The sequence below is a fragment of the Streptomyces sp. NPDC007971 genome, from assembly GCF_042958635.1.
GTDB lineage: Bacteria > Actinomycetota > Actinomycetes > Streptomycetales > Streptomycetaceae > Streptomyces.
Map to the genome: position 1 here is coordinate 54145 of NZ_JBIBJK010000002.1, position 55522 is coordinate 109666.

Sequence of the window (55522 nt, forward strand, 5' to 3'; positions counted from 1 at the left end):
CGCTCGGGCAGGGCTTCGCCGGCCCGGAGACCGTGGCGTCGGTCGTCGCGATGCTGGCCTCGCAGGACGGCAGGTTCATCACGGGCACGGAGGTCCGCATCGACGGCGGCACCCACTTCTGAGGCACGTCCTGGGCCGGTCAGTAGACGAGGGCCTGCGTCTCGTCCCCCAGCGCCTCCTGCACGAAGACCTGTGCACCCGCGATCCGTACGCCCTCGATGACGTCCTTCTCGGTGATCTCCCGCCGGGCGGCGCACTGCGTGCACAGCGTGACGCGGCCGGCCGCGAGGACCGAGTCGATCAGGTCCGGCAGCGGCGCCGCATGCGGCAGCTCGAACTCGGCGGCCCGCCCCGGCAGCGCGAACCAGGACGACTCCCCGGTCAGCCACAGGGAGACGTCGACCCCACTGGCCACGGCCACCGCGGCCACCGTGAACGCCTGCGAGCAGCGCTCGGGGGCGTCCGCCCCGGCCGTCACCTTGATCACAAGCTTCTTCTGCATGACCGAATCGTAATCAACACCTTTACAACTCCCTTCGCGGGCCGCGGGTCTCCTGTGCGCGCGCATAGATCATGTGCGCTACACGTTCTGTGGGGGGACGTCTTGGAAGTGCCAGAAAGACCGGAAGCTCCGGTACACCGGCGTGGCCGCACCGCCGCGCTGATCGCCTCGGCCGCCGCCCTCGGCGTCGTCGCGGGCGTGTGCACCGGCTATCTCGTGCAGGCGGACCGCCCGCCCACGAAGCTGCCGTCCCTCTCCCAGCCCGCCGTCCGGCAGGCCCATGGAGACGTGGCGGTGCTGACCGCCGCGCAGGACCGCCGGGTGAAGACGGACGGCGACCTGCGCAAGCTGCTGCTGCAGCGGCCGCGGGCAGCACGGGCGACGGCCTTCACGGACTCCGACGGCTGGATGGACCTGGCCGACTACGCGGGCGCCTTCGACAACCCCGCCCAGGCCTTCGGCCGTCAGCTCGGAGACGACTTCCGCCGAGCCGCCGTCACCAGCTGGCACATCGGCACGTACTCCGTCGAGATCCGGCTCGTGCAGTACCGCGAGGAGGTCAAGCTGGCCGCCTCGCAGCATGTGGAGGACCAGCAGTACTGGTCCGAGCGCAGGCCCGACACCGACAGCCGGGCCGTGCCCGGCACCGGCGACGGCATGGTGTGGGTGCACCACCGGCCCGACACCGAGCCGGGCTATCTGCCGATGTACCAGGCCGAGGCGCTGGCCTCGCGCGGCGACCTCGTCATGGAGATCTGGGTCACCGACACCAGGCCGGTCCCCGAGAAGAAGATCATGGACCTGGCGAAGCGGCAGGTGTCCCGTCTGTGAGCGAGCTCAACACCGATTCCCCCACCGGGCAGCCTGAGCAGCCTCCGGCCGGGCAGGCCGTGCAGTCCCCGGCCGTGCAGCCGCTCGCCGAGGACCCCGCCGAGCATCCGGCCGAGCGCTCCACCGGGTTTCCTGCCGCGTCCCCCGGTCAACTCCCCCCGAAAGGCACCCTCCGCCGCCGCCGTACCGCCGGCGTGCTCGGGGCCGCCCTGCTCGCCCTCACCGTCGTCGCCGGGGTCGGATTCACCGCCGTGACCGTCTCGGGCGCCGACCGTGATCCCGGCAAGCCGGTCTGGACGTTCCCTGGGGCGCAGGCGAAGAGCAAGGGGAACCAGCAGGCCCCGGGGCTGCGCGGAATGCTGCTGCCGTTCGACCGGAGCGCCACCGGATATACCCGGGGGCCGGACATCGGCGGCTTCGGCTCGGACGCCGAGCTGGACGGGGCCGAGGCCACCGCCCTGCGCAAGCAGTCGATCCGCGGTCTGCCGCCGCAGACCCGGCGGAAGCTGGAGGAGATGATCGACAAGCAGCACATCGTGGGCATGGCGATGCGCAGCTACCAGCGCGCGGACACCTGGTCGGTCTCCCAGAAGCACGCCTTCACCATCAGCTTCCAGCTGCTGCAGATGGAGAACCGCACCTCGGTGCGCGACCTCGCGGCCGGCCAGCGGGAGACGTTCACCGCCCTCCAGGTGTTCCGCAAGGGCCCGGCGATCCCGGGTCACAAGAACGCGGCCTGCTTCCTCACGCCGAAGGGCGACGGTGAGAAGCTCGCGCGCATGTTCTGCTCGGCCTACGCGGGCAACGTGCTGGTCGGCGTCAACGTCTCGGGAAACCGTTCGCTCGACACCAACGCCCTCGCCCTCTTCGTCGCCCGACAGCTCGACCGCATCAAGGACCCCGGGGAGTCCGTATGACCCAGCACCAGCGGACCACACCTGCACCCGGGACACCGGAGCCCCGAGCGACGGAGCCCCGCCCCCTGGAGTCCCAGGCGCCGGAGGCCCGAGCGCCGGAGGCCGGCCCGGCCGTGGTGGAGCCGGAGCAGGACCCGGTCACCGTGGTGCCGGATCCGACCCCGGTCACCGTGGAGCCGGAGCCCGCCCCGATCACCGGTGAGCCGGAGCCCACCCCTTTCCCCCTGGAGTCCGCCGCCGGTCGCAAGGACCGCCGCCGGCTCCGGTCCGTCCTGCGGTGGGCCGCTGCCGTCGTCGTCTTCGCGGTGGCCGGCGGCGCCACGGCGTACGGCGTCACGCAGATGAAGCGGGACGACCTTCCCGGACTGGCCACCCGGTCGGACGGCCGCTGGGACTACCCGCAGATCGTCCACCCGCCGCTGCCCGCCGGCAGCCCGGCTCCCTTCGCCGACACCAACAGGGCCACCGCCCACTACGCCGACCTGCGACGACTGGTCCTGCCGGCGCCCCGGGGCGGCACGGCGGACAAGGCGCTCGCCGGCGACCACGGGTGGGTCGAGCCGAAGGTCTTCCTCGCCGAGTACGCCTCCAAGGAGGACCGGGACACCCTGGCCGGCGAGTTCACCGACCGCGGCCTCAGGCACATCGCCGCCCGCGGCTGGACCATGCCGGACGGCACCCGCACCCGTATCTACCTGCTCCAGTTCGACACGGGTCTGGTCGCCGGAACGGTTCAGCAGGACCACTTCTCCGGCTACGACCAGCCCGCCCACGCCCTGCGCGGGGCACCCCGCTCGACGATGGACGAGCAGTTCCCGGAGCGCGCCCAGGTCCCCAACGTGCTGCACTACGCGTACGACGAGTCCCGGCCGTACGGCGCCGAACAGGTCCGGCAGGCCTACGTCCTCTCGGGCGACGTCCTCGGACTCGTCGTGCAGTCCCGCAAGGGCGGCGCGAAGGCGGTGCCCTTCCAGCAGACGGTCGTGCTGCAGGAGCAGCTGCTCGGCTGAGGCCCACCTCGGAAGGAGCGCGGTGCCCCGGCCGCGTAAGCTGGGGCCCGGCTCTGTCGTACGCCCACCCTCGCTCAAGGAGCATCCGTGGAGATCTTCTTCGAAACCCTGCTGGTCCTGGTCTGCGTCGGCGTTCTCGCGTTCGCCGGACTGACCGTGAAGAAGCTGTACCAGGGCCAGCGCTGACCCCCACCTAGGAACTGCCGCTCATGATCGAGATTCCGTCCGACCTGCACAAGGACCTCGTCCCGCTCGCCTTCCTGCTCGGCACCTGGGCCGGCGCGGGCGTGCACGACTTCCCGGGCTCCGAGAAGTGCAACTTCGGTCAGGAAGTCACCTTCAGCCACGACGGCCGGGACTTCCTGGAGTACCACTCGCACACCTGGGTGCTGGACAACGACGGCAACAAGGTCCGCCCGCTGGAGTCGGAGTCCGGCTTCTGGCGCATCGACGCCGACCGCAAGGTCGAGGTCACCACGACCCGCGACGACGGTGTCGTCGAGATCTGGTACGGCGAGCTGGCCCATCAGAAGCCGCAGATCGACCTGGCCACGGACACCATGGCGCGCACGGCCGCATCCGCCCCCTACTCCGGCGGCAAGCGGCTGTACGGCTACGTCAAGAGCGACCTGATGTGGGTCGGCGAGAAGCAGACCCCCGAGGTCGAGCTGCGCCCCTACATGTCGGCGCACCTGAAGAAGGTCGTCACCCCGGAGGAGGTCGAGCGCTGGGCCAAGGCCCTTCCGGACGACCTTCCGGACGACGGCATCGCTTTCTTCAAGTAGTCCTAGACTCTGTGGTGTGGTGAGCACCGACTGGAAGAGCGACCTCAGGCAGCGCGGCTACCGGCTGACGCCGCAGCGGCAACTCGTGCTCGAAGCCGTGGACACCCTGGAGCATGCGACCCCTGACGACATCCTCGGCGAAGTGAGGAAGACGGCGTCGGGGGTCAACATTTCCACCGTCTACCGCACGCTGGAGCTGCTGGAGGAACTGGGCCTGGTCAGCCACGCCCACCTCGGCCACGGAGCACCCACCTACCACCTCGCCGACCGCCATCACCATCTGCACCTGGTGTGCCGCGACTGCGAGAACGTCATCGAGGCGGACGTCGAGGTGGCCGCGGACTTCACGGCCAAGCTGCGCGAGCAGTTCGGCTTCGACACCGACATGAAGCACTTCGCGATCTTCGGCCGCTGTCAGGCCTGTTCGCTCAAGGGGTCAAGTACCAGGTCGTAGGCTTACCCATATGAAGAGCCCCCTGCTGTCCCTGCCCGGCGCCGTCCCCGCCGAGGGAGTGGACGAAGGCGTCGCCGCCCACTACGGCGACCTGTTCCGCGAACAGCGAGCCCTTGCCGACGGCACCGGTTTCGTCGACCTCTCCCACCGCGGGGTGGTGACCGTCACCGGTGAGGACCGCCTGAGCTGGCTGCATCTGCTGCTCACCCAGCACGTCAGCGACCTGCCCGTGGGCGAGGCCACCGAGGCGCTGATCCTGTCCGCGCACGGGCACATCGAACACGCCCTGTACCTCGTGGACGACGGTGCGACGGTCTGGGCCCATGTCGAGCCGGGCACCCAGGAGGCGCTGATCGCGTACCTGGATTCGATGAAGTTCTTCTACCGGGTGGAGGTCGCCGACCGCACGGCCGACATCGCCGTGGTGCACCTGCCGGCCGGCTCGATCGCCGAGGTGCCCGAGGGTGTCGTCGTACGCGAGACGGCGCACGGCCGTGATCTCTTCCTGCCGCGGGCCGGTCTGGAGGACTTCGCGGCGAAGGCGGGTCCCGCCGCCGGTCTGCTCGCCTACGAGGCGCTGCGCGTCGAGCACCATCGCCCCCGCCTCGGCTTCGAGACCGACCACCGCACCATCCCGCACGAGCTGGGCTGGATCGGCACCGCGGTCCACCTCCAGAAGGGCTGCTACCGGGGCCAGGAGACGGTGGCCCGGGTGCAGAACCTGGGGAAGCCGCCCCGCCGGCTGGTCTTCCTGCACCTGGACGGCAGCGAGGTCCATCTGCCCGCGCCGGGCACGGAGATCCGGGTCGCCGGCGAGGGCCCGGACGGACGCAAGATCGGTTTCGTGACGACCTCCGTGCGCCACTACGAGCTGGGACCGGTGGCCTTGGCGCTGGTCAAGCGCAACATCCCGGTGAACGAGCCCCTGGTGGCCGGGAACACGGCTGCCGCCCAGGAAGTCGTCGTGGAGCCCTGAGGGGCAGGGCGGGCGGGAGTACTGCCGGGACCCGTGTGAGAGGGGCCCGGCAGTTCTCGGCTCAGCGCGGCACGGCGATCCGCGCCGCCAGCGTGAAACCGGAGCCGCTGATCGTCGCCGACGTGCCCAGCGCTTCGAACGTCCCCGGCATCAGGACCAGCACCACGATGCCGGCCGTCAGGGCCGCGACGGCGATGATCACCGCCGCTATGGCGTTCGACATGGGTAACCGCGCGACCGCCCTGCGGCCGTCCTGCTCGTCCATCCTCCGCTCCCTTCCTTCGTCAGCCCAGGTGAGGGGTTGAGCACGGGACAAGCGGTAGCAGCCGCGTGTTCCGTGTCCGGAGAGATGCCCGCGGAAAACCGGAGCCAGGCATTCCAAATTGGCGGATAATCAAAATCGCACGGCTGCGGGAGGGGTGCTGCGCCGTTGGGCGTAGCAAAGGCGGGGCCCGCTGCTACAGGCCCCGTCCGTCATCCGACTCACCTGGGCTGACAGGGGGTCGAAGTGAGGGTCCGCCATCTCGTAGGAGTTGGCAACCAGCTCAGTTCCAGTTGTCCCCACTTGGTCGGCCCATAAAACAACTCTCGAACAACTCGCCCGGGTGCGGAGGAAGTTGTAGCGTTTGGCCGTGCCCCGGAGCTCGTCAGATCTCCAGGAGTACGGTGAACGGGCCGTCGTTCGTCAGGGACACCCGCATCTGTGCCCCGAACCGGCCGGTCGCCACCGTCGCGCCCAGCGCGCGCAGCCGGGCGACCACCTCTTCCACCAGCGGCTCGGCCACATCGCCGGGGGCGGCCGCGTTCCAGGTGGGGCGCCGGCCCTTGCGGGCGTCGCCGTAGAGGGTGAACTGGCTGATGACGAGCAACGGGGCATCGATGTCGCTGCACGACTTCTCGTCCTGGAGCATCCGGAGGGACCAGAGCTTGCGCGCCAGTTGGGCCGCCTTCTCCTTGGTGTCCTCGTGGGTGACCCCGACGAGGACGCACAGCCCCTCGCCCTCGATCGCGCCCACCGTCTCGCCGTCCACGACGACGCTCGCGCCGTCCACCCTCTGCACCACCGCTCGCATGCGGACCATCATGCCGGGTGCCCCGCGCACCGTCACCGGGGGCCCATTATTGATCCTTACCCCCCCATCTGGGGCCGTTCGGGGGCACTCGGTCACATAGCGGCCACTTGGGGTGGCACGATGCTTCCACACGCCGGTCGAGGGGACGGTCATACGCACCATGAGCACACCGAGCACCAGCGGGCGGCTGGAGACACACAGGCCGCCCGCACAGCGCGGCGACAGCCCGGCCGGGCCGTCGCTGCCTGCGGAGCCGCCCGAGCACGACCTCGCCCGGCTGAGCCTGCCCGAGCTGCGGGCGCTGCGCCGTGACGCCCAGCGTGACGAGGCGGACCTCAGTTATGTGCGGCGGCTGCTGCAGGGCCGGATCGACATCTCGCGCGCGGAGCTGGCCCGGCGCGGCCGGGCCGCCGTGCCGGCGCCCGCGGACGCCTCCGTGGTGGAGCGGCTCCCGGAGATCCTCACCGACGCGCCGGCCCGCCAGCGCTCCTCGGCCCGCCATGTCACGCTCGGTACTCCGCACAACGAGGAGTACCGGCGGCTGGCGGCGGAGATGCTCGCCGAGGTCGAGCTGTCGGACCTGCAGGCCCGGACCGATCTCGAACTGACCACGGCGATGGGCCGCCTGATCCGCTACGAGCAGGAGGTCTCCGGGCGCCGCCAGCGGCTGCAGAGCACTGCCGACGAGTGCAGCGGGGAGATCGCACGCCGCTACCGGGTGGGCGAGGCCCAGGTGGACGACCTGCTGACCTGACGGGTGAAGCCGACCCGGTGGACGAGGGCCCTGCCGACCGGGCGGGCCATCTCCCGCCGACCGGGCGGGTGACCACGAAGACCGGGCGGGTGACCTCCCGCCGACCGGGCGGTGACGACCTGCCGATCCGGCGGGGAGCGGCGGGCCGGCGAAATCCGCGCGACACCCCCCGGGCCGGATGCCTACGGTGGCCTCATGACCAACGACGTGCGTGCCGTCACCGAGGCCGAGTTCGAGGACTGGCAGCGTGCCCTGAGCACCGGATTCCTGCGGAAGCCGGTGAGGGAGCCCGAGCATCTGGAAGCGCGCCGCCGCCACGTCGAGGGCCGTCTGCTCGGCGCCTTCGACGGGAGCCGGTGCGTGGCGACCTACCGCTCCTTCGCCCAGGAACTGACCGCGGTGGGCGGCACGCCCGTCCCCGCGAACGCCGTCTCCAACGTCACGGTCACCCCCACCCACCGCCGCCGCGGCCTGCTGACCCGCATGATGGACCGGGACCTGGCTCAGGCGAAGGAGCGCGGTGACGTCGTCGCCACCCTGATCGCCGCCGAGTACCCGATCTACGGCCGGTACGGCTTCGGTCCGGCGACCTGGACGACCCAGTGGACCGTCGAGGTCCCCCGCGCGGGCCTTGACCCGCGCTGGTCCGGCCCCCGGGACGGCGGCCGGATCGACCTCGTGGACGGCGAGGACGTGCGCAAGCTCGGCCCCGAGCTGCACGAGCGGGTGCGGCGCGCGCAGCCGGGCGCGGTCAGCCGGAGCGAGCTGTGGTGGCAACTGAGCACCGGGGCCGTCCGCTTCGGCCCCAACTGGACCGAGCCGTTCTACGCCGTCCACCGCTCGGCCTCCGGCGAGGTCGAGGGCCTGGTGGCGTACAAGGCCGACGACAACTGGCGCCACAAGCAGCCGCACAACACCGCCGACGTCGACTGGCTGATCGCCGCGACCCCGGCGGCCGAGCGCGCCCTGTGGCACTACCTGTGCTCGATCGACTGGATCACCCAGGTCAAGAGCGGCTGGCGCGGCCCGGACGACCTGCTGCCCCTCCTGCTGCCCGACCCGCGCGCGGCCCGCGTCACCGACCAGGCGGACTGGCTGTGGGTGCGGATCCTGGACGTCGTACGGGCCCTGGAGGCGCGCACGTACGCGACGACGGGCTCGCTGGTGCTGGAGGTCGTGGACGGCGCCGGACTCGCCCAGGGCCGGTATCTGCTGGACGCGTCCCCCGACGGTGCGTCCTGCACCGTGACCGGCCGCAGCCCCGACCTCGTCCTCGACGCGGCCGAGCTGGCGACGCTGTGGCTGGGCGACGAGTCCGCCTCGCGGCTGGCCGCGCTCGGCCGGGTGCACCAGGAGCGGGAGGGTGCGCTGCGCACGGCCGACGCGCTGCTGCGCGGGTCGAAGCGCCCCTGGTGCCCGGACATCTTCTGACCTCCGCCAACTTTCTCCGCTCCGAGCCAAGTTGTTCGAGTTGGTCACCATCTGCCGAACAACTCCCCTGAGTTGGCGCGAAGTTGTACCGTTCCCGTGTGGAGCCGGAAGGTGTCGCCCGCAACGGGTGGCAGAGTCTGCGTCCGTCGTACAGGGAGATGGCGGACGAGCTGCGCGCCCGGATCAGGTCCGGCGTGCTCAGGCCGGGACAGCGCATGCCGACCCAGGCGGAGCTGGCCGAGGAGTTCGGTGTGGAGCGCGGTACCGTGCGCCAGGCCCTCAGGGTGCTGGCGGGCGACGGTCTGCTCAGCAACATCACCAAGGGCAGTCCGCCGCGCATCGCCGAGCCGGCCCCCGTCCACGCCGGACCCCGGCCGACGAGCGAGGGCCTGCCCTCCCGGCTGACCGAGGCGTTCTCGGCCCCCGCGGTCCGTGTCGACGCGGTCTGCCTGACCGCCGAGTCCCTGATGCTGGCGCTGAGCGAGCCGATCCGTCTCGTCCACGAGGGTCGCGTGCGTCCGGAGTCGGTGGACGTCCGCATCCTGCTGCCGTCCAGGGACATCTACCTCGCCTTCCCGGTCGCGGTGGACGGCGAGGACGAGGACGGTGCGGTCCACGGGCGCTGGCTGGCCCAGCGCAACGCCCAGGGGCTGGTCCTGCGGCACAACCTCCTGGCCCTGCGCTCCACCCACGGGATCGACGTGCGCGTCACCTTCCGGGCCCTGCCGTTCACCCCGCCGGTGAAGGTGTACCTGCTCAACGGCGAGGAGGCGCTGCTGGCCTACTACATGGTCACGCGCCGCGCGGAGGCGGGGGACGGCGGACCGCTGGACATGTACGACGTGCTGGGCGCGCAGTCCCTCCTGTTCTCCTTCGACCGGCGGACAGGGCACCGGGACGCCGCGTTCGTGGACCAGTCGCAGATGTGGTTCGACGCCCTCTGGGAAACCATCACCACGGACCTGACACTCTCCTGGTGACCCCTGAGCTGACCGAACTGATCGCACGGGCCCGTGTCGTCGTATGGGACTTCGACGGGCCCATCTGCCGCCTGTTCGCCGGGCGCACCGCGCGACGGGTGGCCGCCGAGCTGACGGCAGTGCTGGAGCGAGCGGGCCTGTCCGGCCTGCCGGCCGACGCCGGAGCGGAGACGGACGGCCCCCTGGCGGTGCTGCGTGCCGCGCACCGCCGGAACCCGGACGCCGAGCTGCTCGCCGAGCTGGAGGAGCTGCTGGCCCAGGAGGAGCTGCGGGCCGTGTCCAAGGCGCTGCCGACCGCCTACGCCGATCCGCTGATCCGCACCTGGACGGCCGTCGGCGCCCGGATGGCCGTCGCCACCGACCACTCGCCACGAGCGGCCGGCGCCTATCTGGCCGGCCGGGGCCTCGCGGAGTGCTTCGCCCGGCGGGTGTACGGCCGTGACCGGCTCCCGCACGGCCTCAAGCCGGACCCGTACAACCTGAACCGCGTCCTCGACGGCACGGGAGCCGCACCGGACGCCGCCCTGGTCCTCGGCGACTCCCCCCTCGGCCTCGCCGCGGCGCGGGCGGCCGGTGTGCCGTTCCTGGGCTGTGCGCGGGGCGAGGACGAGGAGCGGCGGCTGCGGGCGGCGGGCGCCCCCGTGGTCGTGGGGTCGCTGGAATCCGTCCTTGCGGCGCTCAGAGCGCCGGCCAGTCCCAACTAGGCTGTCCGGCAAGGCGGTTGGTACGACCGCACGGGCGGATCGCGCTCACCCGTACGTCTGGACGGGCGTGTCGGGCCTTGCCCGCGGCCCGGCGGCCGCCCAGGCTGGGCGGGGTACCCGCGGCCGGGCCCCTTCGGTGGCCGGGGCGTACGGAGTGCGGGGCGAGCTGAGGAGTGGACAAAACGGCATGGGCGGTGAGCACCAAGATGTAGAGGACGCCTGGGAGCGGCTGACGGACGCGGGCTGCGTCCTGTTCGACTTCGACGGCCCCATCTGCCGGCTCTACCCGCGCGGCGCGTCCGTGGAGTGGACCGACAAGGATCCCTACCTGGTGCTGCGGGAGGTCCGCCGTGCCCGCGCGGAGAGGGACCTCGGCGATCTCGTCGAGGACATGGACGCGAAGCTGACCGGGTTCGAGCTGGCCGCCGTACCGTCCGCGCTGCCCACCCCCGGCGCGGGCCAGCTGATCACGTGGCTGCACGGGCGTGGGTCCCGGCTGGCCGTCGTCACCAACAACGCCGCCCGTGCGGCGGACCGGTACCTCCGGGACCACGGGCTGCGGCCCTGCTTCGAGGCCGTCCACGGGCGCAGTGCCGATCCCGGCCTGATGAAGCCGCATCCCGATGTCCTCCACCGTGCGCTGCGGGGCCTCGGGCTCCCGCCGGAGGAGGCGGTCATGATCGGGGACACGCCCGCGGACTTCGACGCTGCCGAGCAGGCCGGGGTCCGCTTCATCGGGTACGGCCGCAACACCGAGAAGCGGGGGCGGCTGCGCGACGCCGGGGTGAAGGTCGTCCTGGGCTCCTACGGCCCCCTGCTGGAGCTGGCGCTGCACGGGGGACCACGCGGGGGCAGCACATCCCCTTCCTGGCCGGACCCGCGCCGGGCACCATGAGGTGACCGCGCCAAGGCGCTTGCCAAAAGGGGGATTTGGTGGCGGAAAGCACGCTGAGAAGCAGGTGGTCGGCCCGCTGGGAGCGGGCCGAGGGCGCACTGACGAGGATCGTGCTGCTGGCCGTCTTCGTCGTCGGCCTGATCGCGCAGTTCGTCAAACCGGTGGGCGATGCCCTGCAGGGCAAGGTGTACATCAGCGCGGCCCTGCTGAGCCTGGTGGGATTCGCGCTGTACAGCGAGGTGCGGCGGCTGAACTCGGGCAATGAGGGCCTGGAGGAGAGGCTGGAGGGGCTGGAGCGTTCCCTGGCCGCTCAGGAGGACCAGCAGTCGGCGGCCCGTATCCGGTTCGATCCGAAGGACGTCAAGGAGGAGCTGCGCCGCGCGCTGTGGAGCGGGGAGGACGTCACGCTGTCCACCCTGTCCTTCACGGGGGAGAACTTCGCCGGTCTCAAGCAGTTCCTGGGAGAGCTGCCCCCCAACACGGAGCGCAGGGTTCACCTCCGGATCCTCGTACCCGACTTCGAGCATCCGATCGCGCTGCCCGGACTGATACGGGCGGACGGCACCCTGTACGACGCGGCCGGGTTCCGTGCCCACCTCAGGCGCAAGATCTCCGAGTACCAGGAGGACCTGAAGGTGATGGAGGGCCGGATGGGGTATCGCCGGCAGGGGAGGCTGAAGGTCGAATTCGCGGTGCTGCACGTGGCGCCGATGCTGAAGCTGTACGTCCTCAACGAGGATCAGGTGATCGAGGGGCAGTACGACAAGTTCGAGCGGCGCCCCGACGTCTACAGCCCGGGCGGGGGCTCGGACGAGCTGCTGGACATCACCGGGCACGTGGCGCCCCTCCTGCGCTGGCACCGGGACGGCGGGCCGCTGGCCCGGGAGATGCAGCGCTGCCGCCGGGCCCAGTTCGAGGAGTACTGGAAGAGCGCCCGCATCCTGGCACGGACCGTTCCCCACAGCCCCGGGCCCGCACCCGCACCCGGGCCCGCACCTGACCCCGCACGCGCACCCGCACCCGGCACCGCTCCCGGCCCCGCCCCCAGCGGCAGTCAGGGCCCGCAGCCCCCTACTGCGTAGGCTCGCCCCATGGAAGAGATGGGCCTGCGCGAGCGCAAGAAGCAGCGGATGTACCAGGACGTGTCGGACATCGCCGTCCGGCTGTTCATGGAGCGGGGCTTCGACGCCGTGCCGGTCGCGGAGATCGCCGCCGCGGCCGGGATCTCCAAGCCGACCCTCTTCCGGTACTTCCCGGCCAAGGAGGACCTGGTCCTGTACCGGATCGCCGACCACGAGACGGAGGCCGCACGGGTGGCCGCCGGGGCGGCCGACCCGCTGGACGCGCTGCGCCGCACCTTCCTCGACGGGCTTGAGCGGTGCGATCCGGTCACCGGGCTGAACGACCATCCGCAGGTGCTCGCCTTCCACACCCTGCTGTACGGCACGCCCGCCCTGGTGGCGCGGGTGTACGGGTATCTGGAGCGGTCGGAGGAGGCACTCGCCGAGGCCCTCGGCGGCGGCCTGGACGCGCGGCTGGCCGCGGGGCAGATCATCGCCGTCCAGCGGATCCTCGCGCAGGAGAACTGGCGGCGGATCGCGGCCGGCGAGGCCGTGGACCGGGTGCGGGCGGACGCGGTGCCCGCGGCCGAGCGGGCCTTCGGACGGCTGGCGGCGGCGCTGCCGGGGTTCCGCGGCCTCACGGATGAGAGTCGGTAACGTATTTAACTCGGTTGCATTTTCTGGGTACGGTGGGGCCATGACGTCACCCCGCCCTGCTCCCGAGGACATGGAAGCCGCCCTCCACGGCGAACGCGCCTACCACGACACCTGTGCCGCCGCCTTCGCCGCCATGGTCGACGGCGCCGCCGAACAGGTCGTCACCGGCGAGGACGTCTCCGCATCCGGTGCCGACGCCGAGGTCCTCGGCTACCAGCTGCGCAGCCGGGCCAAGGCGCTGCGCGAACTGCCCGAGGGGCCGCTGTTCTTCGGGCGGCTGGACTTCGCCGCGACCGACCCCGGGCACGGCGGACAGAGCTACCACGTCGGCCGGCTCCGGATCACCGAGGACCCGGCCGCCCCGCCCCTCGTCGTCGACTGGCGGGCTCCCGTCTCCCGCGCCTTCTACCAGGCCGGCGCGCGCGATCCGCAGGGCGTCGAGGTGCGGCGCCGGTTCGGCTGGGCGCCGGGCAGCCGGGGCGACTCCGCCGGCCTCACCGGCCTGGAGGACGAGCGCCTGGGCCGGGGCGAGTCCCGGGTCAGCGGCATCGTCACGCGGGAGATCGAGCGGCCCCGCGTCGGCCCGATGCGGGACATCGCCGCCACCATCCAGCCCGACCAGGACGATCTCGTACGCGCCGGCCTCGCCGCCTCCGTCTGCGTCCAGGGCGCCCCGGGTACCGGCAAGACCGCCGTCGGCCTGCACCGCGCCGCCTACCTGCTCTACACCCACCCCAAGCGGATCCAGCGCTCCGGCCTGCTGATCCTCGGCCCCAACCGCACCTTCCTCGCCTACATCGCCGAAGTGCTGCCCTCCCTCGGCGAGAACGGGGTCCGCCAGGCCACCCTCCTGGACGAGATCGCCCGCCACCCGGTCACCGGGACCGACCCCGCCCCCACGGCCACCGTCAAGCACGACGCCCGCATGGCCGAGGTGCTGCGCCGGGCGCTGTACGCGCGTGTGAGCGCCGAGGGCGTGACCGATCTCGCCGTACCGGACGGCTCCTACCGGTGGCGGGTCACCGCGGCGGAGCTGGCCGCCGTCGTCGAGGAGGTCCTCGCCGAGCAGCCGCCGTACGCGACCGGGCGGGAGCGGGTGCGCACCCGGCTGGTACGGCGGCTGCTGGAACAGGTCGAGCGGCGGGCCGGGCCGCCGCCGAACGCCTGGGTGCGCCGGATCGAACGGGTGCGACCGCTGACCGCCCGGCTCGACGCCGTGTGGCCGAAGGCCCGGCCCGAGGAGGTCCTCGCCGAACTGCTCGGCGACGGCGAGGCGCTGGCGCGGGCCGCGGACGGGCTCCTGGACCCCGCGGAGCAGGCCGCGCTGCTGTGGCCGCGCCCGCCGCGCTCGTACAGGTCCGCCCGCTGGTCGGCCGCCGACCTCGTCCTCCTGGACGAGCTGTCGGGGCTGATCGAGCACCCGGAGGGGTACGGCCACATCGTCGTGGACGAGGCGCAGGACCTCTCGCCGATGGAGTGCCGGGCCATCGCCCGCCGGGCCGCCTTCGGTTCGCTGACCGTCCTCGGCGACCTCGCCCAGGGCACCACCCCGTGGGCCGCCCGCGGCTGGGACGTCCAGCTGCGCCACCTCGGCAAGCCGGACGCGGCCGTGGTGCCGCTGACCACCGGGTTCCGGGTGCCGGCCGTGGTGGTCGGGCTGGCCAACCGGCTGCTGGACCGGCTGGACGTGGCGGTGCCCGCCGCCCGGTCGCTGCGCACGGACGGCGAGCTGACCGTCCGGCCCACCGGCGACGTGCCCGGCACGACCGTGACGGCCGTACGCGAGGCGCTCGCCCGTGAGGGATCGGTCGGGGTCCTCGCCGCGGACGCGGACGTGGCCGCGCTGCGGGACGCGCTCGCCGCGGCCGGCATCCCGGCGGCGGGGCCCGAGGACCTGGGCGCCCGGGTGGCCGTGGTGCCCGCGAGCCTCGTCAAGGGCCTGGAGTACGACCATGTCGTCGCCGTCGAACCGGCCGCCGTCGCCGAGGCGGAGGAGCGCGGCGCGCACCGCCTGTACGTGGTGCTCACGCGCGCGGTGTCCCGGCTCGACGTCGTGCACGGGCGGCCGCTGCCGTTCTGACGGCCGCCCGTACCGGGTCGGTCACCGGCCCCGCCGGGCCGGCCGCCGTCCGTGCGGGGTCAGCGGGCGTCCAGCGTCGGCACCAACTGCTCCTCCTCGTACGCCAGATGAGCCTCCAGCGCGGCCGTGAGGCGGTCCACCTCGGCCCGGGCGGCGGCAGGGTCGGGGTGCTCGCCGGACACCGCGCGCCGCAGGTCCGCCACGAGAACCGCGACCCGGTCGTGCTCCGCACGCAGCCGCTCCAGAACGGGGGCCAGCTGCGGATGCCGGTCGGCGAGGAACGGGAACAGCATGGTGTCCTCGCCGGCGTGGTGGTTGTGGAGCCCCTGGCAGAGGGTGAGGCAGTTGACGCGGAGCTGGGCGCCGAGCGTGGAGCCGCCGCCCGCGGCCATCTCCTCGCGTATCAGGGCGAGTTCGCGCCGGAACACGTCGTGGACGAGCCGGATCGCCTCGCCGGGGGAGTCCGCCGCGATGTCCCCGGGCCCGCCCTGGGTGATGTTGTACAGCGCGACGACGGGGATCACCCGGTCCGTCTTGTCCTGGTACGCCTGCCAGCCCGGGTCGGCCTCCACCGCCCGCGCGAACGCCAGGTCGCGCTCCTCGCCGGTGAGCACCCCGGCACGGGCCCGGTAGGTGAACACCCCGCTCTCGACGGTCACTTCGGGGTGGACGAGGAGGTTGCGATACCAGTCGGGGTGGCGGGGCGAGCCGCCGGCCGAGGCGATGACGAGCACTCGCTCGCCACCGTCGGGGAGATGGCCGACGGGGGTGGTGTGCGGGGCACCGGTACGGGCGCCGGTGGTGGTGAGCAGGAGCAGCCGTGCGCCTTCGAAGGGGCCGCTCAGGCGGCCGTGGTGGGCACGGAACTCGTCGATGATCTTCTGGTTGAACGCGTTGGGCACTCTGTCTTCTCTCTCTGCGGCTGGTTGCTTGCTTCGGTGCGCAGAGAAAGCGGCGGGCTTCTCGCCCGCGCGGACCTCACTCAGAGGCCGGGTACCCGACTCGCTCACGGCCCATGGCCGACCCGGCAGTCATGACCGTCACGCTACCGTCCCCCTCCTGACTGATGCCAACGAGTTCCCGGACCGGTTCCAGGGCGAGTCCCAAAGGAGGCGGCCGAGAGCCTCGACGACTGGGAGAGGTCACACCGCGCCCGGATCGACGCGATCCTCGCCGAGCGGGGCTACGAGGGCTGATCCTGGACGGTGATGCTGCTCTTCCTCGACGTCGACGGCCCGCTGATCCCGTTCGGGGCGGCGGACCCCGCCTACCCGGTCTACGACCAGGGCCTCGCCCCGCCGCCGGGCGCCGACGCCCATCCACTGCTGTGCCGCATCGACCCGGCCCTCGGCCCGCGCCTCGCCGGGCTGGGCTGCGAACTGGTGTGGGCCACGACCTGGATGGACGACGCCAACACGGTCCTGGCGCCCTGGCTGGGCCTGCCCCCGCTGCCGGTCGTCGAGTGGCCGGACGAGGACGAGCCCCCGGACCTGCTGCACTGGAAGACCCGGCCGCTGGTGGCCTGGGCGGCCGGGCGTCCCTTCGTCTGGATCGACGACGAGGTGACCGAGGCCGACCGGGCTCCGGCGGTGTGGTTGCGGCGTTTGCCGGTGCTCAGCTCAGGCGGGCTCGCAGGAGGCAGAATTCGTTGCCTTCGGGGTCGGCCAGGACGTGCCAGTGCTCCGTGCCGCTCTGGCCGACGTCGGCCGGGCGCGCCCCGAGCTTCAGGAGGCGTTCGAGTTCGGCGTCCTGATCGCGGTCGGTGGCGTTGACGTCGAAGTGCAGCCGCAGCTGTCCCGCCCTGGGCTCGGTGGAGGGGATGAAGACCAGGGTCGGCTGCAGTCCGCCGAACCCTTCCCGTGGTCCGATCTCCACCACGCCGTCCTCGGTGTCGAGCACGACGAAGCCCAGCACCTCGCACCAGAACGCCGCCAGCCGCTGCGGATCCTGGCAGTGGACTACAAGTTCGGAGATGCGACAAGCCATGATCGGCACCCTAGGGGACGTCAACTGCGCGCGGCCAGCCATTAAGCGGCCCAGGGCCGCACGCCGACTACTTCAGGTGCCGGCCGAAGAACCGGTCCCCGTCGTCCACCTCGAACCACGGGGTACCGGCGTGCCCGCCCAGATTGGCGTGCAGCGTCTTCTCCTCGGTGCCGAAGGCGTCGAACAGGTCCAGGGCCCGCTGCCGGGGGTTTCCTTCGTCGTCCCACTGCAGCAGGAACAGCAGCGGAACGGTGACCTGCCGGGCCTCCTCGCGCTGGGCGCGGGGCACGAAACCCCCGGCGAAGAAACCGGCGGCCCTGATGCGCGGTTCCACCACCGCCAGCCGAATGCCGATGGCGGTCATCCCCGAGTACCCGACCGGGCCGCCGATCTCGGGCAGCGAAAGGAGGGCGTCCAAAGTGGCCTGCCATTCCGGGACCGCCTTTTCGACCAGCGGGCCGACGAAGGACTCGAAGATCTCGTCGACCGGCTCGCCGGCCGCCATCGCCCGGCGGAGATCGGCGCGAGCCTGCTCGTCGACGGCGGAACGGGGCCGGTCGCCGTGCCCGGGGTGGTCGATGGCGGCCACCGCGTAGCCGTACTGCGCCGCGGAGTGCCGGGCCCGGGCCACCAGCCGCGGTTCCCGCTTGTGCAGGCCGCCGTTGTGGCCGATCAGGATCAGCGGGGCAGGTGCGGATCCGGACGTCCACAGGAGGCCGGGGATCTCGCCGAGGGTGAATTCGCGTTCGAGGACGCCGTCGTCGAGGCGCTGCTCGGAAGTGAATCGCATGGTCGTGCCTTTCGGGAGTGCTCTGGAACGGCGCTCCCGGACGACCTATCGTCCGACCGCGACCCCGGAGGGGAGCACCCATGTCGATACTGCGTTCACGGGTACCACCCCCTCGTTCTCCGGCACGGCCTGGGGAAAGCTAGCAGTGGTCGCCGTGGCCGGCCAACGGGTTTTCGACAGGAGCAGGCGGCCCAGGCCCGGGACGGGACGGACATCCGGTGTGGGGTGGGCGGGTGAACCCTTCGCGTGGCATGGCGCACTATTGCAAGCAGGTGCTTGCAATAGTTAGCGATGGTGGGGCAAGGTGGAGGCATGGCATCGCTCAACGTCGGCAATCTCGGTGAGTACCTGCGCGAGCAGCGGCGCAACGCCCAGCTCTCGCTGCGGCAGCTCGCCGACGCCGCCGGGGTGTCCAATCCGTATCTGAGCCAGATCGAGCGCGGGCTGCGCAAGCCCAGCGCGGAGGTGCTCCAGCAGGTCGCCAAGGCGCTGCGCATCTCCGCAGAGACGCTGTACGTCCGCGCCGGCATCCTCGACGCCGAACGGGACCGGGACGAGGTGGAGACCAGAGCGGTCATCCTCGCCGACCCCACGCTCAACGAGCGGCAGAAGCAGGTGCTGCTCCAGATCTACGAGTCCTTCCGCAAGGAGAACGGATTCGGGATCGGCGACCTTGCCGAGGACCTCGGCGAGGCGGCTGCGGAGGAAGGATCCGGCGACACCGATGTCCCGAGCGACACCGCCGTACGCGGCACCCGCACGGCCGGCGGCAGTGATGCCGGTCCGCGGCGGACGGCCGGATAAGCCGGACCTCGACCATTCAGCCCCGGCCGCAGCACCGCGGACCACACCCACCTCAGCCGAACGCGAATCCGGGAGGACCATCACCATGGCCATCACCGACGACCTGCGCAAGACCCTCAGCGACCCGACTCCGCTCTACTTCGCCGCCGGCACCGCCGACCTCGCCCTGCAGCAGGCCAAGAAGGTGCCCGCCCTGGTCGAGCAGCTGCGCGCCGAGGCCCCGGCCCGGATCGAGGCCGTGCGCAACACCGACCCGAAGGCCGTGCAGGAGAAGGCCGCCACCCGGGCCAAGGAGGCCCAGGCGACCCTCCAGACCAAGGTCAACGAGTTCATCGGCACCCTCGACGTCGACCTGAAGAAGTTCGGCGAGAACGCCCAGGACCTCGCCCTGCGCGGGGTCGGCGTGGCCGCCGAGTACGCCGTCAAGGCCCGCGAGACCTACGAGAAGGTCGCCGAGCACGGCGAGCAGGCGGTCAAGAACTGGCGCGGCGAGGCCGCCGACGAGATCGAGGAGCTGGCCATCGCCGTCGAGGGCAAGCCCGAGGCGGTCGAGCCCAAGGAGGAGCCGAAGCCGGCCGAGGCCAAGGCCGAGCCCGCGGAGAAGAAGCCCACGGCGAAGAAGACCCCGGCCCCCCGCAAGGCCACCGGCGCGAAGAAGACGACCCCGCCGGCCAACTGAGCACGGCAGGCCGGACGGATCCGGGCCGGGCACCATGGGGGTGTCCGGCCCGTTCTATGGGTACGGTGGCGGCGTACGGATCGGGAGAGAGCGGGCGGTGGACAGCATGCTGATGTTGGGCTTCGCGGGGTTCATGGGGATCTTGAAGATCGTCATGATGGCCCTCGCCGCGTTCGGGCTCTTCGACGCCGCGTTCCGGCGCGAGGACGCCTTCCGTGCGGCCGACAAGCAGAACAAGGTCTTCTGGCTGATCATCCTCGGCATCGCGCTGGTGGTCAGCTGGCTGTTCTCGCTCCTGTCGATCCTGCCGATCGCCGGCGTGGTCGCGTCCATCGTCTACATCGTGGACGTACGCCCCGCGCTCAAGCAGGTCGGCGGCGGCAGCGGCTGGGGCCGCCGCCGCGGCGGAAGCAGCAGCGACGGCCCGTACGGTCCGTACAACGGCGGCCGCTGACCCGTCCGGCGCCCGGGGCGGCTATGGCACGCGGTCCAGCAGGACCACGGCCACGTCGTCCGTCAGCTCGCCGCCGTTGAGGTCGCGGACCTCGCTCACCGCGGCCCGCAGCAGATTCTCGCCGCGCAGGCCCTCGGCCAGCTGGCGGCGGACGAGGTCCACCATTCCGTCCTGGCCGAGGCGCTCGCCGCCCGTCCCGACCCGGCCCTCGATCAGGCCGTCGGTGTAGAGCATCAGGCTCCACTCGGCACCCAGCTCCACCTGCATCCGCGGCCAGCGGGCACCGGGGAGCAGGCCGAGGGCGGGGCCGTTCTTCTCGTACGGCAGAAGCCTCGCGGCCCGGCCGGGGCGCGCGATCAGCGGGGACGGATGGCCAGCCAGGCACAGGCCCGCGCTCCGGCCGTCCGGGGCGATGTCCACCGTGCACAGCGTCGCGAAGATCTCCTCGTCGGCGCGCTCGTGCTCCAGCACCTCCTGGAGCGTGCCCAGCAGCTCGTCCCCGCACAGCCCTGCCAGGGTCAGCGCCCGCCAGGCGATGCGCAGCTCCACGCCGAGCGCGGCCTCGTCCGGGCCGTGGCCGCAGACGTCGCCGATCATGGCGTGCACGGTGCCGTCGGGGGTGCGCACGGCGTCGTAGAAGTCGCCGCCGAGCAGGGCCCGGGAGCGGCCGGGACGGTAGCGGGCGGCGAAGCGCAGCGAGGAGCCCTCCAGCAGCGGCGTGGGCAGCAGCCCGCGCTCCAGACGGCGGTTCTCCTGCGCACGCAGGCGGCCCTCCGCGAGGCGCCGCTCCGCGGTGTCGGAACGCTTCCGCTCCACCGCGTAGCGAATGGCCCGGCTGAGCAGACGGCCGTCCAGTTCGTCCCGGAACAGGTAGTCCTGGGCGCCCACACGCACCGCTTCGGCGGCGCGTTCCGCGTCGCCGGAGGCGGTCAGCGCGAGCACGGCGTGCCGGGGCGCGAGCGTCAGCACGTGCTTGAGCACGGCCAGCTCGTCGTCGCCCCCGCTGCCGCCGGGGGCCGGCAGCGCCAGATCCAGCAGGATGCAGTGGACGTCGTCGGTGAGCAGCCGCTCGGCCTCGGTGAGGTTGCGGGCGGTGCGCACGCGGATCGGCTTGCCGGAGGAGTCCAGCAGTTCGGGCACGATCGGCGAGCCGGCCGGATCGTCCTCGATCAGCAGCAGGGTGAGAGTGGCGCCGGTGGCGGCGCCGGTCGCGGCGCCCCTGTGAACCTCTTCCTTGAGGGGGCCGCCGTGGGTGGCAGTCTGCGCCTGACCACTCTCCACGGCCGGGATCGCTCTCTGCCGCGGTACGGGTACGGGCATCGTCTGGTTCCTTCCCTCCCCCCGAGGGCATGGTGGGGCGAGGGACCTCGACCCACCGGTCGGCCGACCATAGCGGTAGAGACCACCTCGATGGAATGGTGTGAGCCGGGTCGCTCCGGTGCAGGCCCCTGTCATATGCCGCGATCCGTACCGCAGTTGGACAGGGTGCCGCGGGAACGGGGATGACGAAGGTCACGTATCGCCCCGTTTTGTGCGGAGGTTGGGCGTGCGGTGGGTCACACGGTAGGTGCGCGGAGGGGCCCGGGAGCGGCCGTGGGGGCCGTCACATGACCCCGCTCACGCGGCCGTCGCGCGGCCCGCCGATGCCTCCGGCTCCCCGTGAAGCCCGAGCGCCCCGGCCCTGCGGCGCGCTCACGCGTCCGGCCGCACGACCCCGAGGATCGGCATCGAGCCCGCGCCCGCGACCGTGACCGTCCGCCCCGGTCGCGGGGCGTGGATGATCGCGCCGTCGCCCACGTACATCGCGACGTGGCTGGCGTCGTCGAAGTAGATGATGAGGTCGCCGGGTCGCATGTCCTTGACGTCGACGTGCCTGAGCTGCTTCCACTGCTCCTGCGAGGTGCGCGGAATGGGGTGGCCGGCCTTCGCCCAGGCCTGGGAGGTCAGGCCCGAGCAGTCGTAGGAACGAGGGCCCTCGGCGCCCCACACGTACGGCTTGCCCAGCTGGGCCGTGGCGAACTCGACCGCCTCCTTGCCCTGCTCGGAGGCCTTGTCGCTGACCTCCTTGAGAATGCCGGTGTCCAGCCAGGCGGTCTGCGCCTTGTGGGCGGCCTCCTCCTCCAGCTTGGCGAGCCGCTCCTTCTCCTTCTTCTCCAGCCGGGATTCGAGCTGCTCGGCCTCGGTGATCTGCTGCGTGATCCTCTTCTTGGCGGCGGCCTTGGCCTTGCGGCCCGCCTCCAGCTTCTGCCACTCGGCCGAGGCGTCGTCGGCGTAGCTCTGCAAGTCCTTCTGGGTGCGGGTCATTTCGACGATCAGCTTGCTGGTCGCCCGCTGGCCGTTGAGTACCGTCCCGGCCCCGTCGATGAACTGCTGCGGGTCGTCGCTGAGCAGGAACTGGGCGGTGGGCGGCAGTCCGCCGTTGCGGTACTGCGCCCGGGCCGCCGCGCCCGCCTGGTTCTTGAGCCCGTCGAGCTTCTTCTGGCCCTCGACGATCTTCTTCGCCAGGTCGACGATCCGGGCGGACTGCTGCTTCGCCGCCTCTTCGGCCGCGTTGTAGGCGTCGGTGGCCACGGCCGCGTCGTGGTAGAGCCCGTCGAGCTTCGCGCGGACCTTTTCGAGGTCCTTGCCGGGCGGGGGCGCCGGGGACGCGCTCGGCGTCGCGCTCGGACCCGGTGTGGGCTTCGGGGCGGCGAACGCCGTGCCGGGCGCGGCCAGCACGGTCACCGCGCACACCACGGTCACGGCGGCCGTGAGCAGTCTGCGCTTGCCCGTACCCATACGTCCCCCAACCTGATTTACCGTCAGTAACTTGTGGTCGCCCGAGGGATCGTGCCACGGCCAGGCGCAAAGGGACAGAGGTCGTCGGAAGTCGGATTTTCGCCCCGCCCGCTCCGTACGCTTCCCCCGCCCCCTCCGCGTACTTCCCCCGCCCTCACCGCTTACGACGATCACCTCGCCGATGTGACGAACGACGCGCGGACTTCGTTCCCCTGGGCTGAGGGGACGTCGGGGCCCCAGGGTGCTCCGGCGGCCGGCGGGGCCGGTGGGGACGGGTTCCGGCGGGGCCGGTGGGCCAGGATCCGGTGAGGCCGGGGCTCAGCGGGCGCCCGGCGCCAACGCCCCCCAGGCCACGGTCACTTCGCCCTGCCGCCAGCGGGCCGGCGAGTCCGTCACCGGCCAGTCGGCCCGCAGATCCCGGACCGTGCGGATCCAGCGCTGGCGGGCGCCGTAGGAGGCGTAGGGCGCGGCGGCGGCCCAGGCGCGGTCGAAGTCGCGCAGGAAGGCGTGCACCGGCTCGCCGGGGACGTTGCGGTGGATCAGTGCCTTGGGCAGTCGTTCGGCGAGGTCCGAGGGGCGTTCCAGGGAGCCGAGCCGGGTCGCGAAGGTCACCGTCCGCGGACCCTCCGGGCCGAGCGCCACCCACACGTGCCGCCGCCCGATCTCGTCGCAGGTCCCCTCGACCAGCAGCCCCCCGCGCGAGCCGCCCGCCGCCGGGGCGAGGCGCGCGCACAGCCGTCGCCACACTTCGGCGACCTCGTCCTCGTCGTACTGCCGCAGCACGTTGGCGGCCCGGACGAGCATCGGGCGCCCGCCCACGGGGACCTCGAAGCCGCCGTGCCGGAAGGTGAGGCCGTCACGCTCGTACGGCCGCGCCGCCGCGACCCGCTCCGGCTCGATCTCGATGCCGACCACCCGTACGCGGGGGGCGACGGTGCGCAGGCGGCCGAGCAGTTCCACGGCGGTCCAGGGCGCCGCCCCGTACCCGAGGTCGACCGCCACCGGGTCCTCGGTGCGCCGCAGCTCGGCACCGTGCACGGCCGCGATCCAGCGGTCCATGCGCCGCAGCCGGTTGGGGTTGGTCGTCCCGCGCGTCACCGTTCCCACGACGGGGGTCCGCCCGGTCGAGCGAAGCCGGGAGTGGGGGAGGGGCGTCGCGCGGGCTGTCATGCCTACGAGGGTATGCGGGCGCCGGGGGCCGGGTTCCGCCTTGTGCCACCGTGTCCCTGCGCCTCCCCGGAGCCGGGGCCCCTTGCCTCCGTGGGGCCGGGGCCCGTGCCTCCGTGGGGCCGGGAGCCGTGCCTCCTGGTGCCGGGAGCCGTGCCTCCTGGTGCCGGAGTTCTCTCCCCCTGCACCACCGCGATCGAACGGTTGACCGATCGATGGTCATGATTTGGTAAAGGTGCTCGCGCGGGAAATGGAGGCGTGCCTGTCCGCTGTTGCACCACCGTGGAGGGCACGGACGGTCCTCCGTTCGGCATGCCCGCAGCAAGGAGGAACGCCACGTGAGCCAGTACGTCAGCAGGCTCGGGCGACGCTCTCCGGTGGCTCCCTCGCGGCTCCGGCTGCACCGCAGGCCCCGCCGTGTCGCCATGCTCTCCGTACACACCTCACCGCTCCACCAGCCCGGCACCGGTGACGCCGGCGGCATGAACGTCTACATAGTGGAGCTGGCCCAGCGCCTGGCCGCGATCAACATCGAGGTCGAGATCTTCACCCGGGCCACGGCGGGCGGCCTCGCGCCCACGGTCCAGCTCGCCCCGGGCGTCCTCGTCCGGCACGTCGACGCGGGCCCCTACGAGGGCCTCGCCAAGGAGGAGCTCCCGGCCCAGCTGTGCGCCTTCACGCACGGTGTGATGCAGGCCTGGGCCGGACACCGCCCCGGCTACTACGACCTCGTCCACTCCCACTACTGGCTCTCCGGCCACGTCGGCTGGCTCGCCGCGCAGCGCTGGGGCGTCCCCCTGGTGCACGCCATGCACACCATGGCCAAGGTCAAGAACGCCAACCTGGCCGACGGCGACACCCCCGAGCCCGCCGCCCGTGTGATCGGCGAGACACAGATCGTCTCCGCGGCCGACCGGCTCATCGCCAACACCGACGAGGAGGCCGACGAACTCGTCCGGCACTACGCCGCCGACCCCGCCAGGGTCGCCGTGGTCCACCCCGGCGTGAACCTCGACCGCTTCCGTCCCGCCGACGGCCGCGCCGCCGCCCGCGCCCGCCTCGGCCTCCCGCAGGACGCGCTGATCCCGCTCTTCGCGGGCCGCATACAGCCCCTCAAGGCACCGGACGTCCTGCTGCGGGCCGTGGCCGTCCTGCTCGACGAGCGCCCGGAACTGCGCTCCCGGATCGTCGTGCCGGTCGTCGGCGGCCCGAGCGGCAGCGGCCTCGCCAAGCCCGAGGGCCTGCAGAAGCTCGCCGCCCGGCTCGGCGTCGCCGATGTCGTACGGTTCCGGCCGCCGGTGGGCCAGGAGCAGCTCGCCGACTGGTTCCGGGCCGCGTCCGTCCTCGTCATGCCCTCCTACAGCGAGTCCTTCGGCCTGGTCGCCATAGAGGCGCAGGCGGCCGGGACACCGGTGCTCGCGGCGGCGGTCGGCGGCCTTCCGGTGGCCGTGCGCGACGGCGTCACCGGCTTCCTCGTGGAGGGCCACAACCCGGCCGACTACGCGCGCGAGCTGAGCCGTTTCGTCGACGAGCCGGCCCTGCCGGCGCGCATGGGCGCGGCCGCCGCCCGGCACGCACAGTCCTTCGGCTGGGACACGTCGGCCGCCGCCACCGCCGACGTGTACACGGCAGCGACCCAGGCGCACCGCCGTCGCGTACGCTCCCAGCATGGGTGACGTGGACAAGGGCGCGCAGGTCGTCGAGGGTTTCCTGAAGGACGCCGAACTGGAGTGGGAGAGCCCCGAGCCCGGGAACTACGTCGTCAAACTCCCCGGGACCCGCAAGCTCTCCACGACCGTCAGCCTTCTCGTGGGCCGCCACACCCTCTCGCTCAACGCCTTCGTCATCCGCCACCCCGACGAGAACGAGGCGGGCGTCCACCGCTGGCTGCTGGAGCGCAACCTCAAGCTGTACGGCGTGAGTTACGCCGTCGACCGCCTCGGCGACGTCTACGTCACCGCCCGCCTGCCGCTGACCGCCGTCACCGCGGAGGAGATCGACCGCCTTCTCGGTCAGGTCCTGGAGGCGGCCGACGGCGCCTTCAACACCCTGCTGGAGCTGGGTTTCGCCACCGCGATCCGCAAGGAGTACGCCTGGCGGGTGTCCCGGGGCGAGTCGACGCGGAACCTGGACGCGTTCGCCCATCTGACGCGGCGCACGGCCGACTGACCCCGGGCCGACTGACGCTCAGGACGGGTCCGGGTGCGGCGTCGCGCCGCCGTCCCCCTCGTCGAGCTGATCGGCGAAGGCCCCAGGGCATCGGCCAGTTCCCAGCGTGAACTCGAATCCGACAGGCTGACCCGGCATCACCCCTTCCCCGTCAGGGGGCGGCGGTGGCATGCTCACCGCCAACGCACTCCTGAACGTCGTTCATATCCCTGAATGCGAAGGGGCGGCCGGACATGAAGCACGGGCACGTCAGCAGACGGACACTCCTCGTCGGCGCCACCGCCGTGGCCCTGGGCACGGCAAGGGGCACGGCGGCCGCGGCCCCGGGCGAAGTACCGTCCCTGTGGCGGGAATTCACCCGCACGCCCTTCACCCATCCGCAGATCCCGTACGTCGGCCGGGCGGGTCACCGTGCCGGAACCCGCCGCCTGCCCCGCCCTCGGACCGTCGCCGACGTCACCGACCACGGCGCCGTGCCCGACGGCACCACCGACTGCGCCCCCGCGATCAACCGTGCCATCGCCGCCGCCGCAAGGGCCGGCGGTGGCGCGGTCACCATCCCGCCCGGCACCTTCCGCATCGACGGCCTGATCCACATCGGCGCCTCGAACGTCGTCCTGCGTGGCGCCGGCAGCGGCCGCACGACCCTGTACGCCACGAAGAACCTCACCGAACTGATCGGCGTCTACGGCTCCCGCTACGGCGGCGACAAGTCAGCCTGGTCCTGGGCCGGCGGTCTCATCTGGCTCGCCCCGCAGGCCCGTTGGGACTCCCTGACCGCCGCGGTCAAGGCGCAGGCCTGGCCCTTCGAGGGCTGGACCGGCAACCGGCGCGACGAGTGGACGGCCCTCACCGCCGTCGAGCCGGCCCGCCGGGGCGAGTGGAGCGTCACCGTCGCCGATCCCTTGGCCCTGCACCCCGGCCGGCTCGTCCTGCTCCGCCTCGCCGACGACCAGGCGCACACCCTCCTCCAGCACATGGCGGGCGACGGTCCCGGACCGGCGTCGTACCGCTGGGACGACAAGACCAAGCTGCTGTCCTACGTCCCCTACGAGTGGCCGGTCCGCATCACCCGCGTCCACGGTCGGCGCGTCACCCTCGAACGCCCGCTCCCGCTGGACCTGCGCTCCGAGTGGAACCCTCAACTCACCACGCATGTAACCGAGTTGACGGGGTCGGGTGTCGAAGGCCTCACGCTGGACGTGCGGGAGACCCCGATGTCACCCCATCTCCTCGACAAGGGCTACAACGGCGTGGTCCTGCAGTGCGCCTACGACTGCTGGGTGGACGACGTGACGGTCCGCAACGTCGACAACGGCTTCGGCCTGGTCGCGGCCTCCGCCTGCACCCTGCGCCGCACCCGCGTCGCCGGCCGCGGCTCGCACCACCCGTACTTCTGCCGCGAGGGCTCCCACGACAACCTGATCGAGGACTTCACGATCGAAGAGCGCACGGTCCCCGCGCCGGCCGGCACCCAGCTGCACGGCGTCAACGTCGAGGGCCTGTCCTCCCACAACGTCTGGTCGCGCGGCGAGATGCAGATGGGCACCTTCGACTCGCACCGCGGGCTGCCCTTCGCCGACGTGCGCACCGACATCACGGTGAACAACGACGGCCGCCACGGCGGGGACGCCAGCGCCGGTCCCCTGTTCGGCGCCCGCTTCACCCACTGGAACATCAGGGTCACCAACGGCCGGGCCGGCCTGATGAAGATCGACGGGCTGGCGCCCTGGTCGGCGACGGCGGGCCTGAACGAGGTCCACGAGTTCGACCAGACCGACGTCCCCGACTTCACCGGCGATCTGAACTCCCGCCTGGAGCTGTACGGCACCACGGACGCCGTACGCCCGCGCAACCTCTACGACGCCCAGCGCGCACTGACCCGGTAGCGCCCCGGAGTCACCCCCACCAGCCTCTTGAAGTGCCGGGTGAGGTGGGCCTGGTCGCAGAACCCGGTCGCCGCCGCCACCTCGCCCGGCGCCAGCCCGTCCAGCAGCAGCCGGCGGGCCCGGCCGACCCTGCGGGAGGTCAGGTACTGGTGCGGCGCGATGCCGTAGGCGGTACTGAACGCCCTGACCAGATGGGCGGGATGGGCGTGCAGCAGCCGCGCGGCGTCGGCGAGGACGAGCCCCTCGCCGACGTGCTCGTCGAGCAGCTCGCGCAGGGAACGGGCGAGGGCGGGGTCGGGGCGCCCGGTGCCGTTCTCGCGCCGCCGCAGATGATCCCGGAGCCGCTCGCCGACGAGGGCCAGCCGGCTCTCGGCCTCCAGCTCGTCACCGGGGCGCCCGAGCGCGGCGTGCACCTGCCCCACCCGCAGTCGCAGCACGGGATCCCTGAGGTCGGGCCCGTCGACGGCCGGACCGATCAGCTCGTCCCCGAGGTGGCTGCTGTCGAGGTACAGCACCCGCTTGCGGAAGCCGTGCGGGGTGGCGGGGGAGCCGTTGTGCGGGACGTGCGGCGGCAGCAGCGACACGGTGTCGTGCGGGGTCCCGTGCTCATGCCGGTCCAGGTCGTACCGTACGGCCCCGTCGTCGACGATCAGCAGCGTCCAGGCGTCGTGGACGTGCATCGGGTAGGCGTACTCGGGGATGGGGGTCCCCCCGGGTCGAGCGGTGCCGAGACTTGGGGGGGGCGTGGAAGACCTCCACGACACCCGGGATGCGCGGGCGCCAGGCGCAGACGTCGGGCTGAGCTGCGGCGACCACGCAAAAAACGTACAAGACCACGCCGTACGACGACAGGCAGTCTCACCCCATGAACACCGAACAGCGACCCGACGTACCTGCCGAACCGATCCGCTTCGAGACCAAGATCGCCGTACTGCTGCGTGAGGACCTGGAGCCCTGGCAGCGCCTGAACGTGACGGCGTTCCTGGTCAGCGGCCTGGGCAGGCAGGTCCCCGAGGTGATCGGCGATCCCTACGAGGACGCGGACGGGGTCTCCTACCTCCCGATGTTCCGGCAGCCGGTGCTGATCTTCGAGGGCACGAAGGAAACCCTGAGGACGGCGCACACCCGGGCTCTCGCACGGGCCCTGCCGCGTGCGGTGTTCACGGCCGGCCTCTTCGCGACGGGCAACGACCGCGACAACCGCGCGGCGGTGCGGGCGGTGGCGACGGCGGACCTGGATCCCGTCGGGCTGGCGGTGTACGGGCCCCGGAACGGGGTGGACAAGGTGCTGAAGGGGGCGCGGATGCACCCGTGAGGGGCACGGATGCATCCGGGGCCCCTGGGGCTGTCGACAGCCGGTGAGGCCGAGGGGGATTGCCGGGACTGTTGCTGCTGATGCTGCTGCGGCAGGCCGGGGCTGTCAGTGCTTGGGCATCGGACGCTCGGCGGGTGCGGCGTGCGCGTGCCGCGGCCGGGTCTTGGCCGAGATCTGGCCGACGAGTTCCCCGAAGCAGACCAGGGCGGTGACCGGCGGAATGCCGAAGATGACCGGCGCGAGCTGGGCGTGCGACCAGTTGCTGATGCACAGCGCCACGGCCATGGCCGAGGCCGCGACCACGACGCACCAGGAGCGCCGCGCGCTCCGGCGCTGGACGGTGGCCCGCAGGACGGAGAGAGCCGCCACGAACCATGGCCCGTACACCGTCAGCGGCCAGCACTGCGCCAGCCTCACGGGCAGCACGGTCGAGGCGATCCCGCGCAGCTGGCCGTAGGAATAGGAGACCGACCATCCCAGCATGCACACGGCGCACAGCGAGACCATCGTGATCAGGACCGTGACGTACGTCGTGCGCCGGCCGCCGTCGAGGAGATGGGACTCCTGGCGGAGACGCCGGCGGTTGTTCCTGCGACGGGACGGCGTGGCCGACGGAGTGGCGGCGGGGGTGACGGGGGCCGTCGTGGACAGTATCTGGGCCAGCTCTTCGACCGGGTCCCAGTCGTTCGGCGCGATGTCCGTTTCGGGGACGGTCCAGATCTGGTCGTAGAGACCGGTGTCTTCGTAAATCCTGTCCATCGATAATCCCTCTGGATCCCCTCCGTGCGCTCCGTCAGGAGGCTCCATACAGATCTGCCATGGCCCGGCGGTATTCGGTTTCCATTCTGTTGATCTTATTCAGGAAATCGTGGAGCAGGTCGGCGGATGACCTGATCCCCGCGTCGCCGTCCCAGTGAAGTGCGGTCGTCGGATGATCCTCTGTTGCGTGCCAGTCCAATCGCGTCACGGTCACCTAACGAAGGTGGGCGGAGGCGGGGGTGTCGGGCATTCGGGGGAATGTCCCGTGCATACCGAATGCCTACCGAATTTAAATGCCCGGTCCCGATGGAGCGTCAGAACGGCGCGGGATGTGGGCACTTTGCGCCTGTATGCGCCCCCGTGAGCTGGGGCTCCGCCCCCGGCGTGGCGCCATGTGCGCCGTCTGTTCGGGTGCTTGTGCGCAAGCCGACGCGTTTGGCGCCGGGGACGGCGGCATATCTCTGGCGAGCACACACCGATCGAAGGAGAATCTCATTATGCGTGCACGCACCGTGCTGGCCGCCGTCGCATTTGCCGGGACCCTCATGCTGGGAGGCGCGGGCCAGGCCCTCGCCGACGACAACGACGACATGGGGAGCGCCAGCGATTTCGGGACCATCTCCCAGCCCGCGGCCGACTTCGGCCAGCCCGCGTCCGGTTTCGAGCAGGGCGCGTCGGGTGCCGAAAAGGGTGCGTCGGGTATCGGGCAGGGCGGTCCCGAGTTCGCGCAGCCCGGGTCCGGGCTCGGGCAGTCGGGGTCCGTTTTTGATCGGGCCTTCACCCGCTGAGCGGGCGGGCTGTTCGGTCCTTCCCGCACTGCCCCGCACCGTGCTGCGTGATGCTCACGGTGCGGGGCAGGGGACTTTCCGGACGGTGAAGCCGTCCGGTGCGGTGGTCTCAGACCGTCCCCTGCGGCACGGTCCGAGGTGCCGAGGCGGACTGCCGCCGAGCCGGGACCGGCTCTTGCGCCGGCAGGCCGCGCATGAGGACGCCGTATCCGACGCCCGCGACCGTCCCCACCACCGCGCACATCCCCCAGAGCCACTGCGCCCCGAACCGGTCGATGACGGTGCCGGACATGAGCGGCGCGATCAGCGAGGCGGCGGACCACGACAGCGTGTACATGCCCTGGTAGCGCCCGCGGCCGTGCACCGGCGACAGCCGTACGACGAGCCCGGTCTGCGTCGGCGCGTTCACGATCTCGGCGAGCGTCCACACGCACACCGTGAGCGCGAAGACGCCGACCGATCCCGCGAAGACCGTGAGCCCGAAGCCGTAGCCCGCGAGCAGGGACGAGACGACCAGCAGGGTGCGCGGGTCGCGGTGCTCGATGAACCGCGTGACCGGGATCTGCAGAGCGACGATCAGGATGCCGTTGACCGCGATGGCCAGGCCGTAGTCGGCGGGCGAGAACCCGGCCCGTCCCATGGCGACGGGCAGCCCGACCGAGCCCTGCTGGAAGACGAGGGCGACGAGGAAGGACAGCCCGACGACGGCCATGTACCGCCCGTCGCGCAGCACGGTCCCGAGGCTGATGTCCGCGTCCGCCTCCTTGGCGGTGGCCGTGGGCCGCGACTCCGGCAGCTTGACGAAGACGACGATCGCGCACGCCAGCGTCATCCCGGCCTCGATCAGGAACCCGGCGAGATAGCTGAACTCGGCGATGAACCCGGCGGCCATGGAGGAGACGGCGAAGCCGAGGTTGATGGCCCAGTAGTTGAGCGAGAACGCCCGCACCCGGTCCTCGGGCCGGATGATGTCGGCCATCATCGCCTGCACGGCGGGCCGGGAGGCGTTGGAAGCCATGCCGACGACGAACGCGACGGCGGCGATGGCGACCGGGTCGTGCACGAAGCCGAGCAGCGCGACGGAGGCGGCGGTGGCGGTCTGCGCGATCAGCAGGGTGGGCCGCCTGCCGAGCCGGTCGGCCATCACCCCGCCGCCCAGCGAGGAGACGACACCGCCGAGCCCGTGCAGGGAGGCGACGAGGCCGGCGTACGAGGCGGAGTACCCGCGGTCGAGGGTGAGGTAGAGCGCCATGAAGGTGGCGACGAAGGCACCCAGCCGGTTGATGAGGGTGCTGGTCCACAGCCACCAGAACTCACGGGGGAGCCCGGCGACGCTCTCCCGGGCGGCTCGTCTGAGACGGGCGACGGACATGACGGGACCCCCCGTGGGTACACAGTGAAGTAAGTGGCTCAAGCGGTATCGGCAACTTACATGCGCGAGGTTGATCGTGGCCACTCAATTAACAGAAGCCGTCAACTGTCCGGCTGCCGGGCACGCGCTCCGGGGGCCTGAATGCGTGGATTACGCTCTGGGGCATGGCCGACGCACCGTACAAGCTGATCCTCCTCCGCCACGGCGAGAGCGAGTGGAACGCCAAGAACCTGTTCACCGGCTGGGTGGACGTCAACCTGAACGAGAAGGGCGAGAAGGAGGCGGTCCGCGGCGGTGAGCTGCTCAAGGACGCCGGCCTGCTCCCCGATGTGGTCCACACCTCCCTCCAGAAGCGTGCGATCCGCACGGCCCAGCTGGCGCTGGAGTCCGCGGACCGCCACTGGATCCCGGTCCACCGCACCTGGCGCCTGAACGAGCGCCACTACGGCGCCCTGCAGGGCAAGGACAAGGCGGCGACGCTGGCCGAGTTCGGCGAGGAGCAGTTCATGCTCTGGCGCCGCTCGTACGACACCCCGCCCCCGCCGCTCGCCGACGACTCCGAGTTCTCCCAGGCCGGCGACGCCCGCTACGCCTCCATCCCGCCGGAGCTGCGCCCGAGGACGGAGTGCCTGAAGGATGTCGTCATCCGGATGCTCCCGTACTGGTACGACGGCATCGTCCCCGACCTCCTGACCGGCCGCACGGTCCTGGTCGCGGCCCACGGCAACAGCCTCCGCGCCCTGGTCAAGCACCTGGACGGCATCTCGGACGCGGACATCGCGGGCCTGAACATCCCGACGGGCATCCCGCTCTACTACGAGCTCGACGCCGACTTCAAGCCGCTCACCCCGGGCGGCAAGTACCTCGACCCCGAGGCGGCCGCAGCGGCCATCGAGGCGGTCAAGAACCAGGGCAAGAAGAAGTAGGTTGGGCGATCATGCCTCCCACCTGTGCCTATGGCGCGGATGGGAGGCATTTTCGTGCCCTGGAACCTCCCTGGAACCTCACCCCTTGTGATCTTGTGGCCTGAGTGCCTTTCCGAGTGCCTTCCGGGCCCGGTCCCGGCTGCTCGGCATGAGGTGCGCATGCGGACGCTGCCCTCCGTCTCCTACGGGCGGCCCTGACCAGCGGAAAGAGGTTCATGGGAGACCGAGCGTGACCGGACGCTAAACATTTTGTTTAGCGTCCGCAGGGAAAGTGCAGGTCAGTAGCGGTGAGCGATGCCCGGCGGACCCTGCGGACGCTGTCCGCGCGAGCGCAGCGAGCCGCCAAAGGTCGTGCGGCCGTAGGCCGTTCCTTCTGCCCTGACGGCCATCTGCACGGGTGCAGCCTGTCGTCACCGTTCCGTCACAAGTAGTCGCCGCACGGAACCCTGCCGCTCTCCCGCCCTGTCTGCACTCACGTACCACGACCACGCGTACCGCGGGGCAACAACCGACGACCGAAACCCGCGGACGAGACGACTCAGGGGGACGACAGCATGCGTCACAGCAACGGCATTCGCAGGGCGGCTCTGGCGACGACGGCGGTCACGGCCGTCGCGGCGGCGGTGACCGGCATCCTGCCCGGCACCGCCATGGCGGCGAGCACCACCACCTCCACCCCGCCGCCCGCCTGCCCGGCCTCCGCCCTCCAGGTCAGCGCCTGGCAGGCCGTCCACCGGCCCGTCGGGACCGGGACCGGGGCGGCGGTCGTGCAGTTCACCAACGTCTCCCGGAGGACGTGCGTCCTGAAGGGCCATCCGACGGTCGCGGGCGCCGGCAACGGCTCCCCCGCCCACAACACCCCGCTCAAGGTCACCCCCACCGGCAGGGCGGCCACCGTGACGGTCCGGCCGCACGGCAAGGCGTGGGTGAAGCTGACCTTCGTCCAGGTCCAGGGGGAGGCCGACGGCTACTGCGTGTCGGGCAAGGACCCGGTGACGTATCCGACGATGGTCATCGGGCTGCCGCACTCCGGGAAGCACCAGGTCGCCCTGAACGACGGGGTGTGGGCCGAGTGCGACAACAAGGTGACCGTCACCCCGGTCTCGGCGGTCAAGCCTTCCTGACCCCCCGTCCCCACAAATCGAGCAGCCTGCATGACGATCGCAAGGCTCTGACCTACACGTTTACGAGGAACTGCACATAAGTGCAGGTCAGCGACTCAGCGCATCTTCGGTGCGCTGAGTCGCTGACCTGCGGTGATCAAACTCCGATGACACAAACTCGCGTCCGTCAAAGTCCGATGGCAAACGGTCAAGATCCAGTGGCACGGGACAGGGGGTAACCGTTACGGCCCCTGTGAGGGGGGTGTGACGAGCCTCTGTTTGGGAGCGTCACACCTGCGCCTGCCTAAGGGTTTGGGCGTGACGCGGCCGTCACACCGTTACGGTGTGACGGCCGCCGTTAGGGCTTCTGCCGGAGGCTGGCGTGGAGACCGGAGCCGGGACCTGTCTGGAACCTCCGAGGTACAAGCAACGACAGACAACGACCACCAACAACCGCTCAACCGCAGGTCGGTCGTGGTGGGCCCCCGCTGATCAGCGCCAAAAAACGGGCGGTCGAAACCCAGGGCAAGAAGAAGTAACTCTCGTGATCATGCCTCTGATCTGCGCTTTCGGTGCGGATCAGAGGTATTTTCACGGCCTGGGACCTCCCTGCAACCTCAGCCCGTGTGATCTTGCGGGTGGAGAGCCTGCCCGAGAGCCTTCCGGGCGCGGTCCCGGCTGCTCGGCGTGAGGTGCGCGTACACCGTCGCTCTCCCGGCCACGCTCGCGCGGGAGCGCCCCGCGGCGCGTGGCTGCGGGGCGCCTTGTGGGGTTCAGTCGACCTGCTCCCCGTCGTGCGTACCGCCCATGCAGTAGTTGCCCGCCTCGTTGATCGCGGGCATTCCGCCGCCCTGCTTGCACTGAGAAGGGGTGACGTAGGACGGGGCACCCTGTGCGGTGGCGCCGGCGGTGGCGGTGCCTGTGAGGCCGAGTCCGGCGAGGGCTGCCGTGGCGATGACGGCGGCGAGGATTCGTCGAATGCGCATTTGATTCCCCTTTCAGGGATTGCCTCGGTTGGGGCACTAGTCAGCTTGATCTGACGAAGAGAGCACCCCGGCCGGGTGGGTGGTCTCTTCGTTGTGCCGGAGGGGGCGGCGTCCGCAACCGGCCCCATGCCAAGAGCCGTGTTGACTTGCGGAAACGCGAAGCTGCCTGGTCCCGCTTCCGACCTGCAGTTCCGGTCGGTCACGGACCGGACCGCGTTCACGCGACCCCAGAGCGGCAGGCCCGCCCCGCCGGGCGGGACGCGGCCAAACCTCCCCGCCCAACGTGGTCATGGAGTCCGATGCCTGTCTGCAGCCGTCGGCGGTCGGGTCGGCCGACGGCGTCCACGTCGGTCAGCGGGTGCGGAGACTGCTGGTGTACACGTCCGTACGGTTCTGTGGTGCGCCGGAGTGGGTCTCGGTGAGCACCGCCCGTACTCCCCTGCCGTCTGCCACCAGGCCTTGGTAGTCGCCGAGGAAGTAGCCCCCGGCGAACGGCGCCTGCAGCCAGTCGAAGACCCGCGAGATCCGTCGTTCGGTCCGGAGCTTCGGGTTTCCGTGCTGCAGCGTGGCCAGTTGGTAGGCGGTGGGCAGGGTGGTGGTGTTGCCGGGCTGGAGGAAGCGCAGGTCGTAGTAAGTGAGCGCCACCGTGCCCCGCTCGGCGACCGCGATCGACGGTGAGAAGGCCGGAACGCCCCTGGGGCTGATCAGCTCCGGGGTCCCCCAGGTGCGTCCGCCGTCGGTGGACCGCACCAGCTGGACGGAGTCGAACTTTCCACCGGAGAAGTCCGAGCCCTCGTAGGCCATGTACAGCGTGCCTGTCCTGGGGTCGACGGCCGGGCTCGGCAGGGTGGCCGCGGCGCGCAGCAGTTTGGTGGGCTCGTTCGGGTCGACCTCCGGTACGGAGGTGTCCCGGGCCACGGTGACCGGGGCGCTCCAGGTCTCTCCGGCGTCGGTCGAGGTGACCACCTCGTAGCGCGCTTCGACGACGGTGCTCAGGTCGTCGGAGTGGGTGATCCGGTCGAAGAAGTCGTACAGGGTGCCGGTGCGCCGGCCGGCGACGATCAGATGGCCGATGGTCTGGGTGTTGGGCACGGTGCTGGTGTCGACGAACGGCCGGGCCCTGCTCCAGGTGCGGCCGCCGTCGCGGGTGAGGGAGATGTAGCCGGGACCGTCGAGGGAGCTGGGGCCGGGTGGGTCGTTGTCGAGACGGTCCCAGACCTGGTAGGCGGTGCCCTCGCGGATCGGGTCGGCGGTGAGTGAGGGCTTGTCGTTGAAGAACGGCTGCTCGTCGACGTGCGTGGTGGTGAGGTTCTGCCAAGTGCGGCCGCCGTCGCGGGACGTGACGGCCAGGAGGGCGCTGCGCGTGCTCTTCGTGAAGTCGACGCCCTCCCCGCCGGCGTAGACCGTGCCGTCCGGTCCGGTGCTCACCCAAGGGTCGGTGGCCCGTTCGAAGTCCGCGCCGCCCGGGGCGCACAGGCTGAACGGCAGCGTGCTCCGGTGGAAGGTGTGGCCGTCCGTGGTCCAGCCGGCCGCCAGGCCACGGGCGCCGCCGTCGTTCCAGCGGTCCTGCTGGAACACGGTGACCACGCGCTTGGGGGCGCGCGGATCGACGGACAGGTACGGCTCGACCTCGGTGGCCGGGTAGACGATGCTGTCGGGGGACCTCGCTCCGATGGTGCACTTCGCGTAGGGGTCGCCGTGGGACACCTTGACCGGTGGTGTGCCGTCCGGGATCCGGTCTGCTGCGGCGGGAGTCGCGCCGGTGACCGTGACGAGCAGGAGCACGGCGGTGGTGACGGCGGTCAGGGGCAGGAAGACGCGCATGCGGGATCTCCTCCGGGCCTGTCGGCCGGGGTCCGGGACCGCCGTCATCGGGGCGGCCTGGGGCGCGGAGGCGTAGCGGAACGCGAGGGTGGGGTGACTCCGCTTGGTCCTTTTCGGCGTTGCAGCCGGTGCCCTTGATGGGCCGAACGACGGAGTCATCCCCGGGGTCGTAGAGGAGCACGGCGGAGCCGACCGGCGGGTGCACCGTGTCGGTCGGCTCCTCGGTCGTGCTGTTACGGCGCCGTCTCGTAGGTCCCCGGAGAGAGTCGTGGGCCGCGTGCCGGTTGGCGATGCCGGCGGGGTCGGCCTTGGCTCAGACGGGTTGGTGGAGCGGGATGACCTGCTGGACCTCTTCCACGTTCAAGACCTGCGTCGACACCGAGTGTCGACAACGCTCGTGATCAATACAGCTGAGACATCCGAATCAATGAAGCCAGGAAATGCGAACGACCTCGTCGGTCACTGCATGACGACATGGACGAGGTCGTTCAGGACGGCGGCGAGCGCGGTGTTCAGGACGGCGCGGACCGTTTCGAAGCGGTGACGGCCTCGGCTTCGAGACGGTCGGCGTCCACCATCGGGAGTGCCGCGGTGCCGAGACGGGCGCGGGCGATCCACCCGACGGTGGACCGGGTGCCGTCACTCCCTACCCACCGCGCCGGGTACACCGGCCGGACAGGTTGCCCAGCGTGCGCCGACCGGTCAAGTGATCGCCTGCCTGGTCCCGTCGGGCAGCGCGCAGGCGTCGCCGGCGTAGGGGAGTGAAACGATCTGTCCGCCGGCGGCCGTGCAGTCGTCTCTGGAGATGTTCGGAGACGAGGCGGCCGTGGCGCTGACAGCGCCGACGGCGCTCACGCCGGCAAGGGTCGCAGCGGCCAGGGCGAGGCCCAGGATTCTTCGCACGCGCATGACTTCCTCCTCCTTCCAGGCGCCTTCGTTCGGCCTTCGGGAAGGACAAGTCCCAGGGCGACGGCGCCCTCTTACTCAGCATGGGCGCTCCGCACGAGGCCCGCGAGGCGAGGCGAGGCTGGGCGCCGCGCCCGGGCGCCTCCGGCCGGTGCCGGCGGGCGGCTGCCGCGCGCGGTCCTCTAACGCGGTTCGTGGGCCGCCGCCCGGCAGGCACCGGTCGCGGCGCCGCCCGCCACTCCGGCCCCGGTCAGCCCGGTCACACAACTCTGCAGGTCTCCGACCACGCCACGGCTGCAGGCCGCTGTGACGGAGTCGGAAGCGGTGGCACCGGCCAGTTCGGCCATCCGTGTGCAGGCGGGGATGTCCGCCCGGACCGCGGGAGCGGCGAGGACCGCACCACCGAGGGTGAGGGTCAGGCCGGTGAGGGCACCGGCGATACGGGTCGACGTGCGCATGGGACGCACCTGCCTTCCGGGTTGGTCGCGCGGTCCTGGTCCCGGCGGGCCGGATCCACGCGGTATGGCCGCCTGGCGACGCTCGGTGAGTGGTGCCCCCGGCCGGCGGGCTCACAGACCGACCGCACGATTCTGCGTCGCATCCCTTGAGCCGCACCGGACATGGTCGCCAGGCCGACGGAGAGGGCCCCGGACCGGATGAGACGCACTCGGACCTCCACTCGCGGGCCCCTCACTCCAGCGTCGCATCCTCTTCCCCGCCCGTCCTGGGCACCCGGGAGAACGAAAACCGCGTCTGGATTTCGGCGTTGGCCGGCCGCGCGAGCGTGGGGCCCGGCGGAGCGTGGGACCGGCAGTCGTGGCCCCGTCCCGGACCGTGGCCTACTGGGCGTCCTCGTTCCGGCCGTCTTCGAAGACGAGGAGCGGCTTGGCGCTGTGCGCGGGTTCCTCGGCGAACGAGATGGCTTCGGCGAAGCGGTCGAGCGGGAACGGCCGGCCTCGGGGGATGCTCAGCACGTCATCAGCGACGAGGCTGCGAACCTCGGACAGCGCGCGCAGAGCCTTTGCGGGTGAGGCAGTGCCGAACCAGCGGTTCAGCCAGAAGCCACGGACCACCTTGGTCTCGTAGATGACCGAGCGCGCCGACAGCGGGATCGTCAGCGCCGCCGGGTCGGTCTGCCGATGGGTGGACAGGGCGCCGTAGACCACGGTCTCTCCTCCCGGAGCCAGTGCCTGGGACACCTGGGCACCCACGTGGCCCGCGACGCAGTCGACGGCCTTGCGTACGCCGGCCGGTCCCGCAATCTCAGCCACACGCTGCAACAGGTCCTCGTCCTCGGTGCAGATGACCTCGTCGCCGCCCAGCGCCTTGATCTCCTCGACGGCATCGCGCCGCCGCACCACATTGATGGTGCGAATCCCCAGATGCCCGGCCAGCTGGATGACGAGCCGGCCGACGGTGGAGCCCGCGGCCGTCTGCAACAGCCATTCCCCCGGCTGTACGTCGAGTTCGCGAGTCACCAGGAGCAGCGCGGTCAACGGGTTGACGGCGAGCTGGCAGGCGCTGGAGTCGCTCAGACGGTCGGGGACCGGCAGAAGTCTGTGCGTGTCGGCGACAAGGTATTCCTGCCAGGTGCCGGCCACCTTCGGCCCCGGTACCGCCGGGACGGCTACGGCCACCACACGCTCGCCGGTCTTCAGCCCCGCGGTGTCCGGGCCCAGGGCCTCGATTCGGCCCACGCATTCCATGTTGCCCCCGACGGCAGGAAACTCGGGGGAGAAACCGTAGCGGCCACGCAGCACGTGCAGATCGCTGGCGTGAATCGGAGTCGCCTTCACACGGATCAGCGCCTGGCCGGCCTCCGGCGTGGGAACGGGCCGGGATTCCAGCCGCAGGACGTCCTTCGGCTCGCCGACCTCTCCGGCTACGAGCGCGCGCATGGACTGTGGCATGAGTGACCCTTCGTCTCTCAGCGCCCGACGAACCCGGCGGCTGTCCCTCCCGCCACTTCTCCCAGCTTGCGCCCCTTCGCGAGCACTGTCATGTCGTAAGCAGCCTTGCCCCCTGACGCCAGGCCCGCGACGTCATGCTCGCGACGTCATAAGAGCTGCACCGACGCGCCGGGCCCGATCAAGGCTCCTGTGGACCGACCGGTGGCCGGCCCCTTTCGCGGTGTCGGCCGACGGGGCATGCGGGAGGGCGCCCGTCCCCCGGGGCCGGCGGGATCGTGCGTGGCGTCGTTCGAGGTGAACGTCTTCACGCCCTGTTCCGTACTCGTCGTGGAAAAGGGAGCCGTAGCCCTCACGTGCGACGTGAGGAGCGACCGGCTCCACAGGTGCGTCGAGGTGGAGCGTGAGGTCATCGACCCGGTCATTGCGTACGAACAGTTCCTATTCGTACCCCTTCCCGATGCCGTGAACTCCTGCAAACCGGTGGGCCCTCAACCCGTCGGCCACTGCGGCGGTACGGTGTGCGGCAGTCGATCGCCCGTTCTGCGATCGCTGACCAACAAGGGGGTTTCATGAAACACCGCCGCCCGCGCCACCGTCGCAGAGGGATCGCCAGAGCGGTCGGTACGGCGGGTGCGCTCGCCGTAGCTCTGGGTGTGGGGATGACGCCGGCGATGGCCGCCGGGAAGACGTCCAACGAGCCCGCGGCCACCGGGTTCTCGCCCGACGACCAGCCCCACCAGGCCGACCAGCCCGACGGGAAGACGCCCTGGGCGCCCGAGAACGACGAGGCGCCGCTGCACCACAAGCCCGTCCACCCCGAGGCCCTCGCGTCCGGCCGCACGGCACCGACCGGTCTCCAGCTCAACATGCCCGCACCGACCGGGCAGTACAGCGTGGGCATGGTCGGCCTGCACCTCGTCGACAAGTCCCGTACGGATCCGTACGTCCCCGGCGGCAAGCACCGCGAGCTGATGGTGTCGCTCTGGTACCCGGCCACCTCCACGTCCGGGCACTACCAGGCCCCGTGGATGTCGTCGATCTCCGGCGCCCACTTCCTCGCCTCGCGCGGGCTGTCGCCGCAGCAGGTGACCCTGCCGAGGACCGCGGGCCATGTCCTCGCCCCGGTGAACACCAAGCTCGGCAAGCTGCCCGTCCTGCTGTACTCGACCGGGCTGCACTCGGACCGCGCGATGGGCACCGCGCTCGCCCAGGATCTCGCCAGCCGCGGCTACCTCGTCGTCACCGTCGACCACACCCACGACGCCAACGAGGTGCAGTTCCCCGGCAACCGGCTGGAGGTCAACACGATGCCGGCGGGCTCCCACTCCTCCGACACCCTCAAGGTGCGCGCGGCCGACATCAAGTTCGTCATCAACCAGCTCGGCACGATCAGCAACGGCGGCAACCCGGACGTCGGCCACGCCACGCTCCCCACCGGGCTGTCGAAGAACGTGGACATGTCCCGCATCGGGATGTTCGGCTGGTCGCTGGGCGGCGCGGCGGTCGACACCGCCATGCAGCTCGACCACCGCATCGCCGCCGGCGCCAACCTGGACGGCCAGTTCTTCGGGACGGCGCCGAGCAAGGACCTGGACCGCCCCTTCATGCTCTTCAGCTCCGGCACCCACAACCGCAACAACGACGGGTCGTGGCGCACGCTGTGGTCGCATCTGAAGGGATACCGGGTCGACGTGCAGCTCCATGGCGCGGCGCACCTGTCCTTCAGCGACAACGAGTGGATGGTGCCGCAGGAGGCGGGCCTGCTCGGGCTCTCCCAGGCCCAGATCCAGCAGCAGTACGGCACGATCGACCCGAACCGTGCGGTCGCGGTCCAGCGCGCCTACCTCGCGGCCTTCTTCGACCAGGAGCTGCGCCACCGGCACAGCACCCTGCTCGACGGCCCCGACCGCAAGTACCCGGAGATCTCTTTCGTCCGCTGACCGGACAACTCGCCGGACGACTGGGCCGAGCGGGCAACCGGCCGTGCGGCTGAGCCGAGCGGGCGACCGCCCGGAAAGCCGCCCGGACGGCTGGGCGGACTGCTGGGCGGAATTCGAGGGGCGGGTCCTGTTCGTGGGGCCGCCCTTCGGCGCGCCGGGGGCCCGCACGCGCCGGGGGCCCGCACGCGCCGGGGGCCCGCACGCGCCGGCCGTCGCCCGGTGGCCGGTCTCGTTCGCCCGTACGACACAGGGACGAAAGTGTGATGGTTCTGTCATCGTGTGAAGCTAGAGTGTTCGCTCTATCGAACATTCGGGCGCTCGGCGCCAATTGAGGAAGGATCCGCTGCCCTGCCCTCCGCACCCCGGGCGCCGCGCCGACACCGCATCCGTCGCCGCGCCGATATGCCGATGCTCGGTGGGGTGCGCCCGCCGGTCGCCTCACTCGTCGTACTCCTGCTGGTGGTCGCCGCCCTGACCGTGATCGGCCTCGACGGCATCCACGCCGCGCGCATGCCGCAAGCCGTGTCGGACGGGGAGCAGCAGATCGCCGCGGACACCGCGCTGTCGGTGCGTACCGCGATCGACGTCGAGGCGAGCACCGTACGCCGTACCGCCGAGGCGTACCCGGCGACGAGCACCTCGACCCCCGCGACCGCGCTCAAAGGCCTGACTTCTGCCCGCAAGGGGGTCCTCGGCAGCGCGCTGCTCGACCCGCGCACCGGCAAACTGCTGGCGACCGGCGGCAAGTCGGTGCCGCTGGGCGGGCTGGACGTCGCCAAGACGACGTCCGGGCACGGGGCGGTCCCGCCCCGGCTGGTGACCTCGGGCGGCGTGCGGCAGCTGCTGTACTTCGCCAGGGTCACGCTGCCCGCGCAGCAGGAGGACGCCAACCAGGACCAGAACCAGCTCCCGGACCGGCCCGACCGGCAGTGGCTGCTGGTGGTCTCCGAGGCGCTCCCCGCCCTCACGACGTACGGCGACGGACGCACCGCCGAAGTGCTGGACGCGAGCGGCAGGGCGCTCGCCACCACGGCCCACGGCACGGCGTCGCCGGCCGCCGCCGACCGCGGACTGCCCGCGGAGGCGGCCCGCGCGGCGCACGGGTCGGGGCAGGACACCGACGCCTCGGGAAGCCTGCTGGGTGCCTCCACGCGCAGCCGGAGCACGGTGGCCGGCTGGGCCCAGGTCGCCTCGGCGACCGGTTCGGGCGACACCGACGACCTCGGCCTGGTGGTGCTCACCTCCCGCGCGGTGCCCGCCACGACCACCGGCGCCGACTACTCGGGCTTCGCGCTCGGGGCCGCGGGGGCGCTGGCCGGGGTCGCGGCTCTGCTCGGGCTGGCGCTGCACTTCTCCGTGCAGCAGCCACTGCTGCGGCTGTATCTGTCCGCCGGCCGCCTGGCCCGGGGCGCGACCGAGGAGGGGCCGACCGCGTGGCAGGAGCTGTCCCGGCCGGTTCCGGTGCACGGCTTCGGGGAACTGGCCCGGATCGGGCGGGCCCTGGAGTCCCTGCGCCTGCAACTGCTCGGCGAGAGCGGCCCGCAGGAGTTCCCGGCCCGGCGCGGACCGGGCTACCGGGCGCTGGCCGTCGTCGGCGTGCTGGTGGTGGCCTGCTGGGCGGTGCCGATGATCTTCCTGCTGAACCGGGCGGACACCGCGACCGCGGTTCCGGCTCCGGTCCTCGCAGCCCAGCAGACGCGCACCGAGATCGCGACGAACCGGATCCGGCAGTCCCTCGACCAGTCGTACACCGACCTGAGCGACGCGGCCGCAAGTCTGCCGGGCAGGAGCCGGGCCGCCCAGAGCGAGGTGCTGCAGCACGCCCTCGCCGACCACAAGCAGTACCGCTCGCTGTATCTCCTCGACCGGTCGGGCGACATCACGCTGAGGGTGGGCGACACACCGCTGCGCACCCTCGTCCATGTGCCCCGCGGCGGCGGGATCACCACCGTCAACACCTCGGGCCGTATCCCGGCGATCGCCGCCTACGCCCAGGTCGCGGCCGTCCGGGGCAAGTCCCCGGCGGCCGGGGTGGTCCTGTTCGGCGAGATCGACGTGAACGCGCTCAACTCCATTCTGTCCAGGCCGAAGCTGGGCAGCGTCTGGGTGACGGACGGCGACGACAAGGTGCTGGCGGCGAACGTGGGCTACCGCGCCTTCCAGTCGCTGCCCGACTCCGGCCTGGCCCGTCTCGCCCGCGCCACCCAGGGCGCCCCGGGGACCGCGGGCACCGCGACCTCGGCGGTGCTGCGCACGTCCTCGGGCCCATCGCTGGACGCCGCCGCGCCGCTCGCGCAGAGCGGTCCGACGGCCCGCCTCGGCTGGCACGTGGTGACCGCGGAACCCGCGGCGGCGCTCCAGATCCCCGCGGTGCAGGCCGAGCAGCGCACCATGCTCGCCGGGATCCTGGGCCTCACCCTGGGCGCGGCCTGCCTGGGCTGGCTGCATGTCGTGGTGATCCGGCCGCTGCGCTCGGTCGCCGTGCTCATCGAGCGGCTCGCCGGCGGCGACCGCCGCACCGTGCTGCACCCGGTCAACCACGACGAGATCGGCTCGGTCACCCGCAGCCTGGAGCTGATGCGCCAGGCCCTGGCGGAACGCGACCGGGTGGCCAGATCCGGCCACGCCGCCGGGCCCTCCCGGTCCCTGCGTGAGAACACGTTCCAGCGGTAGAAGGACGGAATCGGCATGCTCTTCCTCTATGTCATAGTCCTGCTGTGCTGCGCCGTGCTCTGGGTCGCCGGAATCCTGGAGCAGCAGCGGCACTTCGCCTCGCTGGAGCAGATACCGACGCGGGTGCTGGTCAACGGCATCCGCGGCAAGAGTTCGATCACCCGGCTGTGCGCGGGCGCGCTGCGCGGCGGCGGCCTGGTCACGGTGGCCAAGACCACCGGCACCGCGGCCCGGTTCATCCACCCGGATGCCACCGAGGAGCCGGTGTACCGCAAGTTCGGGCTGGCCAACGTCGTCGAGCAGATCGGCATCGTGCGGCGGGCGGCGACCTACCGGCCGGACGCGCTGGTGATCGAGTGCATGGCGGTGATGCCCGCCCTGCAGGAGATCAACCAGGAGAAGCTGATCCGTTCCACGATCGGCGTGCTGTGCAACGTCCGCGAGGACCATCTGGAGGAGATGGGGCCGACGCTGGACGACGTCGCCCGCTCGCTCTCCCGCTCGATGCCGGTGGGCGGGGTGTGCGTGACGGCGGAGAAGGATCGCTTCCACATCCTCCAGGAGGAGGCCGACGCCCGTAACTGCAGGCTGGTCTACGCCGACCCCGAGACGGTCACCGACGAGGAGCTGCGCGGCTTCAGCTGGTTCACCTTCAAGGAGAACGTGGCGATCGCGCTCGCCGTCGCCGAACTGCTCGGCGTGGAGCGGCAGACCGCGATGCAGGGCATGTGGGACGCACCGCCCGACCCGGGCGTGCTGTCGGTGGAGCGCTACGTCACCCCCGAGGGCAAGCGGCTGCGGTTCGCCAACGTCTTCGCGGCCAACGACCCCGAGTCGACGCTGATGAACGTCAAGCAGCTGGAGGATCTGGGCGCGATCAGACGGCCCCTCAACGTGATCATCAACTGCCGCCCGGACCGGGTGGAGCGCAACGGCCAGATGGGCGCGATCGTCCCCGACCTCGGCGCCGAGACGGTGTTCCTGATCGGCCACCCGACCAAGAGCGCCCGCGACGCGATTCCGGCCGGTTTCACCGGGCGGGTGGTGGATCTCGGCGGCGACCGCCGGGACCCGCGGGAGCTGACCGCGGCGATGCTCGCGGAGCTCGGCCCGTTCTCCTCCCTGGTGGCGATCGGCAACATCCACGGCCAGGGCGAGCTGTTCCTGGAATGCCTCGCCGAGCTGCCGCTGGACGAATCCGAGGATCCGCTGGACGCCGTTCCCGACGGCGACGGCCTGGACCAGGAGACGATGCAGATCGCGCTGCCCCGGCCGCGGATCGCGACGGCCCGGCCGCCCGAGCCGGAGCCGTACAGCTGGGTGGCACCGCTGGAGACACCGGCGTACGGCTTCCACATCCCGCCCCAGCGCGAACCCGCCCGCCGGTCCGCCACCCACCAGGGCCGGCCCGATGGCCAGAGCGCCGCAGCCGACCCGCACCATGCCTACGATCCGTCCCAGTCCACGAGGAACCCGTGATCCCCGCCAACCTCACCGCACAGACCGCCGCGCTCGGGATCGCCCTCGGGCTGATCTTCTCGCTCGTCTGCTATCTGACCACCAATCTCTCCCCCGGCGGGATGATCACCCCGGGCTGGATCGCCCTCACGCTCGTCACCGATGTGAAGATGGCCGCGCTGATGGTCGGTGTCGCGGTGCTCACCTACTTCATGACGAAGCTGGTGCAGCGCACGGTGATTCTCTACGGCAAGCGGCTGTTCGCCGCCGTGGTGCTGTGCGCGGTGCTGATGCAGACCACCGTGATGCTCGCCCTCAGCCACGAGTTTCCGTTGCTCTACACGTCACAGACCCTTGGCTTCATCGTCCCCGGCCTGGTCTCCTACCAGATGGTCCGCCAGCCGCTGGCGGCCACCCTCATATCGACCACGGCGGTGACGCTGGCCACGTACGTGGTGCTGGTCTCCGGTCTGCTGATCGGCGTCCTGCCCACCGGGTGACCAGCCCAACGCCCTCTCACCCCGCACTTCCAGGAGGATCGGTCATGCACTCCGAACCCGTCGGCAGCCGCAACCGCCCGACTCGCCGCGCCGTGCTCGGGACGATCGCGGGCGTCGCGGCCGCCGGAGTGGCGGGCGGATTCGCCTGGGACCGCCTCGGGCACGGCAGCGACGACGGCGCCGGCGGGGCCGCCGACGGCACGGGCGGCGGCCCGGGCGCCCGGCGCACCGGCAAGCACACCTTCGAGCGGCTGTCCGGCCCCGAACGCACCGTGGTCCGCGCCGCCGACGGCGGCACGCTCGCCACGTTCACCGACGGAGCCCGTACGGCCGTGCTCACCGGGCCCGCCCGCACCTTCAGCGAGCCGCGGACCACCGAGGCCAAGGTGACCACGGACGCCTGGGTACGGGTGCTGCCGCACACCTGGCAGCAGGGCATGGAGAAGTCCGCCTGGTTCAAGGGCTGGTTCGGCAAGGCGCTCGCCGACACCAGCCCGGACGTCTTCGCGGTGGCGTTCGAGTACAGCAGCGCCGGGGCGCGGGACAAGCACAACGCCGACGGCGTGCGCTACGCGGGCACCGCACACTTCGGCCCGCGCAACTCCAAGGTCAACAACCCGTTGGACTTCGCCTTCCACGACGAACAGTCCGACTTCTACGACTACCTGGGCATTCCCTGGTCCTTTGCGGACGGCACCCGCGTGCAGCCGGAGAAGGCCCGCTACGGCGACGTCGACTGCTCCGGCTTCCAGCGTCTGGTGTGGGGCTACCGCATGGGCCTGCCCCTGCACAACACCAACACCCGGGGCGCCGGTCTGCCGCGCCGCGCGTTCGCCATCGCCGCCTACGGTCCCGGCCGCCTGGTGATCCCCCACACCGGCAGGCAGCAGGCCACCGACCTGAATGTCCTGCAACCCGGCGATCTGGTCTTCTTCGCCATCATCAAGGACCAGCCGGACTTCATCGACCACTGCGGCATGTACATGGGCCTGGACGACCAGGGCCGGCACCGCTTCTACTCCAGCCGCTCCGCCGCCAACGGCCCCACCCTGGGCGACCTGTCGGGCCGCTCGCTGCTGGACGGCACCGACTTCTACGCCCGCGGCTTCCGGGCGGCCCGCCGCCTGTGATCCCGCCGCCCGTGCACCGCCGCTCCACCTGACCTGCTGATCCGAGGACCACTGCCATGACCGCCATCCCCGCCGCCCAGCCCGCCGGAGCGCACCGAGGACGCCGGGCGCCCAGCCGCCGCTCCGGCCGGCCGGAAGACGCCCCGCGCTGGGAGCGCCCGGCGCTCGCCGGGGTGCTGGCGCTCGCCACGGTGCTGTACTCCTGGGGCATCGGCCACGCCGCGCTCCACCCCTTCTACGGCGCGGCGATACGGTCGATGGCCGGCGGCTGGCGGGCCTTCTTCTTCGGCGGGCTCGACGCCGCCGGTTCGATCAGCATCGACAAGCTGCCCGGCGCCTTCTGGCCCGACGCCGTCTCCGTCTGGATCTTCGGCCCGCACACCTGGGCGGCCGCGCTTCCGCAGGTCGTCGAGGGCGTGCTGACCGTATGGCTGTTGCACCGGATCGTACGGGCCTGGGCCGGTCCGTTCGCCGCGCTGATCGCCGCGCTGACGCTGACCCTCACCCCGATCACCGTGGTGCTCAACCGGGCCACCATCCCGGACACCGCGCTCACCCTGCTCCTGGTGGCGGCCGCCGGAGCGCTGCAGAAGGCGGTGCGCACCGAGCGGCTGCTGCCGCTGATCACCTGCGGGATCTGGGTCGGGCTCGCCTTCCAGGCGAAGATGCTGCAGGCGTGGCTGGTGCTGCCGGTCTTCGCCGCCGTGTACCAGATCGTCGCGCCCGGAACGCCGTTGAAGCGGGCCCTGCGCGTCCTGATCGGCAGTGCGGTCGCGCTGGCGGTCTCCTGCTTCTGGGTGCTGATCGCGTGGGTGACACCGGCCGCCGACCGTCCGTACCTCGACGGAACGACGGACAACAATCCGTTCGCGCTGGTCTTCGGCTACAACGGCCTGAGCCGCTTCAGCAGCGATTCCAACGCGTTCGGCGCCGTCGCGGGCACCGAAGCCAGCCGCACCACCGGCAACACCGGCTGGGACATGCTGATCAACCACACGGTCGGCCCGCAGGTCGCCTGGTTCCTGCCCCTCGCCGTGCTCGCCGCGGTCCTGGGCATCGTCTGGCAGACCGGGCGACCGCGAACCGATCTGCTGCGCGCGGGATTTCTGATGTGGGGCGGCTGGCTGGCCGTGCACATCCTGGTGTTCAGCGCCTCCAACGGCAACCACGCCTACTACACGGCCGTCATCGCCCCGGCGCTCGCCGCGCTGGCCGGCGGCGGGCTCGCGCTCTTCCGGGCGGAGTACGAGTCGGCGCACGAGCCGGAGCAGGCGGGGGGACAGGCGCCGGAACGCGAGGCAGAGCACAAGGCGGAGTACGGGACGCAGTACGGGACGCAGTACGAGGCGCAGTCCGAGGCAGGGCCCGAGGCGCAGTACGAGGCGGGGCCCGAGGCGCAGTACGAGGCGGGGCCCGAGGCGCAGTACGAGGCGGGGGGCGGTCGGCGGCATATGGCGCTGCCGGCGGCGATCGTGCTGACGGCGGCGTGGGCGCTGGTGCTCGACTGGCCCACCCGGTTCGTCTCCTGGCTGCTGCCGGTCGCGGTGATGCTCGCGCTGTGCGGCGTGGCGGGCCTGTGGACCCGCGGGCCGCGCACCGCCCCGCGGATGGTCCACGCCGCCCTCGCCGCCGGGATCGCGGCCACCCTGGTCGTACCGGCCGGCTGGGCCTTCTCCAGCCTCGACCCGCTCTACGCGGGCGCCACCACCTCACCGATGACCGGTCCGGTCGGCAACGCGTACCACGACAGCGTCCGTCACCACCACGCTCCGCGGAGGACAGGGCTGGACCGGCCCAGCGCCCGCGACACCGCCCTGCTCGACTACCTCACCGCGCACCGCCGCGGCGAGAAGTACCTGCTCGCCACCCAGGCCGCCTACACCGCCGAGCCCCTGCTGCGCGCGAAGTCCGAGCCCGTCCTCGTCATGGGCGGCTTCACCGGCAGCACCCCCTTCCCCTCCGCCCAGCAGTTCGGCAGCCTCGTCACCGCCCACCAGGTGCGCTATGCGCTGCTCACCACCCAGCGCCCCGCCACTGCCGCCACCACCTGGGTGAAGTCCCACTGCACCCGCGTCCGGCCCACCGCCTACGGCCGCCGCACCGACGGCAGCTTCGCCCTCTACGACTGCAAACCCCAGGGGTGAGGGTGCGTCCCCGGTGCGCATCGGGCACGGCCGCGCCGGATGCCGATCGGGGGCGTACCGGTTCCAACGAGTGAATCCGGCCGTGCGGTGGATGGCGGCCGGGGCGGCAGCGGGAAGGCCATCCTGCGTACCGGACACGTGACGGGCAGGGAGCACCGCCTATGCCGAAGTTCCTTATTCAGGCCTCCTACACGCCCGAGGGCACGAAGGGGGTGCTCAAGGAGGGTGCGAGCGGCCGCCGTGCCGCCGTCGACCAGGTCGTCACCGACCTGGGCGGGACGGTCGAGGCCATGTACTTCGCCTTCGGGCAGGACGACATCGTGCTGATCGTCGACTTCCCCGATCCCGTCTCCATGGCCGCCGTGAGCCTCACGGTCAAGGCCAGCGGCGCCCTCAACACCCGGGCCACGCCTCTGCTCACCCTCGACGAGATCGACGAGGCGGCCCGCCGGCAGATCGCCTTCCGCGCTCCCGGCAGGTGAACCGGGTCTGTCACCGGGACCCGTCAGGGCGCGCGCGTCACGGAAGCGCACCAGGGGACGGGTGACGAACCGGCCGTACCTCGGTGGCGGTCGGCGCCGCCCGGCACCGGGACCGGTGCCCGGCACCGGGACCGGCCGAAGCACGGGCCCCGGCCGTCATCGCCGGCCGGACGGGTGCGGTACGACGAGGGCCGGTGCGAACCGTTCGCGTTCACACCGGCCCGGGGAGTCGTACGGTCAGCCGCACTGGCAGGGGCCGCCGGACTGGCACCCGCACCCGCAGCCCGAACCGCAGCCGCACGCGCTTACCAGTGGCAGGCTCCTGATCTGGGCGCTCTGGTCGGTCTCGCGCTCCTGGGTGGGGTCGGGCGTGGTGCTGGGGGATTCGGCCATGGGTCCCTCCTCGACACGGGGGCTGGTGCCCTCGCCCATTGCATGCCCGTTTTGCTGGGCGCATCAACGGCGCATGGATGCGCCCGCACGCCCTTCCGACACTCCGCAAGCCCCCTGCCGGGCCGGGCGGGCTACGCCCCCTCGGTCCCGGTCACCGGCTGGATGTCCGCCTGCAGGTCGTCCGCGTGCTCGCCCGTGACCAGGAAGACGACGCGCTTGGCGACGGCCACCGCGTGGTCGGCGTAGCGCTCGTAGTAGCGGCCCAGCAGGGTCACGTCGACGGCCGTCTCGATGCCGTGCTTCCAGCGGTCGTCGATCAGGTGCTGGAAGAGGGTGCGGTGCAGCAGGTCCATCGCGTCGTCGTCCTGCTCCAGCTGGAGGGCGAGGTCGACGTCCTTGGTGACGATCACCTCGGCCGCCTTCGCCATCAGACGCTGCGCGAGCTGCCCCATCTCCAGGATGGTCGCGTGCAGGTCCTGGGGGACCGCGCGCGAGGGGAAGCGCAGCCGGGCGAGCTTCGCCACGTGCTGGGCGAGGTCGCCGGAGCGCTCCAGGTCGGCGGACATGCGCAGCGACGTGACGACGATACGAAGGTCCGTGGCCACCGGCTGTTGCCGGGCGAGCAGGGCTATCGCCCGGGCCTCCAGGTCGTGCTGCAGCTCGTCGACCTTCTGGTCCGCCTCGATCACGCTCTCGGCCAGCTTCAGGTCGGAGTCGAGGATGGCGGTCGTGGCGCGCCCGATCGCCGACCCGACGAGCCGGGCCATCTCCACCAGACCGTCACCGATCGAGTCAAGTTCCTCGTGGTACGCGTCCCGCATCAGGGTTCCCTCTCGTACGTGTGCTTAGGGGTTCCGGGGGCCCGTGACACCACGCGCCCCGTGGCGAAACCGGCGGTGCGAACCCCACGCTCCCACGTTCCGCCCCCGACGCGACCGTTTCTGCCACCACAAATGAACCAGTACTGGCTCCAAGGTGAACTCTGGGCGACGAGTGGCCGAGGTCGCACCTGGACGGCTGTGGTCATGTCGTACCTCATGCCTAACCTGGATGCATGGACGTGAACGCGGCGGTCGCCGCAGCGGCAGCGATCGCCGGGGTGCTCACCGGTGTCATCGCCATGCTGGCGTTCCGCTGGAGCGAACGCGACCAGAAGCGACCGACCAGGACTTCTTTGCACACCGATCCCGTACTCCCGCCCGGAGTGGACACCGTTCTCTCGGTGCTCCGCTCCTCGGCCGTCGTCCTCGACGAGGCCGACACCGTCGTCAAGGCAAGCTCCGCCGCCTATGCCCTCGGGCTGGTCCGCGGCGGCAAGCTCGCCATCGAACCCATGCTCCAGATGGCCCGTGACACCAGACGGGACGGGGAGATACGCCAGGTCGAGCTGGACCTGCCGCGGCGCGGCTCCGGCCGGGGCGAGGCGCTGGCCGTCTCCGCGCGAGTGGCCCCGCTCGGCTCCCGCCTGGTCCTGCTGCTGGTCGAGGACCTCACCGAGGCCCGTCGGATCGAGGCCGTGCGTCGTGACTTCGTGGCCAATGTGAGCCACGAGCTGAAGACGCCGGTCGGCGCGCTCTCCCTGCTCTCGGAGGCCGTCATGGACGCCTCCGACGACCCCGAGGCCGTCCAGCGCTTCGCGGGCCGCATGCAGATCGAGGCGACCCGGCTGACCAACCTGGTCCAGGAACTGATCGACCTCTCGCGGGTGCAGAACGACGACCCGCTGGAGGACGCCGAGCCCGTCCGGGTGGACGAGCTCGTCGCCGAGGCCATCGACCGGTGCCGTCACCAGGCCGGTACAAAACAGATCACCATGGCCGCAGGCGGCACCGCCGACCTGCACGTCTGGGGCAACCGTGGCCAGCTGGCCGCAGCCCTCGGCAACCTCGTCGAGAACGCCGTCAACTACTCCCCGGCCCGCACCCGCGTCGGCATAGCCGCCCGCCGGATCAGCGCGTCCGGCGGCGACATGATCGAGCTCGCCGTCACGGACCAGGGCATCGGCATCACCGACAAGGACAAGGAGCGCATCTTCGAGCGCTTCTACCGCGTCGACCCCGCCCGCTCCCGGGCAACCGGTGGCACCGGTCTGGGTCTCGCGATCGTCAAGCACGTGGTCGCCTCGCACGGCGGGGAGGTCACGGTCTGGAGCGCCGAAGGCCAGGGCTCCACCTTCACCCTCAGGCTGCCGGAGGCGGGTGTGGCCCGCGACCGCGCTCAGCAGCACCCCGACCTCGACGACGAGGCCGACAGCTCCACCGAGACATCCCCGTACGAACCGCTTCCCGCCCCGGAGGTCCTTCCGTGACCCGAGTGCTCGTCGTCGAGGACGAGGAGTCCTTCTCCGACGCCCTGTCCTACATGCTCCGCAAGGAGGGCTTCGAGGTCGCCGTGGCGGCCACCGGCCCCGACGGACTCGACGAGTTCGAGCGCAATGGCGCCGACCTCGTCCTCCTCGACCTGATGCTGCCGGGGCTGCCCGGTACGGAGGTGTGCCGCCAGCTGCGCGGGCGCTCCAACGTCCCCGTGATCATGGTGACGGCCAAGGACAGTGAGATCGACAAGGTCGTGGGCCTGGAAATAGGAGCCGACGACTACGTCACCAAGCCCTTCTCCTCCCGCGAGCTGGTCGCCCGTATCCGGGCCGTCCTGCGCCGCCGCGGTGAGCCGGAGGAGGTGACCCCGGCAGCGCTGGAGGCGGGCCCCGTCCGCATGGACGTCGACCGCCACGTCGTGACGGTCTCCGGCTCGAAGGTCGACCTCCCCCTCAAGGAGTTCGACCTCCTGGAGATGCTGCTGCGCAACGCGGGCCGTGTCCTGACCCGTATGCAGCTGATCGACCGGGTCTGGGGTGCGGACTACGTCGGTGACACCAAGACCCTCGACGTCCACGTCAAGCGTCTGCGCGCCAAGATCGAGCCGGACCCGGGAGCGCCGCGCTACCTGGTGACGGTCCGCGGTCTGGGCTACAAGTTCGAGCCGTAAACCGCACCCCACCGGACCGAGCCGGGCCGCACTGGGCCGCACCGGTCCCGCGACGGGTCGCACCGGGCCGCAGGCCCGGGCGCACGGTTCGGGTTCACCACGACGAAGGGCGGCACCCCGGCCGGGGTGCCGCCCTCGTGCGTGGGACTGCTCAGCGACCCGCAGCCGACTGCGAGGCGGAGTCGCTCGGGGTGACGCCGGCGGTCGCCTTGCCGCCGGCGGTCGCGGACGCCGAGGGGGAGGACTTGCCGCCCTTGCCCGGCTTGCCGTTGCTGGAGCCGGTCGCGCCCGGGGCCGCGGAGGTGGTGGCCGACGCGGAGGTGGTGGCCGAGGCGGACGGGATCTCGCTCGGGCCCCAGCCGGTGAAGTAGCTGGTGGCCGGGACCACGAAGGCGCGCAGGTCCACCGGACCGGTCTGGCTGAGGGTGAAGGTGACCTTCTGGGCGTTGCCGTCCTGGACCGCCTCACGGCCGCTGGCCACCACGGCGGAGGCGTTGTTCTTGCCGCCGATGACCAGCGAGCCGTGGGCCGGGACGGTCAGGCTCTGGCCCTTGGCGGCGGACAGCTTGACGGACTCGCTGCTGCCGGCGATGGAGATCGACTGCAGGGTCTGGTCCGTCTTGCCCTGGTTGAAGAGGGTCGCGGAGAGCACGGCCGGGCCGGACGCCTTCAGATCGGGCTGGGTGATGATCGTGGCGTTCTGGATCTCGATGTCGCCGACGCGGGTCGCCGCGTTGTCCGGCTTGATCTCCAGCGTCTGGGAGTTGTTGCCGGCGCCGCAGGCGGCGAGCGAGGCGATCGAGAAGGCGATGGCGGAGGCGGCGAGGGCGCCGCGTCGAAGGCTGCTGCTCACGGCGGCGGCAACTCCTTGAACGCAGGGGCGGCTCCTCTATAAAGCCACCCTAAGTGTCTGTCAGCGGCTTCAGGTTACCGAGCCGTTCCGGCGCGTCCGCACCCGACCCTCCCCCTGGCGCCCGGCTTCCCTCCGGCTGGCCGTACAGCACGGGCGCACCAGCCCTGTCCCGGCCGCCACAAGTGACCCGCGAGTCACTTTGACGCGGCACTCGTCCGCCATTCGCATAACGCGCCCACAACAGCGCAGTCCGCATCCCCGCAACACTCTCCGCAAATTTTCCGTGAAGGAATACGCGGTCCGCCCGGGATATTGATCACCGGCCACCCATCCGGCCCCCTGTGATCAATTCCGGATTCGTCTCACGGCCGACTCCGGTCACCGAACGGAGTAGCGGAAGTCGTACGCTTGGAAGCGGACAAATCGGGACGTTCATCCACTTGGGGACAGCCTGGCGAGCGTGTAGCGTACGCGTTTCACCCCGCCCGGAGAGCCCCTCCGACCTGCGAATTCCTCGTTCCGCAGGCCCCTCGCAGCACGTTCGTGTTGCTGTTGTCAAGCCCCGAGATATGCCCTGACCTGCGAAAACGCCATTCAGAAGACGCCGTATCCGTGTTACTCTGGATAGCCACGGAAGGGGTACCTGTCACATGACGTTCAAGGTTGGCGACACCGTGGTCTATCCCCATCACGGGGCCGCGCTGATCGAGGCCATCGAAACTCGTCAGATCAAAGGCGTGGACAAGACCTACTTGGTGCTGAAGGTCGCCCAGGGTGACCTCACGGTGCGTGTGCCAGCGGACAATGCTGAGTTCGTGGGCGTGCGTGACGTGGTCGGTCAGGACGGGCTGGACCGGGTCTTCGAGGTGCTGCGCGCACCGTATGCCGAGGAGCCCACGAACTGGTCCCGGCGCTACAAGGCAAACCTGGAGAAGCTTGCCTCCGGCGATGTCATCAAGGTCGCGGAAGTAGTGCGTGACCTGTGGCGTCGTGAGCGCGAGCGCGGACTGTCCGCCGGTGAGAAGCGCATGCTCGCCAAGGCACGCCAGATTCTGGTGAGCGAGCTCGCCCTCGCGGAGAACACGAACGAGGACAAGGCCGAGGCCCTGCTCGACGAGGTGCTCGCCTCCTGATGCGCGTCAGGTGGCATCCGCTGCCCCCAGCACGCTCAGCACAGTGAAAATGCCGCGGTGCCCGATGACACTGACCCTGTCGCCGGGCGCTGCGGCATGTTCGTCCCCGGATTCCG

At 71.5% G+C, this 55522-nt stretch carries 55 protein-coding genes and 2 pseudogenes (1 of these 57 cut by a window edge); 37 read left to right on the forward strand and 20 right to left on the reverse strand.

Annotated elements, in window-relative coordinates:
- Positions 1–122, forward strand: partial view of an SDR family NAD(P)-dependent oxidoreductase gene (locus ACFZCP_RS03955; protein ID WP_391423814.1) — the end only. Its footprint begins 664 nt before the window's first position; the window shows 122 of its 786 coding nt (coding positions 665–786); its start codon lies beyond the left edge, outside the window; its stop codon occupies positions 120–122.
- A gap of 17 nt (positions 123–139) precedes the next feature.
- Here the strand turns inward: ACFZCP_RS03955 and ACFZCP_RS03960 are convergent, their stop codons facing one another.
- On the reverse strand, positions 140–502 hold the full coding sequence (locus ACFZCP_RS03960) for a DsrE family protein (RefSeq protein ID WP_391423816.1): 363 nt from the start codon (positions 500–502) through the stop codon (positions 140–142).
- A 108-nt stretch (positions 503–610) separates the two neighbouring features.
- On the opposite strand from ACFZCP_RS03960, the gene ACFZCP_RS03965 reads away from it, so the two are divergent.
- The 6 genes from ACFZCP_RS03965 to ACFZCP_RS03990 all read left to right on the forward strand — a co-directional run bounded on the left by ACFZCP_RS03965 (position 611) and on the right by ACFZCP_RS03990 (position 5475).
- Positions 611–1333 (forward strand): hypothetical protein, encoded by a 723-nt coding sequence (locus ACFZCP_RS03965; protein ID WP_391423817.1) that lies wholly within the window; start codon positions 611–613, stop codon positions 1331–1333.
- Positions 1330–2250 carry a hypothetical protein gene (locus tag ACFZCP_RS03970; RefSeq protein WP_391423818.1) on the forward strand — a complete coding sequence of 307 codons (921 nt, stop codon included), beginning with the start codon at positions 1330–1332 and terminating at the stop codon, positions 2248–2250. Before ACFZCP_RS03965 ends, ACFZCP_RS03970 begins: the two co-directional genes overlap by 4 nt.
- Positions 2247–3260 carry a hypothetical protein gene (locus ACFZCP_RS03975; RefSeq protein WP_391423819.1) on the forward strand — a complete coding sequence of 338 codons (1014 nt, stop codon included), beginning with the start codon at positions 2247–2249 and terminating at the stop codon, positions 3258–3260. Before ACFZCP_RS03970 ends, ACFZCP_RS03975 begins: the two co-directional genes overlap by 4 nt.
- A 209-nt stretch (positions 3261–3469) precedes the next feature.
- Entirely contained in the window at positions 3470–4045 is a 576-nt protein-coding gene (locus ACFZCP_RS03980) for an FABP family protein (RefSeq protein WP_362681792.1), read from the forward strand.
- Between the two features lie 16 nt (positions 4046–4061).
- Positions 4062–4499, forward strand: a complete 438-nt coding sequence (locus ACFZCP_RS03985; protein ID WP_362681789.1) for a transcriptional repressor — start codon at positions 4062–4064, stop codon at positions 4497–4499.
- A gap of 10 nt (positions 4500–4509) precedes the next feature.
- Positions 4510–5475 (forward strand): YgfZ/GcvT domain-containing protein, encoded by a 966-nt coding sequence (locus ACFZCP_RS03990; RefSeq protein ID WP_391423821.1) that lies wholly within the window; start codon positions 4510–4512, stop codon positions 5473–5475.
- 61 nt (positions 5476–5536) lie between these two features.
- Here ACFZCP_RS03990 and ACFZCP_RS03995 read toward each other — a convergent pair whose 3' ends face one another.
- Positions 5537–5740 carry a hypothetical protein gene (locus ACFZCP_RS03995; protein ID WP_362681783.1) on the reverse strand — a complete coding sequence of 68 codons (204 nt, stop codon included), beginning with the start codon at positions 5738–5740 and terminating at the stop codon, positions 5537–5539.
- A 382-nt stretch (positions 5741–6122) separates the two neighbouring features.
- A complete protein-coding gene (gene dtd, locus ACFZCP_RS04000; protein ID WP_391423823.1) occupies positions 6123–6548 on the reverse strand; it encodes a D-aminoacyl-tRNA deacylase in 426 nt (141 codons plus the stop codon).
- Positions 6549–6708: 160 nt separating this feature from the next.
- Here dtd and ACFZCP_RS04005 point away from each other — a divergent pair, with 160 nt between their 5' ends.
- From ACFZCP_RS04005 to ACFZCP_RS04040, 8 genes are all read left to right on the forward strand, one after another.
- On the forward strand, positions 6709–7302 hold the full coding sequence (locus ACFZCP_RS04005; RefSeq protein ID WP_391423825.1) for an aerial mycelium formation protein: 594 nt from the start codon (positions 6709–6711) through the stop codon (positions 7300–7302).
- Positions 7303–7497: 195 nt separating this feature from the next.
- Complete coding sequence (locus tag ACFZCP_RS04010) at positions 7498–8733, forward strand: GNAT family N-acetyltransferase (RefSeq protein WP_391423827.1); 1236 nt, start codon at positions 7498–7500, stop codon at positions 8731–8733.
- A 158-nt stretch (positions 8734–8891) separates the two neighbouring features.
- Positions 8892–9713 carry a GntR family transcriptional regulator gene (locus tag ACFZCP_RS04015; protein ID WP_391424684.1) on the forward strand — a complete coding sequence of 274 codons (822 nt, stop codon included), beginning with the start codon at positions 8892–8894 and terminating at the stop codon, positions 9711–9713.
- Complete coding sequence (locus ACFZCP_RS04020) at positions 9710–10417, forward strand: HAD family hydrolase (RefSeq protein ID WP_391423829.1); 708 nt, start codon at positions 9710–9712, stop codon at positions 10415–10417. Before ACFZCP_RS04015 ends, ACFZCP_RS04020 begins: the two co-directional genes overlap by 4 nt.
- Positions 10418–10604: 187 nt before the next feature.
- On the forward strand, positions 10605–11312 hold the full coding sequence (locus tag ACFZCP_RS04025) for an HAD-IA family hydrolase (protein WP_391423830.1): 708 nt from the start codon (positions 10605–10607) through the stop codon (positions 11310–11312).
- A gap of 38 nt (positions 11313–11350) precedes the next feature.
- Positions 11351–12394, forward strand: a complete 1044-nt coding sequence (locus tag ACFZCP_RS04030; RefSeq protein ID WP_391423832.1) for an ATP/GTP-binding protein — start codon at positions 11351–11353, stop codon at positions 12392–12394.
- 9 nt (positions 12395–12403) lie between these two features.
- Positions 12404–13030, forward strand: coding sequence for a TetR family transcriptional regulator (locus tag ACFZCP_RS04035; RefSeq protein WP_391423834.1), 627 nt, complete (start codon positions 12404–12406; stop codon positions 13028–13030).
- Positions 13031–13070: 40 nt separating this feature from the next.
- The gene (locus ACFZCP_RS04040; protein WP_391423836.1) at positions 13071–15110 is read left to right on the forward strand and encodes a HelD family protein; all 2040 of its coding nucleotides are present in this window, start codon (positions 13071–13073) and stop codon (positions 15108–15110) included.
- Between the two features lie 59 nt (positions 15111–15169).
- On the opposite strand, the gene ACFZCP_RS04045 is transcribed toward ACFZCP_RS04040, so the two are convergent.
- Positions 15170–16012 carry a nitroreductase/quinone reductase family protein gene (locus tag ACFZCP_RS04045; protein WP_391423838.1) on the reverse strand — a complete coding sequence of 281 codons (843 nt, stop codon included), beginning with the start codon at positions 16010–16012 and terminating at the stop codon, positions 15170–15172.
- Between the two features lie 306 nt (positions 16013–16318).
- Here ACFZCP_RS04045 and ACFZCP_RS04050 point away from each other — a divergent pair, with 306 nt between their 5' ends.
- Positions 16319–16882: a hypothetical protein gene (locus ACFZCP_RS04050; RefSeq protein WP_391423840.1), complete on the forward strand. Its 564-nt coding sequence runs from the start codon at positions 16319–16321 to the stop codon at positions 16880–16882.
- Here ACFZCP_RS04050 and ACFZCP_RS04055 read toward each other — a convergent pair.
- Positions 16803–17138: pseudogene (locus ACFZCP_RS04055) on the reverse strand (VOC family protein); the annotation flags it as partial. The gene ACFZCP_RS04050 and the pseudogene ACFZCP_RS04055 sit on opposite strands and share 80 nt — an antisense overlap.
- Positions 17139–17163: 25 nt before the next feature.
- Complete coding sequence (locus ACFZCP_RS04060; protein WP_391423842.1) at positions 17164–17886, reverse strand: dienelactone hydrolase family protein; 723 nt, start codon at positions 17884–17886, stop codon at positions 17164–17166.
- A gap of 312 nt (positions 17887–18198) precedes the next feature.
- Here ACFZCP_RS04060 and ACFZCP_RS04065 point away from each other — a divergent pair, with 312 nt between their 5' ends.
- The 3 genes from ACFZCP_RS04065 (at position 18199) to ACFZCP_RS04075 (ending at position 19823) form a co-directional block, all read left to right on the forward strand.
- Complete coding sequence (locus ACFZCP_RS04065; RefSeq protein ID WP_391423844.1) at positions 18199–18690, forward strand: helix-turn-helix domain-containing protein; 492 nt, start codon at positions 18199–18201, stop codon at positions 18688–18690.
- An 85-nt stretch (positions 18691–18775) separates the two neighbouring features.
- On the forward strand, positions 18776–19369 hold the full coding sequence (locus tag ACFZCP_RS04070; protein ID WP_391423846.1) for a hypothetical protein: 594 nt from the start codon (positions 18776–18778) through the stop codon (positions 19367–19369).
- Positions 19370–19466: 97 nt separating this feature from the next.
- Positions 19467–19823 carry a DUF2516 family protein gene (locus ACFZCP_RS04075; RefSeq protein ID WP_362681735.1) on the forward strand — a complete coding sequence of 119 codons (357 nt, stop codon included), beginning with the start codon at positions 19467–19469 and terminating at the stop codon, positions 19821–19823.
- A 21-nt stretch (positions 19824–19844) separates the two neighbouring features.
- On the opposite strand, the gene ACFZCP_RS04080 is transcribed toward ACFZCP_RS04075, so the two are convergent.
- The 3 genes from ACFZCP_RS04080 to ACFZCP_RS04090 all read right to left on the reverse strand — a co-directional run bounded on the left by ACFZCP_RS04080 (position 19845) and on the right by ACFZCP_RS04090 (position 23708).
- Entirely contained in the window at positions 19845–21143 is a 1299-nt protein-coding gene (locus ACFZCP_RS04080) for a SpoIIE family protein phosphatase (protein ID WP_391423849.1), read from the reverse strand.
- Positions 21144–21515: 372 nt separating this feature from the next.
- Positions 21516–22601 carry an NlpC/P60 family protein gene (locus ACFZCP_RS04085; RefSeq protein ID WP_391423850.1) on the reverse strand — a complete coding sequence of 362 codons (1086 nt, stop codon included), beginning with the start codon at positions 22599–22601 and terminating at the stop codon, positions 21516–21518.
- 318 nt (positions 22602–22919) lie between these two features.
- The gene (locus tag ACFZCP_RS04090; RefSeq protein ID WP_391424686.1) at positions 22920–23708 is read right to left on the reverse strand and encodes a class I SAM-dependent methyltransferase; all 789 of its coding nucleotides are present in this window, start codon (positions 23706–23708) and stop codon (positions 22920–22922) included.
- Between the two features lie 398 nt (positions 23709–24106).
- Between ACFZCP_RS04090 and mshA the strand changes: the two genes are divergently transcribed.
- The 3 genes from mshA to ACFZCP_RS04105 all read left to right on the forward strand — a co-directional run bounded on the left by mshA (position 24107) and on the right by ACFZCP_RS04105 (position 27826).
- Positions 24107–25444 carry a D-inositol-3-phosphate glycosyltransferase gene (mshA, locus tag ACFZCP_RS04095; RefSeq protein WP_391423852.1) on the forward strand — a complete coding sequence of 446 codons (1338 nt, stop codon included), beginning with the start codon at positions 24107–24109 and terminating at the stop codon, positions 25442–25444.
- Positions 25437–25937: a YbjN domain-containing protein gene (locus ACFZCP_RS04100; RefSeq protein WP_391423854.1), complete on the forward strand. Its 501-nt coding sequence runs from the start codon at positions 25437–25439 to the stop codon at positions 25935–25937. The genes mshA and ACFZCP_RS04100 overlap by 8 nt, the downstream gene beginning before the upstream one ends.
- Before the next feature lie 233 nt (positions 25938–26170).
- Positions 26171–27826: a glycosyl hydrolase family 28-related protein gene (locus ACFZCP_RS04105; protein WP_391423856.1), complete on the forward strand. Its 1656-nt coding sequence runs from the start codon at positions 26171–26173 to the stop codon at positions 27824–27826.
- On the opposite strand, the pseudogene ACFZCP_RS04110 reads toward ACFZCP_RS04105, so the two are convergent.
- Positions 27796–28657, reverse strand: a pseudogene (locus ACFZCP_RS04110) (AraC family transcriptional regulator). The gene ACFZCP_RS04105 and the pseudogene ACFZCP_RS04110 overlap by 31 nt on opposite strands.
- 34 nt (positions 28658–28691) lie before the next feature.
- On the opposite strand from ACFZCP_RS04110, the gene ACFZCP_RS04115 reads away from it, so the two are divergent.
- Positions 28692–29141, forward strand: coding sequence for a DUF2000 family protein (locus ACFZCP_RS04115; RefSeq protein WP_391423858.1), 450 nt, complete (start codon positions 28692–28694; stop codon positions 29139–29141).
- 105 nt (positions 29142–29246) lie between these two features.
- Here the strand turns inward: ACFZCP_RS04115 and ACFZCP_RS04120 are convergent, their stop codons facing one another.
- Complete coding sequence (locus ACFZCP_RS04120; RefSeq protein ID WP_391423860.1) at positions 29247–29900, reverse strand: DUF2637 domain-containing protein; 654 nt, start codon at positions 29898–29900, stop codon at positions 29247–29249.
- A gap of 34 nt (positions 29901–29934) precedes the next feature.
- Complete coding sequence (locus ACFZCP_RS04125) at positions 29935–30114, reverse strand: hypothetical protein (RefSeq protein WP_391423862.1); 180 nt, start codon at positions 30112–30114, stop codon at positions 29935–29937.
- Between the two features lie 283 nt (positions 30115–30397).
- Here ACFZCP_RS04125 and ACFZCP_RS04130 point away from each other — a divergent pair, with 283 nt between their 5' ends.
- Complete coding sequence (locus ACFZCP_RS04130) at positions 30398–30688, forward strand: hypothetical protein (protein ID WP_391423864.1); 291 nt, start codon at positions 30398–30400, stop codon at positions 30686–30688.
- Positions 30689–30797: 109 nt separating this feature from the next.
- Here ACFZCP_RS04130 and ACFZCP_RS04135 read toward each other — a convergent pair whose 3' ends face one another.
- Positions 30798–32060: an MFS transporter gene (locus ACFZCP_RS04135; RefSeq protein WP_391423866.1), complete on the reverse strand. Its 1263-nt coding sequence runs from the start codon at positions 32058–32060 to the stop codon at positions 30798–30800.
- 164 nt (positions 32061–32224) lie between these two features.
- Between ACFZCP_RS04135 and ACFZCP_RS04140 the strand changes: the two genes are divergently transcribed.
- Positions 32225–32986 (forward strand): phosphoglyceromutase, encoded by a 762-nt coding sequence (locus tag ACFZCP_RS04140; protein WP_362681701.1) that lies wholly within the window; start codon positions 32225–32227, stop codon positions 32984–32986.
- Positions 32987–33540: 554 nt separating this feature from the next.
- Entirely contained in the window at positions 33541–34110 is a 570-nt protein-coding gene (locus ACFZCP_RS04145; protein WP_116152629.1) for a DUF4232 domain-containing protein, read from the forward strand.
- Positions 34111–34862: 752 nt separating this feature from the next.
- On the opposite strand, the gene ACFZCP_RS04150 is transcribed toward ACFZCP_RS04145, so the two are convergent.
- The 5 genes from ACFZCP_RS04150 to ACFZCP_RS04170 all read right to left on the reverse strand — a co-directional run bounded on the left by ACFZCP_RS04150 (position 34863) and on the right by ACFZCP_RS04170 (position 39703).
- Entirely contained in the window at positions 34863–35075 is a 213-nt protein-coding gene (locus tag ACFZCP_RS04150) for a hypothetical protein (RefSeq protein ID WP_391423869.1), read from the reverse strand.
- 351 nt (positions 35076–35426) lie between these two features.
- Positions 35427–36899, reverse strand: coding sequence for a sialidase family protein (locus ACFZCP_RS04155; protein ID WP_391423871.1), 1473 nt, complete (start codon positions 36897–36899; stop codon positions 35427–35429).
- Positions 36900–37601: 702 nt separating this feature from the next.
- On the reverse strand, positions 37602–37808 hold the full coding sequence (locus ACFZCP_RS04160; protein ID WP_391423873.1) for a hypothetical protein: 207 nt from the start codon (positions 37806–37808) through the stop codon (positions 37602–37604).
- A 179-nt stretch (positions 37809–37987) separates the two neighbouring features.
- The gene (locus tag ACFZCP_RS04165; protein ID WP_135793943.1) at positions 37988–38263 is read right to left on the reverse strand and encodes a hypothetical protein; all 276 of its coding nucleotides are present in this window, start codon (positions 38261–38263) and stop codon (positions 37988–37990) included.
- Positions 38264–38644: 381 nt separating this feature from the next.
- Positions 38645–39703 (reverse strand): zinc-binding dehydrogenase, encoded by a 1059-nt coding sequence (locus ACFZCP_RS04170; protein ID WP_391423876.1) that lies wholly within the window; start codon positions 39701–39703, stop codon positions 38645–38647.
- A 291-nt stretch (positions 39704–39994) separates the two neighbouring features.
- Between ACFZCP_RS04170 and ACFZCP_RS04175 the strand changes: the two genes are divergently transcribed.
- The 8 genes from ACFZCP_RS04175 (at position 39995) to ACFZCP_RS04210 (ending at position 50042) form a co-directional block, all read left to right on the forward strand.
- A complete protein-coding gene (locus tag ACFZCP_RS04175; RefSeq protein WP_391423877.1) occupies positions 39995–40288 on the forward strand; it encodes a hypothetical protein in 294 nt (97 codons plus the stop codon).
- Positions 40285–41655 (forward strand): alpha/beta hydrolase family protein, encoded by a 1371-nt coding sequence (locus ACFZCP_RS04180; RefSeq protein WP_391423879.1) that lies wholly within the window; start codon positions 40285–40287, stop codon positions 41653–41655. Before ACFZCP_RS04175 ends, ACFZCP_RS04180 begins: the two co-directional genes overlap by 4 nt.
- Positions 41656–42075: 420 nt before the next feature.
- Entirely contained in the window at positions 42076–44328 is a 2253-nt protein-coding gene (locus tag ACFZCP_RS04185) for a HAMP domain-containing protein (RefSeq protein WP_391423881.1), read from the forward strand.
- 15 nt (positions 44329–44343) lie between these two features.
- A complete protein-coding gene (gene pgsB / locus ACFZCP_RS04190; protein ID WP_391423883.1) occupies positions 44344–45807 on the forward strand; it encodes a poly-gamma-glutamate synthase PgsB in 1464 nt (487 codons plus the stop codon).
- Positions 45804–46286 carry a poly-gamma-glutamate biosynthesis protein PgsC/CapC gene (locus ACFZCP_RS04195; RefSeq protein ID WP_067299411.1) on the forward strand — a complete coding sequence of 161 codons (483 nt, stop codon included), beginning with the start codon at positions 45804–45806 and terminating at the stop codon, positions 46284–46286. Before pgsB ends, ACFZCP_RS04195 begins: the two co-directional genes overlap by 4 nt.
- Positions 46287–46330: 44 nt before the next feature.
- Positions 46331–47416 (forward strand): NlpC/P60 family protein, encoded by a 1086-nt coding sequence (locus ACFZCP_RS04200; protein ID WP_391423886.1) that lies wholly within the window; start codon positions 46331–46333, stop codon positions 47414–47416.
- A gap of 56 nt (positions 47417–47472) precedes the next feature.
- Positions 47473–49560 carry a glycosyltransferase family 39 protein gene (locus tag ACFZCP_RS04205; protein WP_391423888.1) on the forward strand — a complete coding sequence of 696 codons (2088 nt, stop codon included), beginning with the start codon at positions 47473–47475 and terminating at the stop codon, positions 49558–49560.
- A 161-nt stretch (positions 49561–49721) separates the two neighbouring features.
- A complete protein-coding gene (locus tag ACFZCP_RS04210; RefSeq protein ID WP_391423890.1) occupies positions 49722–50042 on the forward strand; it encodes a GYD domain-containing protein in 321 nt (106 codons plus the stop codon).
- A 524-nt stretch (positions 50043–50566) separates the two neighbouring features.
- Here the strand turns inward: ACFZCP_RS04210 and phoU are convergent.
- Positions 50567–51256 carry a phosphate signaling complex protein PhoU gene (gene phoU / locus ACFZCP_RS04215; RefSeq protein WP_362681619.1) on the reverse strand — a complete coding sequence of 230 codons (690 nt, stop codon included), beginning with the start codon at positions 51254–51256 and terminating at the stop codon, positions 50567–50569.
- A 233-nt stretch (positions 51257–51489) separates the two neighbouring features.
- Here phoU and ACFZCP_RS04220 point away from each other — a divergent pair, with 233 nt between their 5' ends.
- Positions 51490–52743, forward strand: a complete 1254-nt coding sequence (locus ACFZCP_RS04220; protein WP_391423893.1) for an ATP-binding protein — start codon at positions 51490–51492, stop codon at positions 52741–52743.
- Positions 52740–53420, forward strand: coding sequence for a response regulator transcription factor (locus tag ACFZCP_RS04225; RefSeq protein WP_010358452.1), 681 nt, complete (start codon positions 52740–52742; stop codon positions 53418–53420). The genes ACFZCP_RS04220 and ACFZCP_RS04225 overlap by 4 nt, the downstream gene beginning before the upstream one ends.
- A 151-nt stretch (positions 53421–53571) precedes the next feature.
- Here the strand turns inward: ACFZCP_RS04225 and ACFZCP_RS04230 are convergent, their stop codons facing one another.
- Positions 53572–54273 carry a DUF461 domain-containing protein gene (locus ACFZCP_RS04230; protein ID WP_391423895.1) on the reverse strand — a complete coding sequence of 234 codons (702 nt, stop codon included), beginning with the start codon at positions 54271–54273 and terminating at the stop codon, positions 53572–53574.
- 650 nt (positions 54274–54923) lie between these two features.
- Between ACFZCP_RS04230 and ACFZCP_RS04235 the strand changes: the two genes are divergently transcribed.
- Positions 54924–55406, forward strand: coding sequence for a CarD family transcriptional regulator (locus tag ACFZCP_RS04235; RefSeq protein WP_003953493.1), 483 nt, complete (start codon positions 54924–54926; stop codon positions 55404–55406).
- Positions 55407–55522: the final 116 nt, after the last annotated feature.

Excerpts from the sequence above, each read along its gene's own strand:
- ACFZCP_RS03960 (WP_391423816.1), bottom strand. The coding sequence starts at position 502 with ATGCAGAAGAAGCTTGTGATCAAGGTGACGGCCGGGGCGGACGCCCCC.
- ACFZCP_RS03975 (WP_391423819.1), top strand. The coding sequence starts at position 2,247 with ATGACCCAGCACCAGCGGACCACACCTGCACCCGGGACACCGGAGCCC.
- ACFZCP_RS03980 (WP_362681792.1), top strand. The coding sequence starts at position 3,470 with ATGATCGAGATTCCGTCCGACCTGCACAAGGACCTCGTCCCGCTCGCC.
- ACFZCP_RS03990 (WP_391423821.1), top strand. The coding sequence starts at position 4,510 with ATGAAGAGCCCCCTGCTGTCCCTGCCCGGCGCCGTCCCCGCCGAGGGA.
- ACFZCP_RS03995 (WP_362681783.1), bottom strand. The coding sequence starts at position 5,740 with ATGGACGAGCAGGACGGCCGCAGGGCGGTCGCGCGGTTACCCATGTCG.
- dtd (WP_391423823.1), bottom strand. The coding sequence starts at position 6,548 with ATGCGAGCGGTGGTGCAGAGGGTGGACGGCGCGAGCGTCGTCGTGGAC.
- ACFZCP_RS04005 (WP_391423825.1), top strand. The coding sequence starts at position 6,709 with ATGAGCACACCGAGCACCAGCGGGCGGCTGGAGACACACAGGCCGCCC.
- ACFZCP_RS04010 (WP_391423827.1), top strand. The coding sequence starts at position 7,498 with ATGACCAACGACGTGCGTGCCGTCACCGAGGCCGAGTTCGAGGACTGG.
- ACFZCP_RS04015 (WP_391424684.1), top strand. The coding sequence starts at position 8,892 with ATGGCGGACGAGCTGCGCGCCCGGATCAGGTCCGGCGTGCTCAGGCCG.
- ACFZCP_RS04025 (WP_391423830.1), top strand. The coding sequence starts at position 10,605 with ATGGGCGGTGAGCACCAAGATGTAGAGGACGCCTGGGAGCGGCTGACG.
- ACFZCP_RS04035 (WP_391423834.1), top strand. The coding sequence starts at position 12,404 with ATGGAAGAGATGGGCCTGCGCGAGCGCAAGAAGCAGCGGATGTACCAG.
- ACFZCP_RS04040 (WP_391423836.1), top strand. The coding sequence starts at position 13,071 with ATGACGTCACCCCGCCCTGCTCCCGAGGACATGGAAGCCGCCCTCCAC.
- ACFZCP_RS04050 (WP_391423840.1), top strand. The coding sequence starts at position 16,319 with ATGCTGCTCTTCCTCGACGTCGACGGCCCGCTGATCCCGTTCGGGGCG.
- ACFZCP_RS04060 (WP_391423842.1), bottom strand. The coding sequence starts at position 17,886 with ATGCGATTCACTTCCGAGCAGCGCCTCGACGACGGCGTCCTCGAACGC.
- ACFZCP_RS04065 (WP_391423844.1), top strand. The coding sequence starts at position 18,199 with ATGGCATCGCTCAACGTCGGCAATCTCGGTGAGTACCTGCGCGAGCAG.
- ACFZCP_RS04070 (WP_391423846.1), top strand. The coding sequence starts at position 18,776 with ATGGCCATCACCGACGACCTGCGCAAGACCCTCAGCGACCCGACTCCG.
- ACFZCP_RS04080 (WP_391423849.1), bottom strand. The coding sequence starts at position 21,143 with ATGCCCGTACCCGTACCGCGGCAGAGAGCGATCCCGGCCGTGGAGAGT.
- ACFZCP_RS04085 (WP_391423850.1), bottom strand. The coding sequence starts at position 22,601 with ATGGGTACGGGCAAGCGCAGACTGCTCACGGCCGCCGTGACCGTGGTG.
- ACFZCP_RS04100 (WP_391423854.1), top strand. The coding sequence starts at position 25,437 with ATGGGTGACGTGGACAAGGGCGCGCAGGTCGTCGAGGGTTTCCTGAAG.
- ACFZCP_RS04105 (WP_391423856.1), top strand. The coding sequence starts at position 26,171 with ATGAAGCACGGGCACGTCAGCAGACGGACACTCCTCGTCGGCGCCACC.
- ACFZCP_RS04115 (WP_391423858.1), top strand. The coding sequence starts at position 28,692 with ATGAACACCGAACAGCGACCCGACGTACCTGCCGAACCGATCCGCTTC.
- ACFZCP_RS04120 (WP_391423860.1), bottom strand. The coding sequence starts at position 29,900 with ATGGACAGGATTTACGAAGACACCGGTCTCTACGACCAGATCTGGACC.
- ACFZCP_RS04130 (WP_391423864.1), top strand. The coding sequence starts at position 30,398 with ATGCGTGCACGCACCGTGCTGGCCGCCGTCGCATTTGCCGGGACCCTC.
- ACFZCP_RS04135 (WP_391423866.1), bottom strand. The coding sequence starts at position 32,060 with ATGTCCGTCGCCCGTCTCAGACGAGCCGCCCGGGAGAGCGTCGCCGGG.
- ACFZCP_RS04140 (WP_362681701.1), top strand. The coding sequence starts at position 32,225 with ATGGCCGACGCACCGTACAAGCTGATCCTCCTCCGCCACGGCGAGAGC.
- ACFZCP_RS04145 (WP_116152629.1), top strand. The coding sequence starts at position 33,541 with ATGCGTCACAGCAACGGCATTCGCAGGGCGGCTCTGGCGACGACGGCG.
- ACFZCP_RS04150 (WP_391423869.1), bottom strand. The coding sequence starts at position 35,075 with ATGCGCATTCGACGAATCCTCGCCGCCGTCATCGCCACGGCAGCCCTC.
- ACFZCP_RS04155 (WP_391423871.1), bottom strand. The coding sequence starts at position 36,899 with ATGCGCGTCTTCCTGCCCCTGACCGCCGTCACCACCGCCGTGCTCCTG.
- ACFZCP_RS04160 (WP_391423873.1), bottom strand. The coding sequence starts at position 37,808 with ATGCGCGTGCGAAGAATCCTGGGCCTCGCCCTGGCCGCTGCGACCCTT.
- ACFZCP_RS04165 (WP_135793943.1), bottom strand. The coding sequence starts at position 38,263 with ATGCGCACGTCGACCCGTATCGCCGGTGCCCTCACCGGCCTGACCCTC.
- ACFZCP_RS04170 (WP_391423876.1), bottom strand. The coding sequence starts at position 39,703 with ATGCGCGCGCTCGTAGCCGGAGAGGTCGGCGAGCCGAAGGACGTCCTG.
- ACFZCP_RS04180 (WP_391423879.1), top strand. The coding sequence starts at position 40,285 with ATGAAACACCGCCGCCCGCGCCACCGTCGCAGAGGGATCGCCAGAGCG.
- pgsB (WP_391423883.1), top strand. The coding sequence starts at position 44,344 with ATGCTCTTCCTCTATGTCATAGTCCTGCTGTGCTGCGCCGTGCTCTGG.
- ACFZCP_RS04200 (WP_391423886.1), top strand. The coding sequence starts at position 46,331 with ATGCACTCCGAACCCGTCGGCAGCCGCAACCGCCCGACTCGCCGCGCC.
- ACFZCP_RS04205 (WP_391423888.1), top strand. The coding sequence starts at position 47,473 with ATGACCGCCATCCCCGCCGCCCAGCCCGCCGGAGCGCACCGAGGACGC.
- ACFZCP_RS04210 (WP_391423890.1), top strand. The coding sequence starts at position 49,722 with ATGCCGAAGTTCCTTATTCAGGCCTCCTACACGCCCGAGGGCACGAAG.
- phoU (WP_362681619.1), bottom strand. The coding sequence starts at position 51,256 with ATGCGGGACGCGTACCACGAGGAACTTGACTCGATCGGTGACGGTCTG.
- ACFZCP_RS04220 (WP_391423893.1), top strand. The coding sequence starts at position 51,490 with ATGGACGTGAACGCGGCGGTCGCCGCAGCGGCAGCGATCGCCGGGGTG.
- ACFZCP_RS04235 (WP_003953493.1), top strand. The coding sequence starts at position 54,924 with ATGACGTTCAAGGTTGGCGACACCGTGGTCTATCCCCATCACGGGGCC.